The sequence below is a fragment of the Parabacteroides goldsteinii genome, assembly GCF_020091425.1.
GTDB lineage: Bacteria > Bacteroidota > Bacteroidia > Bacteroidales > Tannerellaceae > Parabacteroides > Parabacteroides goldsteinii.
The window spans coordinates 692,056-749,726 of the sequence record NZ_CP081906.1 but is presented as its reverse complement, the minus strand read 5'-3'; the positions used below and the strand labels follow the sequence as shown (position 1 = coordinate 749,726).

General features: G+C 43.6%; 54 protein-coding genes (1 of these 54 running past the window's edge). 30 read left to right on the top strand and 24 right to left on the bottom strand.

The genetic code is table 11. The features are described from left to right. Both K6V26_RS04040 and K6V26_RS04035 read left to right on the top strand, forming a co-directional pair. Window positions 1-1,361: the 3' portion of an SLBB domain-containing protein gene (locus K6V26_RS04040; RefSeq protein ID WP_129697024.1), read on the top strand. The gene continues 1,030 nt to the left of window position 1, outside the view; only the last 1,361 of its 2,391 coding nucleotides appear in the window; its start codon lies off the left edge, out of view; its stop codon occupies window positions 1,359-1,361. Between the two features lie 15 nt (window positions 1,362-1,376). Then, window positions 1,377-2,453, top strand: a complete 1,077-nt coding sequence (locus K6V26_RS04035; RefSeq protein ID WP_224264642.1) for a GNVR domain-containing protein — start codon at window positions 1,377-1,379, stop codon at window positions 2,451-2,453. Between the two features lie 25 nt (window positions 2,454-2,478). Here the strand turns inward: K6V26_RS04035 and K6V26_RS04030 are convergent, their stop codons facing one another. After that, window positions 2,479-5,316: a bifunctional fucokinase/fucose-1-phosphate guanylyltransferase gene (locus K6V26_RS04030; RefSeq protein WP_199722608.1), complete on the bottom strand. Its 2,838-nt coding sequence runs from the start codon at window positions 5,314-5,316 to the stop codon at window positions 2,479-2,481. A 278-nt stretch (window positions 5,317-5,594) separates the two neighbouring features. On the opposite strand from K6V26_RS04030, the gene K6V26_RS04025 reads away from it, so the two are divergent. From K6V26_RS04025 to K6V26_RS04005, 5 genes are all read left to right on the top strand, one after another. After that, window positions 5,595-6,197, top strand: coding sequence for a master DNA invertase Mpi family serine-type recombinase (locus tag K6V26_RS04025; RefSeq protein WP_007657826.1), 603 nt, complete (start codon window positions 5,595-5,597; stop codon window positions 6,195-6,197). 619 nt (window positions 6,198-6,816) lie between these two features. Then, window positions 6,817-7,278, top strand: coding sequence for a nucleoside-diphosphate kinase (gene ndk / locus K6V26_RS04020; protein WP_007657824.1), 462 nt, complete (start codon window positions 6,817-6,819; stop codon window positions 7,276-7,278). A 284-nt stretch (window positions 7,279-7,562) separates the two neighbouring features. Continuing rightward, entirely contained in the window at window positions 7,563-8,072 is a 510-nt protein-coding gene (locus tag K6V26_RS04015; protein WP_044215177.1) for a DUF4494 domain-containing protein, read from the top strand. Then, window positions 8,069-8,737 carry a YggS family pyridoxal phosphate-dependent enzyme gene (locus tag K6V26_RS04010; protein ID WP_007657822.1) on the top strand — a complete coding sequence of 223 codons (669 nt, stop codon included), beginning with the start codon at window positions 8,069-8,071 and terminating at the stop codon, window positions 8,735-8,737. The genes K6V26_RS04015 and K6V26_RS04010 overlap by 4 nt, the downstream gene beginning before the upstream one ends. A 20-nt stretch (window positions 8,738-8,757) precedes the next feature. Beyond that, window positions 8,758-9,735, top strand: a complete 978-nt coding sequence (locus K6V26_RS04005) for a dihydroorotate dehydrogenase-like protein (RefSeq protein WP_007657821.1) — start codon at window positions 8,758-8,760, stop codon at window positions 9,733-9,735. A 57-nt stretch (window positions 9,736-9,792) separates the two neighbouring features. On the opposite strand, the gene K6V26_RS04000 is transcribed toward K6V26_RS04005, so the two are convergent. After that, window positions 9,793-10,119: a cupin domain-containing protein gene (locus K6V26_RS04000; RefSeq protein WP_007657820.1), complete on the bottom strand. Its 327-nt coding sequence runs from the start codon at window positions 10,117-10,119 to the stop codon at window positions 9,793-9,795. 170 nt (window positions 10,120-10,289) lie between these two features. On the opposite strand from K6V26_RS04000, the gene K6V26_RS03995 reads away from it, so the two are divergent. Together K6V26_RS03995 and K6V26_RS03990 are read left to right on the top strand one after the other, a co-directional pair. Further along, window positions 10,290-10,655 (top strand): MarR family winged helix-turn-helix transcriptional regulator, encoded by a 366-nt coding sequence (locus K6V26_RS03995; RefSeq protein WP_224264641.1) that lies wholly within the window; start codon window positions 10,290-10,292, stop codon window positions 10,653-10,655. A gap of 66 nt (window positions 10,656-10,721) precedes the next feature. Beyond that, the gene (locus K6V26_RS03990; protein ID WP_224264640.1) at window positions 10,722-13,178 is read left to right on the top strand and encodes a CoA-disulfide reductase; all 2,457 of its coding nucleotides are present in this window, start codon (window positions 10,722-10,724) and stop codon (window positions 13,176-13,178) included. A 142-nt stretch (window positions 13,179-13,320) separates the two neighbouring features. On the opposite strand, the gene K6V26_RS03985 is transcribed toward K6V26_RS03990, so the two are convergent. From K6V26_RS03985 to K6V26_RS03970, 4 genes are all read right to left on the bottom strand, one after another. Beyond that, complete coding sequence (locus K6V26_RS03985; protein WP_224264639.1) at window positions 13,321-14,613, bottom strand: DUF3472 domain-containing protein; 1,293 nt, start codon at window positions 14,611-14,613, stop codon at window positions 13,321-13,323. A 96-nt stretch (window positions 14,614-14,709) separates the two neighbouring features. After that, window positions 14,710-15,984 (bottom strand): serine--tRNA ligase, encoded by a 1,275-nt coding sequence (serS, locus tag K6V26_RS03980; protein ID WP_010800095.1) that lies wholly within the window; start codon window positions 15,982-15,984, stop codon window positions 14,710-14,712. 79 nt (window positions 15,985-16,063) lie between these two features. Continuing rightward, a complete protein-coding gene (locus K6V26_RS03975; protein ID WP_007657815.1) occupies window positions 16,064-16,594 on the bottom strand; it encodes a C40 family peptidase in 531 nt (176 codons plus the stop codon). Window positions 16,595-16,753: 159 nt separating this feature from the next. Next, window positions 16,754-17,161 carry a DUF1848 family protein gene (locus tag K6V26_RS03970; protein WP_007657814.1) on the bottom strand — a complete coding sequence of 136 codons (408 nt, stop codon included), beginning with the start codon at window positions 17,159-17,161 and terminating at the stop codon, window positions 16,754-16,756. A 220-nt stretch (window positions 17,162-17,381) separates the two neighbouring features. Here K6V26_RS03970 and K6V26_RS03965 point away from each other — a divergent pair, with 220 nt between their 5' ends. Further along, window positions 17,382-17,846: a YdeI/OmpD-associated family protein gene (locus K6V26_RS03965; protein WP_007657813.1), complete on the top strand. Its 465-nt coding sequence runs from the start codon at window positions 17,382-17,384 to the stop codon at window positions 17,844-17,846. 189 nt (window positions 17,847-18,035) lie between these two features. On the opposite strand, the gene K6V26_RS03960 is transcribed toward K6V26_RS03965, so the two are convergent. Together K6V26_RS03960 and K6V26_RS03955 are read right to left on the bottom strand one after the other, a co-directional pair. Continuing rightward, entirely contained in the window at window positions 18,036-20,417 is a 2,382-nt protein-coding gene (locus K6V26_RS03960) for an ABC transporter permease (RefSeq protein ID WP_224264638.1), read from the bottom strand. Between the two features lie 12 nt (window positions 20,418-20,429). Further along, window positions 20,430-21,128, bottom strand: a complete 699-nt coding sequence (locus K6V26_RS03955; protein WP_224264637.1) for an ABC transporter ATP-binding protein — start codon at window positions 21,126-21,128, stop codon at window positions 20,430-20,432. Between the two features lie 214 nt (window positions 21,129-21,342). Between K6V26_RS03955 and K6V26_RS03950 the strand changes: the two genes are divergently transcribed. After that, window positions 21,343-22,695: a sigma-54-dependent transcriptional regulator gene (locus K6V26_RS03950; protein ID WP_224264636.1), complete on the top strand. Its 1,353-nt coding sequence runs from the start codon at window positions 21,343-21,345 to the stop codon at window positions 22,693-22,695. After that, window positions 22,692-23,903, top strand: a complete 1,212-nt coding sequence (locus K6V26_RS03945; protein WP_224264635.1) for a sensor histidine kinase — start codon at window positions 22,692-22,694, stop codon at window positions 23,901-23,903. Before K6V26_RS03950 ends, K6V26_RS03945 begins: the two co-directional genes overlap by 4 nt. 150 nt (window positions 23,904-24,053) lie before the next feature. Here K6V26_RS03945 and rpmA read toward each other — a convergent pair whose 3' ends face one another. The 6 genes from rpmA to K6V26_RS03915 all read right to left on the bottom strand — a co-directional run bounded on the left by rpmA (window position 24,054) and on the right by K6V26_RS03915 (window position 27,241). Beyond that, window positions 24,054-24,320 carry a 50S ribosomal protein L27 gene (gene rpmA / locus K6V26_RS03940; RefSeq protein ID WP_186958798.1) on the bottom strand — a complete coding sequence of 89 codons (267 nt, stop codon included), beginning with the start codon at window positions 24,318-24,320 and terminating at the stop codon, window positions 24,054-24,056. 22 nt (window positions 24,321-24,342) lie between these two features. Beyond that, the gene (gene rplU / locus K6V26_RS03935; RefSeq protein WP_122328672.1) at window positions 24,343-24,660 is read right to left on the bottom strand and encodes a 50S ribosomal protein L21; all 318 of its coding nucleotides are present in this window, start codon (window positions 24,658-24,660) and stop codon (window positions 24,343-24,345) included. A gap of 139 nt (window positions 24,661-24,799) precedes the next feature. Next, window positions 24,800-25,390, bottom strand: coding sequence for a Maf-like protein (locus K6V26_RS03930; protein WP_122328673.1), 591 nt, complete (start codon window positions 25,388-25,390; stop codon window positions 24,800-24,802). An 18-nt stretch (window positions 25,391-25,408) separates the two neighbouring features. Then, window positions 25,409-25,930, bottom strand: coding sequence for a KdsC family phosphatase (locus tag K6V26_RS03925; protein WP_007657803.1), 522 nt, complete (start codon window positions 25,928-25,930; stop codon window positions 25,409-25,411). Next, the gene (locus K6V26_RS03920; RefSeq protein WP_007657801.1) at window positions 25,923-26,690 is read right to left on the bottom strand and encodes a Rossmann-like and DUF2520 domain-containing protein; all 768 of its coding nucleotides are present in this window, start codon (window positions 26,688-26,690) and stop codon (window positions 25,923-25,925) included. Before K6V26_RS03920 ends, K6V26_RS03925 begins: the two co-directional genes overlap by 8 nt. Next, complete coding sequence (locus K6V26_RS03915) at window positions 26,687-27,241, bottom strand: nitroreductase family protein (protein WP_007657793.1); 555 nt, start codon at window positions 27,239-27,241, stop codon at window positions 26,687-26,689. The genes K6V26_RS03920 and K6V26_RS03915 overlap by 4 nt, the downstream gene beginning before the upstream one ends. Before the next feature lie 145 nt (window positions 27,242-27,386). On the opposite strand from K6V26_RS03915, the gene K6V26_RS03910 reads away from it, so the two are divergent. From K6V26_RS03910 to K6V26_RS03885, 6 genes are all read left to right on the top strand, one after another. Continuing rightward, the gene (locus tag K6V26_RS03910) at window positions 27,387-29,801 is read left to right on the top strand and encodes a TonB-dependent receptor (protein WP_007657792.1); all 2,415 of its coding nucleotides are present in this window, start codon (window positions 27,387-27,389) and stop codon (window positions 29,799-29,801) included. 200 nt (window positions 29,802-30,001) lie between these two features. Next, window positions 30,002-30,412, top strand: a complete 411-nt coding sequence (mce, locus tag K6V26_RS03905; protein WP_007657779.1) for a methylmalonyl-CoA epimerase — start codon at window positions 30,002-30,004, stop codon at window positions 30,410-30,412. 37 nt (window positions 30,413-30,449) lie between these two features. Then, complete coding sequence (locus K6V26_RS03900; RefSeq protein WP_007657778.1) at window positions 30,450-32,003, top strand: acyl-CoA carboxylase subunit beta; 1,554 nt, start codon at window positions 30,450-30,452, stop codon at window positions 32,001-32,003. A 22-nt stretch (window positions 32,004-32,025) separates the two neighbouring features. Beyond that, on the top strand, window positions 32,026-32,910 hold the full coding sequence (locus K6V26_RS03895) for a lamin tail domain-containing protein (RefSeq protein ID WP_046147543.1): 885 nt from the start codon (window positions 32,026-32,028) through the stop codon (window positions 32,908-32,910). A gap of 22 nt (window positions 32,911-32,932) precedes the next feature. Then, a complete protein-coding gene (locus K6V26_RS03890; RefSeq protein WP_046146586.1) occupies window positions 32,933-33,364 on the top strand; it encodes a biotin/lipoyl-containing protein in 432 nt (143 codons plus the stop codon). A gap of 4 nt (window positions 33,365-33,368) precedes the next feature. Next, entirely contained in the window at window positions 33,369-34,529 is a 1,161-nt protein-coding gene (locus K6V26_RS03885) for a sodium ion-translocating decarboxylase subunit beta (RefSeq protein WP_046146585.1), read from the top strand. A 90-nt stretch (window positions 34,530-34,619) separates the two neighbouring features. Here the strand turns inward: K6V26_RS03885 and K6V26_RS03880 are convergent, their stop codons facing one another. Beyond that, a complete protein-coding gene (locus tag K6V26_RS03880) occupies window positions 34,620-34,760 on the bottom strand; it encodes a hypothetical protein (protein ID WP_165364434.1) in 141 nt (46 codons plus the stop codon). Window positions 34,761-35,032: 272 nt separating this feature from the next. Here K6V26_RS03880 and K6V26_RS03875 point away from each other — a divergent pair, with 272 nt between their 5' ends. Beyond that, the gene (locus K6V26_RS03875) at window positions 35,033-36,775 is read left to right on the top strand and encodes an ATP-binding protein (RefSeq protein ID WP_224264634.1); all 1,743 of its coding nucleotides are present in this window, start codon (window positions 35,033-35,035) and stop codon (window positions 36,773-36,775) included. A gap of 35 nt (window positions 36,776-36,810) precedes the next feature. Here the strand turns inward: K6V26_RS03875 and tsaB are convergent, their stop codons facing one another. Further along, window positions 36,811-37,506: a tRNA (adenosine(37)-N6)-threonylcarbamoyltransferase complex dimerization subunit type 1 TsaB gene (gene tsaB / locus K6V26_RS03870; RefSeq protein WP_224264633.1), complete on the bottom strand. Its 696-nt coding sequence runs from the start codon at window positions 37,504-37,506 to the stop codon at window positions 36,811-36,813. 211 nt (window positions 37,507-37,717) lie between these two features. On the opposite strand from tsaB, the gene K6V26_RS03865 reads away from it, so the two are divergent. From K6V26_RS03865 to K6V26_RS03830, 8 genes are all read left to right on the top strand, one after another. Further along, the gene (locus tag K6V26_RS03865) at window positions 37,718-38,590 is read left to right on the top strand and encodes a YicC/YloC family endoribonuclease (RefSeq protein WP_010800122.1); all 873 of its coding nucleotides are present in this window, start codon (window positions 37,718-37,720) and stop codon (window positions 38,588-38,590) included. Window position 38,591: 1 nt separating this feature from the next. Beyond that, window positions 38,592-39,161 (top strand): guanylate kinase, encoded by a 570-nt coding sequence (gene gmk / locus K6V26_RS03860; protein ID WP_224264632.1) that lies wholly within the window; start codon window positions 38,592-38,594, stop codon window positions 39,159-39,161. Then, the gene (locus K6V26_RS03855) at window positions 39,158-39,337 is read left to right on the top strand and encodes a hypothetical protein (protein ID WP_007657744.1); all 180 of its coding nucleotides are present in this window, start codon (window positions 39,158-39,160) and stop codon (window positions 39,335-39,337) included. Before gmk ends, K6V26_RS03855 begins: the two co-directional genes overlap by 4 nt. Next, window positions 39,319-39,918, top strand: a complete 600-nt coding sequence (gene nadD / locus K6V26_RS03850; RefSeq protein WP_224264631.1) for a nicotinate (nicotinamide) nucleotide adenylyltransferase — start codon at window positions 39,319-39,321, stop codon at window positions 39,916-39,918. The genes K6V26_RS03855 and nadD overlap by 19 nt, the downstream gene beginning before the upstream one ends. 83 nt (window positions 39,919-40,001) lie before the next feature. Further along, a complete protein-coding gene (gene lysS, locus K6V26_RS03845; RefSeq protein WP_224264630.1) occupies window positions 40,002-41,732 on the top strand; it encodes a lysine--tRNA ligase in 1,731 nt (576 codons plus the stop codon). 11 nt (window positions 41,733-41,743) lie between these two features. Beyond that, window positions 41,744-42,739 (top strand): NAD(P)H-dependent glycerol-3-phosphate dehydrogenase, encoded by a 996-nt coding sequence (locus tag K6V26_RS03840; protein ID WP_007657739.1) that lies wholly within the window; start codon window positions 41,744-41,746, stop codon window positions 42,737-42,739. A 2-nt stretch (window positions 42,740-42,741) separates the two neighbouring features. Beyond that, on the top strand, window positions 42,742-44,085 hold the full coding sequence (locus K6V26_RS03835; RefSeq protein ID WP_048314496.1) for a glucose-6-phosphate isomerase: 1,344 nt from the start codon (window positions 42,742-42,744) through the stop codon (window positions 44,083-44,085). Window positions 44,086-44,214: 129 nt separating this feature from the next. Then, window positions 44,215-44,943 (top strand): HAD-IA family hydrolase, encoded by a 729-nt coding sequence (locus K6V26_RS03830; RefSeq protein ID WP_048314498.1) that lies wholly within the window; start codon window positions 44,215-44,217, stop codon window positions 44,941-44,943. 86 nt (window positions 44,944-45,029) lie between these two features. On the opposite strand, the gene K6V26_RS03825 is transcribed toward K6V26_RS03830, so the two are convergent. The 7 genes from K6V26_RS03825 to K6V26_RS03795 all read right to left on the bottom strand — a co-directional run bounded on the left by K6V26_RS03825 (window position 45,030) and on the right by K6V26_RS03795 (window position 52,554). Continuing rightward, the gene (locus K6V26_RS03825; protein ID WP_010800128.1) at window positions 45,030-45,896 is read right to left on the bottom strand and encodes a sugar phosphate isomerase/epimerase family protein; all 867 of its coding nucleotides are present in this window, start codon (window positions 45,894-45,896) and stop codon (window positions 45,030-45,032) included. 97 nt (window positions 45,897-45,993) lie between these two features. Continuing rightward, window positions 45,994-47,247, bottom strand: coding sequence for an ABC transporter permease (locus K6V26_RS03820; protein ID WP_224264629.1), 1,254 nt, complete (start codon window positions 47,245-47,247; stop codon window positions 45,994-45,996). A gap of 11 nt (window positions 47,248-47,258) precedes the next feature. Next, a complete protein-coding gene (locus K6V26_RS03815) occupies window positions 47,259-48,437 on the bottom strand; it encodes an ABC transporter permease (RefSeq protein WP_224264628.1) in 1,179 nt (392 codons plus the stop codon). Beyond that, on the bottom strand, window positions 48,434-49,447 hold the full coding sequence (locus K6V26_RS03810; RefSeq protein WP_007657723.1) for an HlyD family secretion protein: 1,014 nt from the start codon (window positions 49,445-49,447) through the stop codon (window positions 48,434-48,436). The genes K6V26_RS03815 and K6V26_RS03810 overlap by 4 nt, the downstream gene beginning before the upstream one ends. A 21-nt stretch (window positions 49,448-49,468) precedes the next feature. Then, window positions 49,469-50,860 (bottom strand): TolC family protein, encoded by a 1,392-nt coding sequence (locus K6V26_RS03805; RefSeq protein ID WP_224264627.1) that lies wholly within the window; start codon window positions 50,858-50,860, stop codon window positions 49,469-49,471. Between the two features lie 191 nt (window positions 50,861-51,051). Then, a complete protein-coding gene (locus K6V26_RS03800) occupies window positions 51,052-51,645 on the bottom strand; it encodes a Crp/Fnr family transcriptional regulator (protein ID WP_224264626.1) in 594 nt (197 codons plus the stop codon). A gap of 3 nt (window positions 51,646-51,648) precedes the next feature. Next, entirely contained in the window at window positions 51,649-52,554 is a 906-nt protein-coding gene (locus tag K6V26_RS03795; protein ID WP_224264625.1) for a hypothetical protein, read from the bottom strand. Window positions 52,555-52,866: 312 nt separating this feature from the next. On the opposite strand from K6V26_RS03795, the gene guaA (K6V26_RS03790) reads away from it, so the two are divergent. From guaA (K6V26_RS03790) to K6V26_RS03780, 3 genes are all read left to right on the top strand, one after another. Continuing rightward, entirely contained in the window at window positions 52,867-54,387 is a 1,521-nt protein-coding gene (guaA, locus tag K6V26_RS03790) for a glutamine-hydrolyzing GMP synthase (protein ID WP_224264624.1), read from the top strand. 52 nt (window positions 54,388-54,439) lie between these two features. Beyond that, entirely contained in the window at window positions 54,440-55,747 is a 1,308-nt protein-coding gene (guaA, locus tag K6V26_RS03785) for a glutamine-hydrolyzing GMP synthase (RefSeq protein WP_007657709.1), read from the top strand. A gap of 181 nt (window positions 55,748-55,928) precedes the next feature. Continuing rightward, entirely contained in the window at window positions 55,929-56,222 is a 294-nt protein-coding gene (locus tag K6V26_RS03780) for a nucleotidyltransferase family protein (protein ID WP_224264623.1), read from the top strand. 219 nt (window positions 56,223-56,441) lie between these two features. Here the strand turns inward: K6V26_RS03780 and K6V26_RS03775 are convergent, their stop codons facing one another. Further along, on the bottom strand, window positions 56,442-56,777 hold the full coding sequence (locus K6V26_RS03775; protein WP_224264622.1) for a hypothetical protein: 336 nt from the start codon (window positions 56,775-56,777) through the stop codon (window positions 56,442-56,444). Window positions 56,778-57,671 lie beyond the last annotated feature (894 nt).

Below are 57,671 nucleotides of genomic sequence, written 5' to 3'. Positions count from 1 at the left end.
TAACCGCTGAAGAATTTCCTACATTTGTCCTTCAGGACGGCGACTCCCTGTTAGTAGACTCCGTAATCCCCTTTTATGACAACCGGATCACGATTACCGGTTCCGTATGGCGTCCCGGAGAATATGAATTAAGCCCAAAAGTTCATACTGTCAAACAGTTGATCAAACAGGCGGCCGGGCTAAAAGGAGATGAATTTATAGGCAGGGCGCATCTTACCCGTCTGAATCCCGACTTCACCAGTACGGTTATTGCCATAGATATACAAGGTATAATGAACGGGGAAATCCCGGACATGGAATTACAGAAAGAAGACAAATTATATATACCTTCTTTATTTGAACTCCGGGAACCTTATACCGTCAAAGTCGGCGGAGCAGTCAATAACCCGGATACAGTTATCCCTTTCAGCAAAAATATGACGGTGGAAGATGCCATCATTCTTGCCGGAGGACTACAGGAATCCGCCTCGACAATCAATGTTGAAGTAGCCCGCCGGATCAAGGATCCTACGGCTGATAAAAGTACGAACCAGGTTTCCAAAGTATATACTGTTGCATTGAGCGATGAACTGCAACTGCCATCCAAATCATCCGGGGCCCATGCAGATACACTTTTTACTCTTGAACCGTTCGATGAAGTTTTTGTCCGTTTCTCTCCGGGATATGAAAAACAGGAAGTCGTAAAAGTAAATGGGGAAGTCACTTTTGCCGGTGACTATGCTTTACCTTATAAAAACACACGCCTGAGTGATATTATCGCTCAATCGGGAGGAGTAACTCCGGATGCTTATGTGAGAGGAGCTAGTTTAAAACGCCAGTTGACGGAAGATGAAATCCGCCAGGTGGAAACATTGTTGCAACTAAGTAATAACAACAAGCAGAGTAAGGATTCTATCGCCCTGTCGCTTACCAATATAAAGAACTATTCTGTCGGAATCGATTTACAACAGGCACTTACCCACCCGAAAAGTACCTATGACCTGGTTCTCCGTGACGGGGATATCATTTATATACCTCAGTTACAGAGTACAGTGAAAATCAGCGGGGCCGTTACCTATCCGAACAGTATCACATATACCAAAGGAATGTCCGTCCGCGATTGCCTGTCACAGGCCGGAGGATATAACGATACTTCCCGCAAATATCCGATTGTAATTTATATGAACGGAAAAGTAGCGACCACCCGTAAAGTTGGTATTTTCTTTAAACGTTATCCAAAGATCGAGCCGGGTTGTGAAATAGTCGTTCCAAGTAAAAGCCAACGTGACAGAAGGGCGAACCTGGCTGAAATACTCAGCATCACAAGTTCTACGACTTCTATCGCTGCCATGTTGACTTCATTGATAAATTCTCTCAAATAAACTTTGTAGTAAAGGATGATAAACAAGAGTGAAAAAAAGACTGATAAGACAGAATTGGATATAGATATTATAGCCGTTATACAGTTCTTATGGTCAAAAAGAAAACTATTTCTGAAAAGTAGCGGAATAGCGGTGATTATAGGACTTGTCATTGCATTCAGTATCCCGAAAGAATACACCACAACCGTCAAACTGATGCCCGAAACAAACAATACGGCAAGTAAGATGGGGAATCTCGGAGGACTGGCAGCCATGGCTGGAATAGATATAAACAGCGGAAACAGCCAGGATGCTATTTCACCCGAAGTTTATCCGGATATTGTTCACAGTACTCCGTTTCTTCTGGAACTTTTCCCTCAGGAAGTAACGAATAAGAAGAAAACGTTGAAAATGTCTCTGTTCAATTATCTGAAAGGACATCAGAAAGAGGCATGGTGGAATCTGATCATACAAGCCCCGCTGAAAGGTATCTCCTATCTCATCGAAATGCTGGGAGATGAAGATCACCAGCCAGACAAGATAGATCCTTTTTTTCTTACCAAAGAGCAAAAAGATATCATAAAGAAATTACAGGAACGGATATCGATCTTTGTAGATAAGAAAACGCAGGTAGTAACCGTTTCCGTCCGGATGCAGGATCCGGTTATCTCAGCACGAGTAACGGATAATGTAGTGGAAAAATTAAAAAAATATATCACCAACTACCGGACACAAAAAGCAAAAAAAGATCTGGAATTTACAGAGAAAGTACTAAAAGAGGCTCAGGATGCCTACTATAAAGCCCAACAAACGTATGCCGCATTTGAAGACGGTAATAAAAATATCGTTTCAGCCAGTTACCGGACAGAGTTGGAACGGTTGAAAAATGAGATGACACTGACATTCAATGTCTATAACACATTAGCGCAAAAACAGGAACAGGATAAATTACGGGTACAGGAACAAACACCTGTCTATACCATTATAGAACCTGCTTCCGTTCCCCTGAAAGCTTCAACACCTAAAAAAGTACTGATCCTTATCGGTTGTATTTTTCTTGACCTGATAGCAATAAGCGGATATGTACTGATCAGAGACAGGCAAATATTCTGATCAGTACATATTCTTGTAGTCGAAGTTACGACCGGCTGATCTGTAACCCCTTATCGGAAAGGCTCATCTCAACGAAACGGGCATTCGGATTATGCGGCGAAGCAGTCAGCTGTCTGCGTATTTGTAAGGCCGCATCCGGATCTTTAGCGACGATATACAGATAACCGCCTCCACCTGCTCCGGGTAATTTATATCCCAAGGCATACTCTTTAATCTGGGTGATAAGTGCCTCTACTGCCGGAGGATTTGTTCCGGAATCGAGTGCTTTCTTTTGTTCCCAGGTCTTTGCGATAAGTTTGCCGTAGGTTTCAAAATTACCGCATTGGATGGCTTCAAACATATCCAGGGCATGTGTTTTCATTTCTGAGAGTAGGCGGAGATGAGTAGCACTGTTTAGGAACATCCCCTGCACGATCTCAGCCAGGATATTTTTTGCCGTACGGGTTATACCGGTATAATAAAGTAAATGACAGCCCTGATATTGCGAGTCTGTAAACAAATATTCCGGCAACCAGCGCACGGAAGGATTCTGGTTGAATCCCTCTCCTGTTTGTAAAAGTTTCAGACCGTGCAATACTCCGCCATACTGATCCTGCCAGCCTCCGCCGGTTGTCAGCAATTGTTCCAAGATCAATGTACGGTACCCTATCTTACTTTTATCCCAGGCCAGACCGCAAAAATCAGAGATTGCACCCAGAACCGTTGCTGCCAGGATAGAACTGGTACCAAGTCCGGAACCGGCAGGAATAGCCGCCAGTAAAGTTACCTCCAACCCGCAACCGAAACTCCTCAACTGATCTTCCAGCGAAGGATAATGCTCTGCTGAAAATTCCGGGACAAACCCGGCAAGTGCCAACGCAGCTTTCGGTATAGAGAAAGGAGAACCGATCTTTTTATAATCATGCAATTCATCCCAGGTTGAAACAACCTCCATAGCCCCCAGGTCTATGGAACGTAAAATAATTTTATATTCTTTCGATGGCTTGACATATACTTGCAACGGTGGCTGGCCATTCAGTTCGATAGCTACATTAACCACGTTTCCCCCGGCATACATACAGTAAGGAGGTGTGTCAGTCCATCCGCCAGCCAGGTCGATACGTACCGGACTACGTCCCCAAACAATCTGATCGCGATAGACATTCAGGAAAGGAGATTGCTTTTCACGGGAAACAGACCCGATCAGTCCTTCTCTCAACAATGAAAAAGCATCCTGTTGTTCCTCTTCATAAGGTTTCCCTTCCAGTTGCAATACACGAGCCCGGAACATCCGGTTATGTATCCGTTTCATTAAAGGAACTTCAGAGGAAAGCACCTCAGGTAAAGCCAGATTTCCACCGGCAAATTCACGTGCAGCATCAGCAAGGTCCAACTGATAGAAGACACTTTTCTCGTGATTAGCGGCCAGCATCGGCCAGTTGGCATAACGGAACTTTTCACGTTGGGCAAACAACCGATCCAGATTCGCATAATCAGATAATTCATTCGCCGACATTTTCCGGGAAGTTTCCCATATCTTACGGCCATTTTCCAGTCCGGGTTCGGAAACCATCCAGCGTATTACCAGTCCTAATTCGTCCACATTTTTACAAACGGGGAACAACGGGGCATTCTGTAAATCATCAAAAGGTTCGAATGTTACTCCCCTATCCTTTACCCATTGAATGACAGGACATCCCATGAAAAGCGTTTTCTCATTGTCAGATGCCCCTTTAAACGGATCATTAAAACCATAAGGACGTGCAGCCCAGTCTTGCTCACCGACCGGAACGACATCGATACAAACACCGGAGGGCAGATCCAATTCCCAGTTATTTGCCGGGACACCGGTTATTATATGGCGGTTATCCAGTTTCCAATTCTTTCCTATATAACTGTTTTCAATCCATAGCTCAGAGTTCTCGGCTGTCAGCGTCAAATCGATAGCTGCATTCTGCACGAACATGGCCGGGTGAGGTTTAACCTTCCGGTGCATAATTGCCCGCTGGTCACGTACCAGATTCTGAACGGCTAGTGTGGAAGAGATCAGTTCACGACTCGTGCCATAATGGTAAAACTCTCCTCCTTCCAATGGTAAAATAGCCACACTTAACTGATTCAGTTCAGTATCGGCAATACGGGGATGTTCTCCCAATGCCAGTCCAAATTCAGAATACAAATCGTAAGATTTCATAGTCTTCCCGTCGGCTGTATAAGAATGTTTCATCAGCAACTCCATTGCCCGGTCGCTAAGTAACCAAACCCCTATATCCATCAGGAAAAGATGTGTCTGTGCCAACTTCCCCAAATCATCCAAAGAAGGCTTCTGAAGCATAAAGTCCAGTTTATCGGGCGTCTGCCGGTCCGACACAAACACACCATGGTTGGTCGCCAAGGCAGGATCGACCCACAATCCGTAACAAACAACATCCACCTCCGGAATATCCTGTAACGGCTCACTGTTTCTTATATACACATCACCACTGGCAATCAGGGTATGGAGTGAATCCGGCGCTTTATGCATGATCTCCTCATATAAAGGAAGTTGCAGGGATAGCAGATTTTGTGATAACTTTTGCCCTCTCGCCCATCTGAAAACAGGTATCGGAGTCAAAATCTTTCCCGACGGGGCATATCCAGGTAACCGCCGGCTTTGACCTCCGGCATGCAACAAAATTCTTTTTTCTTTTGCCAGCCATTCCTTTACAGGTATTTGAGGTGCTTCATTTTGCCGGCATGCTTCGATCAACCAGGTTGTACCACCACCGGAACCAAGCCGTGCCCCTACCGGGTCGGAAGTACAAAACCATTCATCCACATTTACTTTCGCTATCTTGTGGAAACTATTCACCAAATTGGGCGGTAACGATAATAATTTCTTCATATTTATATATGTATCAGGAAACGATGAAATCATTCCTGCCTAGTTATTCTATCTTTATCACAAAAGTAGTTTTTCCTTCCATTATGATCACACGTAAGTTAAATTTTAATTTAATTTTACCATTCAATATGCCATTGGTTTAAATTATTATATTCATATTTGTAGTGAAAAGCAACTTACATATCCAGTTGACGATAAAAAACGTTGGTTTTTACTAATCACCCCCTATCATTTAGTTTTCTAACGTATCTTTAGTTATTCATTTAATATTCAATTGTATGATATACGGTTATGTAAGAGTCAGTACGGATAAGCAGAGTACTGAAAATCAGCGATTTGAAATTGAAAAGTTCGCAAAAGCCAAAAGCATGCGTATTGATCGCTGGGTAGAAGAAACAATCAGTGGAACAACAGATGTTGCAGAACGGCAACTAGGACGGTTAATCAAGCAAATCCGTAAAGGAGACATCTTGATTACAACTGAGTTATCCCGTTTAGGTCGTAACCTGATGCAGGTTATGAGCTTCCTCCATCAATGCATGGAGAGAGACATTTTCGTGATAACAGTAAAAGAACGCTATGAGTTGGGAAACAACATCAACAGCAAAATCCTGGCCTTTGCTTTCAGCCTGAGTGCCGAGATAGAACGTAACCTGATTTCTCAACGTACAAAAGAAGCGTTGGCACGAAAGAAAAAAGAAGGGACAAAACTAGGTCGTCCCAAGGGGGGAAAGTCGGAACAGTACAAACTGTCCGGTAAAGAAAATCTCATTCGTAAACTTCTGGAAGAAAAGAAAACCAGATTGTACATCAGTAAAAAGTTAGGAGTAAACAGACAAACTTTAAGAGATTTCATGAGGATGAACCCGGAGTTAGACTGATTATAGAAATATTAAGTTTTTTGTCGCCCGAAGAACATGTGTCCCAATTGTTAAACAATGCAATCCAGGTGAATAAAATCTAAGCTAAATTGTTTATTTATAGTTGTTTGTTCTAAATACATAAGAAAAATGTGTATTGAAACATCTAATATTAATACTGTTTGTGTTCTGAAGGAATATTTTATCCACCATTACACTCTCATTATGAAAACATTAGATACAATTATCGATCAACAAAAAATTAATTTTTAATGATTCACATATCAGAAGCAAATAACAGGCCGTCTTCGGACAAGACAGACATTTTTTTGAGAATAAAAAAGAGATTGTAAAAATTACACCAAGAGAAAAAATTCAAGGAATAAAGTGATATGGATATAAGTATTTAAGTTAAAAGCTAAGAAGTTATTCTATTAGGCGCAGCAAGGAATAGAAAGAACAAGAACTCTGGGATTCTACTTTAGTAAATAATTACTTGTGTATTGAGAAAACTTCATTTTTTCATCTCACTTTTACACATTATTATACTATAAATTAACTAATTGTGAATAAATATACTATCTTTGGGATAAATTGCGCTAGTAGAAATATTCGTTGAACCTTATAAAAAGAAAAAAGTATGGAAAGAACACTTGTTATATTAAAACCATGCACCATCCAGCGAGGTCTGATTGGTGAAATAATTGCCCGTTTTGAAAAAAAGGGATTGATACTGGAAGGCATGAAAATGACCTGGTTGACGGATGAGATTTTAAGCGAACATTACGCTCACCTGAAAGAAAGGTCTTTTTTTCAAAGGGTTAAAGACGCAATGGCTGTATGCCCTGTGATTGTTTGTTGCTGGAAAGGAGTCGATGCGGTAAATGTAGTGCGTACGCTGGCCGGATCAACCAATGGAAGAAATGCCGCCCCGGGAACCATCCGCGGAGATTACAGCATGAGTGTACAGGAAAATATCGTACATGCCTCCGATTCACCGGAAACAGCCGCAATCGAATTGAAAAGATTTTTCAATGAGGATGAATTATTTAGTTATGAGACAAAAAACCTGCTCAGTCTTTATGCAAACGATGAATTCTGAGAGATAAAGTAAACAAAAAGCCGGAAAAGAGAAATCATAGACTCTTTTCCGGCTTTTTTATTTCTACTATATCATCCTATCCTCCCGAACCGGATGAACAACCTCATTACTAATCTAAAAATCTAATACCATGAAAAACACACTACATTATATAAACAAGCCCATTCTATGAAATGTTCCGAAAAAATAAAGAAATTACTTGCAGTTGTATTATTCCCGAATTGGACCTATATTTGTACTGTATTTTAAACACGAGTACAGACAAAAAATTAAAAGAAAACAATATGCACAGTTGGTTTGAATGTAAAGTCTCCTTTGAAAAAGTATTGGAGAACGGAATGCAAAAGAAAGTAACAGAACCTTATCTGGTCGACGCCCTCTCTTTCACAGAAGCGGAAGCCCGTATCATCGAAGAAATACGCCCGTTCATATCCGGCGAATTTACTGTTACTGACATCAAACGTGCCCGTCTTTCAGAATTGTTCTTCAACGAAAACGGCGACCGTTTCTACAAAATTAAAGTATATTTCATCACACTCGATGAAAAAAGCGGCGCTGAAAAGAAAACGGCTGCACAGATGCTTGCACAGGCTTGCACACTGAAAGAAGCCATCGCCGTACTGGAAGAAGGCATGAAAGGCACCATGGCCGATTACACAATCGCTTCGGTTACAGAAACCATGCTGATGGACGTATTCCCTTTCTCCGTCAATGATGACAAAACGCCCAAATCAGGAGAAGAACTGATTGCCGAACAGAAAAAACAGGCTGAGGACAAAGCACAGGAAGCATGAGTATCTCCCAGAACATAGTACAGTTAAAGGCATCGCTACCGGCAAACGTCACATTGGTAGCCGTGTCCAAGTTTCATCCGGCAGAAGCATTGATGGAGGCCTACAATGCTGGCCAGCGTGTCTTTGGCGAAAGCAGGGCACAGGAGCTGACGGCTAAACAAAAAGTACTACCGGGTGATATCGAATGGCATTTTATCGGTCCGCTGCAAAGCAATAAAGTGAAAGATATTGCGCCATTTATCCATACAATCCATAGCATCGACTCACTGAAATTATTACAGGAAGTAAATAAACAAGCCGCAAAAAACAACCGTATAATCCGTGTATTACTGGAGATACATGTTGCTCAGGAAGAGACCAAACACGGACTAAGTCCTGACGAGTGCCGTGAGCTTCTGCAAAACGAACAACTTGCCGAACTAGGCAATATTCAGATATGCGGATTGATGGGAATGGCGACCTATACCGATGACATTGCGCTCATCGAACAGGAATTTCACATCTTACATGAACTTTTCAGCGAATTAAAAGCTATATATTTCATAGGAAATGATAATTTTGCAGTACTATCTATGGGAATGAGTCACGATTATCCGGTTGCCATTCGCCAGGGTAGCACCATGATACGGGTTGGAACCAGTATTTTCGGCGAACGCGAGTACTAACACATTAAATTGAATCTGACATGATTGACATTAAAACCCAATATGCGGGACTAACACTTCGTAATCCGTTAATTGTAGGAAGTTCAGGTCTGACAAACAACCCTGAGCGAAACAAGGAATTCGAAAAGGCAGGTGCCGGAGCGATTGTTCTCAAATCTCTTTTTGAAGAACAAATTGAAATGCAAAGCGATTCGCTTATGCAGGATTCAGACTATCCGGAAGCTGCCGATTATATCCGCGGTTATGTAAAAGCAAACCAGGTAAACAACTATCTGGAACTGATAAAAAAGACAAAAGAACAGTGTACCATTCCTATCATTGCCAGCATCAACTGTTACAAGTCTGATGTGTGGATTGACTTTGCCCGCCAGATAGAGCTGGCAGGAGCCGACGCACTGGAACTGAATGTCTATTTTCTTGAAACAAGTCTGGAATACAATCCCGACGAGATTCGTGACCTTTACGTCAACATCATCCGAAAAGTAAAGGAAACGGTTTCAATACCCGTTATCATGAAAATCGGGAAGAACGTCGGAAACATTCCGGCACTGGTTAATACACTAAAGGTTAACGGGGCAGATGGCGTAGTGATGTTCAACCGCTTTTACCAGCCGGACATCGACATCAACAATATGCAGATAGTATCGGGCAACGTATTCAGCAACCACTCCGACCTGAGCGACACAATCCGCTGGACGGCAATCATTTCAGGTAAGGTTCCCGGAATAAGCATCGCTTCGTCGACCGGTATCCACGATTGGGAAGACGTTATCAAATGCCTGTTGGCAGGAGCTTCTGCCGTACAGATGTGCAGCGCATTATATACTCATGGCGGCGAAATCATATCACAGGTACTTACTTGTATTGAAGAATGGATGCACCAGACACATTATCAGAATCTGGCACAATTCCAGGGTAAACTGAATTATGCCAATATCCCGGATCCGGCCATGTATGAACGTTCACAGTTCATGAAATACTTCTCAAACAGAGACTAAGAAACAAATCTGATAAAACAAAAAAGAGACAGGGTTCCAGCCTTGTCTCTTTTTTATTTATTCCTTAATCATTGTCAGAAGCATTTTAAAACGTTGCACCGCTGTTAAAGCATGCGGTACATTGGCAGGAAGCACCAACGACTCCCCTGCTTTCATCCGGGAATGATTTCCATCGACAACGATTTCCATTTCACCTTCCAGTATTTGTACCAGAGCATCAAAAGGTGCGGTATGTTCACTCAGTCCTTCCCCTTTATCAAAAGAAAACAGAGTAATGTTACCTGCTGCACTTTTCACGATTTGTTTGCTGACAACCCCACCCGCTGAATAATCAACCAAATTGCTTAAATCGACTACAACTCCTTTTTGAAATAATTTTTCCATATCTTTTCTATTTACTGGTTTATAATAATCAATTCTGTTTTTCTTAAAACAACAGATGAAAAACATTTGTTCTCAACTACCCTTCAACAAGCCGGATGAAATATTTTCCACTAAACAATATCAATATTAAAAATATTATCTATCTTTGCATCATTAATAAAGAATACGACATGGAAGCAATCTGCGTAATCAAAGACATATACAAAACATTATATCAGTTTGAAAAGGCTTTTTCAGACGTTCATGAAATTACAATCAACGAAGCAATGCTGCTTTGCTGCCTGAAAGACAACCAGCCCAAATCAGCAGGCACCATCTGTGAATATATCGGATTATCGAACTCACGTGTATCCAAAGTAATCACCTCCGTTGAGAACAAAGGCTTTATCGACCGTACGATGAGTAAGGAAGATAAACGGCAGATGTTCTTTTCTCTTACCCCGAAAGGGAAAGAAAAAGTACAGAAAATGATGAATGCCGAATTACGTTTCGACGACCTGTTCGGAAAACTGCAACAATGTATGGAAAAGGGATAATCCCTTTTTTTACTTATTTATTTTCCATTAGAAAATATGTATAATAACAATAATAAAGAAAGTAAGATGAAATATTTAGTAATCGGAGGAGTAGCCGGCGGAGCAACAGCCGCCGCACGTCTGAGAAGAATGGACGAAAATGCAGACATTATCCTGTTTGAACGGGGCAAATATGTATCATACGCCAATTGCGGGCTACCTTATTATATCGGTGGCGTCATTGCAGAGCGTGAGAAACTGTTCGTACAAACCGCCGAAGGTTTTACCGCCCGTTTCAATATTGATATACGGACCGAGCAGGAAGTAACCGTTATCCATCCCAAAGAAAAAAACGTAGAAGTGAAGAATCTCCGCACCGGACAGTCTTATACCGAAAGCTATGACAAACTGGTACTCTCTCCGGGAGCCGAACCTTTGCGTCCCGGCATCGAAGGTATCGACAGCAAAAAGATATTCACCCTACGCAACGTACCCGATACCGATACGATCAAAAAGTATATAGACCGGGAGCATCCCCGCCATGCAGTAGTTGTAGGCGGCGGATTCATCGGACTCGAAATGGCCGAAAACCTGCACGACCAGGGTCTTGATATCGCCGTTGTCGAGATGGCTAACCAGGTAATGGCTCCGCTCGATTATTCAATGGCCGCTATCGTACATCAGCAACTGATTGAAAAAAAGGTAGACCTGCGTCTGGAAGACGGCGTATTACGTTTTGAAGAGACGGACGGAGGTATCATCGTCCACCTGAAGAGCGGCAAACAGATTCCGACAGACCTGGTTATCCTCAGTATCGGTGTACGTCCTGAAACAAAGCTGGCCAAAGAAGCCGGACTGACCATCGGAACTTTGGGAGGGATTGCCGTAAACGATTATATGCAGACCTCCGACCCGGACATTTATGCCCTGGGAGATGCTGTCGAAGTGCTCAATCCGGTAACAGGCAAACCGGCTTTAATCCCGCTGGCTGGTCCGGCGAACAAACAGGGACGTATCGTAGCCGATAATATCGTATTCGGCAATCGCGAAACTTATAAAGGTACGATAGGCACTTCTATTGCCAAAGTGTTTGATATTACGGTCGCTGCCGCCGGTGCCAATGCCAAGTTACTGAAACGGGAAGGCATCCCCTATCAGTCATCATACACCCACTCGGCTTCTCATGCCGGTTATTATCCGGGAGCCGTTCCGATGTCTATAAAAATAGTATTCTCACCGGACAATGGACAGTTATACGGTGCCCAGATTGTCGGATTCGACGGAGTAGACAAACGAATCGAAATGCTTGCCCAGGTAATACAACGCAAAGGAACAGTCTACGACCTGACCGAACTGGAACAGGCCTACGCCCCTCCTTATTCGTCAGCCAAAGACCCCGTCAACATGGCTGGTTATGTTGCAGAGAATATCCTTACCAAAAAGGTCGAAACCATTAACTGGCGCGACATAGCACAGTTGGGTAGCAATACCCTGTTGGTCGATGTACGCACAGCCGACGAATACAACCTGGGTTCCATACCGGGAGCTATCAATATCCCGGTCGACGAACTACGTAACCGCCTGCCGGAACTGCCGACCGACAGACCAATCGTAGTGACTTGTGCCATCGGATTACGCGGATATCTAGCTTACCGCATTTTGGTTCAGCATGGTTATAAAAATGTAAAGAACCTGTCGGGAGGATTCAAAACATGGAGTGTAGCAACAGCCGGAATAGCTTCCAAACAAACAGAAGGTAATTCCCAAACAGCGAAGACACCAAAAACGTCTACCGCCGCCGCATCTTCTTCTCCCTCGCAACAGACCATCCGGATTGATGCCTGCGGTCTTCAATGCCCCGGCCCTGTCATGCAGCTGAAAAAACATTATGCTGAAATAAATACAGGCGACCGTCTTCTGATAACCGCCACCGACCAGGGATTCGGGAAAGATGTAGCTGCCTGGTGCAATATGACCGGAGCACAGCTGGTCGGAGTTGAGAATAAATCGGGAGTCATCCATGCCACAATCGAAAAAGGTGAACCTAAAAGTTCCTGTAAGATGGTGAACGGTGCGGACAACAAGACGTTGATTGTATTCAGTGACGACCTGGATAAGGCCCTTGCCTCCTTCGTTATTGCCAACGGAGCCGCCTCGACCGGCAAGAAAGTAACCATGTTCTTCACTTTCTGGGGACTGAATGTCATCAAGAAACGGCAGAAACCGTCTGTTTCAAAAGATATATTCGGCAAAATGTTCGGCTGGATGCTTCCCGCCCACAGCGGTAAACTGAAACTGTCGAAAATGAATATGGGTGGTGCCGGAAGTTGGATGATGCGCCTCATCATGAAGAAAAAGCATATCGACAGCCTGGAAAGCCTCATCGCACAAGCCGCCGAGAATGGTGTCGAAATGATAGCCTGCACCATGAGTATGGATGTGATGGGTGTCAAAAAGGAGGAACTGATGGACAATGTCACACTTGGCGGAGTAGCCACTTATCTTGAACGGGCGGAAGATGCAAATGTAAACCTGTTCATCTAAACATTTCGGTTATTTTCCAAAGGATATATATCCCATAAAAAAGCATATATGTTTTGCGTTTAAAACATATATGCTTTGCTTACAAAAGTCCCTTATTTTGATTTCAAAAGTCCTATACTTTTTTCTTGACAAATAAAGGCCTCTATTTCAGGGGCAATGTCGTTACGTCGACATGCGGAGCTGTTCCATTCGGCTGACGTGTAAAAACAGATTTGAACTCTGTATTATCATTGAAGAAACCGCCATTACGGAGGAAGAACATATTATCTTCCACCCCACCGGCATAATCCTGACGGACACCGGCACGGGCAGTGGCATCATAAGTGAACATGCCTTCGGTAAGCTCTTTCCACTCTCCTTTAGCCGTACGGGCCCATTGGTTTCCAAAATGGACACTACATTCCAGATAGCCTTGCCCGGGCATAAAGTTTTCAAGGAAAGAATGTGCTCCGGTATACCATACGTTTGTCTGCGGCCGCAGAAAACCGGCTATCAATCGCCACTCTCCTTCTTCAGGAGCAAAGAACCAGGCATAATAGGCCGTATTCCCTTTACCGTCCGGATGAACACGGGTAATGACACGATAAGTTTGTCCGGCTTTCCAGGGATATTTCAGATAACTCTGTCCACCCGAACCTTCATTGCCGAACTCTCCGATATGTACATCTTTTCCCTGCGCCAGCAGCTTGATGCGGTGGTCTTCCGGTATCGCTTTCGGATCGTCCGTTTCAAACGGGCTCCATACGGAAAACAAGACACGGCGTTCCGTATCGCTATTCGCCTGGATACCACAATAACCTTCACCGAAACCATTCGTCATAAAGTAACTGCCAATCTTATCTTCTCCCTCCGGAACCGTTATTTCATTGTAGAAATATTCGACCGATTCTTCCGGCAATGTATATTTCATATGTACAGAAGGTCCACGCATTCCCCAGTAAGGTTCAAAGTTACGCACAAAATAAAGAGGCTCCTGCGCAGCCGGCCCGTCTATCAGCAGTTCGGAGATATTGGCAAACTGAGCGCCTTCTTTCTCTTCTCCCTGCAAATCCACACGGATATAACCCGGTTCCGTAACGGATACCTTCCCTACCGGAATAACCGTTTCCTCTGCTTCCGTCACTTTTACGGTAAAACTTTTACCTCCGAAAGTCACCTTTACAGTCGATGGTCCGTCTGCCGCTTTCCCTTTCAGGAAAAGATTCAAATCACCGGGCTGACTGGTTTTAAACCACGCCGACAAGACGGCATCCGTCCCCGTCCACGATTTGATACCATCGGTCGAAACCTTCGCACTCTCTTTTCCGGCAGTCACATAAGTGTTTCCGCCTAACGGAACCGATACAGCCTCAGCCGACAGTTCCATCGGTTTACTCTGGCAGCTGCACATCAGGACAGTTATGCCGAACAGGATAATTTGTTTAATCTTATTCATTCTTATTTTAGATTTAAAGCAAAAACGGGACAGAAGTAAACCTCGCTACTTTCTGTCCCGTTTTTCTATTTATTGTCCGTAGATAAACTAAGGTAATTATTTAATCATATCGAAACCTGTATAAGGAATCAACGCTTTCGGAATGCGGATACCTTCAGGTGTCTGATTGTTTTCAAGCAATGCAGCAACGATACGCGGCAAAGCCAAAGCACTTCCGTTCAGCGTATGGCACAGTTGTGTCTTTTTGTTCTCATCACGATAACGGCATTTCAGACGGTTAGCCTGATAATTATCGAAATTGGAAACAGAACTTACTTCCAACCAACGTTTCTGAGCTTCCGAATATACTTCGAAGTCGAAGCAAAGAGCGGCAGTGAAACTCATGTCGCCACCACACAGACGCAGGATACGGTACGGAAGTTCCAACTTCTGGAGCAGACCTTCCACGTGGTCCAGCATTTCCTGATGAGACTGCTTAGAATGCTCCGGTTTGTCGATACGAACCAGTTCCACTTTAGAGAACTCGTGCAGACGGTTCAAACCGCGTACATCTTTACCATAAGAACCGGCTTCGCGACGGAAACATTGTGTATAGGCACAGTTCTTGATAGGCAACTGTTTCTCATCAATAATTACGTCACGGTAGATATTGGTGACCGGCACTTCGGCAGTCGGTATCAGATAAAGGTCGTCCACTTCACAATGGTACATCTGTCCTTCCTTATCCGGAAGCTGACCGGTACCGAAGCCGGAAGCGGCATTTACCACGGTCGGCGGCATGATTTCCATATAACCGGATTTGCGTGCCTCATCCAGGAAGAAGTTTATCAAAGCACGCTGCAACTGAGCGCCCTGTCCTTTATAAACCGGAAAACCGGCACCTGTAATCTTCACACCCAGGTCGAAGTCAATCAAATCATATTTTTTAGCCAATTCCCAATGAGGCAGTGCGTCCTTCGGCAGTTCTGTTTCCATACCACCCATTTTTTCTACCACATTGTCCTCAGCGGCAACGCCTTCGGGCACTTCATCGTAAGGCACATTCGGAATTGTATAAAGCAGGTTCTGCATCTCTTCCGCAGCCTGGTCCATTTCAGCCTGAATGCCCTTGCTCAGTTCCTTGATTTCGGCAACACGCTTTTTAGCAGCTTCGGCTTCTTCTTTTTTGCCTTCTTTCATCAGGCCACCGATTGTTTTCGACAGCGAGTTAACCTCTGCCAGGTTTGTATCTAATTGATTCTGTGTACTACGTCTTTTATCGTTCAGTTCAATCACCTTAGCGATGCTTTCTTTTGCACCCTTAAAGTGTTTCTTCTCCAGACCACGAATCACGCGGTCTGTTTCTTCCGTAATCATTTTAAGCGTCAACATACTTGCTCTATGTTTATTTATTTTGAAATGCAAAGATACATAAAAAAGCAACTTCCGCTCAGATGTTTACAAAAATATCTCATTTCACCCGTCCTCCCGTTATCCAGCTCCGGGTATAATAGGGTTCGCTCAAGCTGCTGACCATTACTCCCCTGGAAGTACTGGTATGGATAAACTTCCCGTTCTTCAGATAAATTCCTACATGGTTAGGCGTCTTTTTCTTGCCTCCTCCTGTTTTAAAAAACACCAAATCGCCTTCCTGCAATTTGCCACGACTGACCTTCTTACAATTATATTTCAGCATATCCGCCGACGAACGTGCCAACTGTTTTCCATAAACCTCGCGAAACACAATCGCCACAAACCCGGAACAATCCACGCCCCGCTTGGTACTTCCTCCCATCCGGTGAGGTGTCCCCAGCCATTTCGCCCCTTCATTATAAAGAAAGATATTATCATCCGGCGTAATACGCACACCATATAAACGTGACAATTCCTTCGGCCCTTTAAAATCAGCCGGAAGTGCCACACGTTTCTTACTGCTGCAGGATGTCAGGACCAGTACAAACAAAAACAGCCAAAGGCTGAATATAGGATTTTTATATATCATGATTTATTTATTCTCTTTCTGTAGTTGGAGCAATACGATGAACCGTTTCTTTTACTTGCTTTACAACATCTACCCCATCTCATACTTATTAGGATTGATTCTTATAATGCAAATATACATATTTTTCAACACCATTCGAAAAGTTTTTAGAAAACACCATCACATTCCAACGATCGATTCAAAGTAAGGATTCAGTTTGTGCTGGTTATAATTAGCTTCCGCTATCATTTTTGAAGAGTTTGCATAACAATACTCACATTTATGCGGACAGGTATATTTGTTCAACCCCATCAACCCTCTCGCCAGATACTCCATATCATCCTTCTCAAAAAGCCGGTAATTAATATGATTCTTTTCCAGATTCGCTTTTACCTTCTTATATTCCAGAATATCAGCAAAACTGAATACCAGCTTCTTCGTATACCCTTTTAACTGATTTCCGATACGCTCAACCTTTTCCAGTAAATCATCTTTAGAAATCCGGTCAGTCAGCACCATCGGGTCAAAGCGCCAGATAACCCGGTCGCTATCTAGACGGTCAACCAATCGTTTAAACGTATCTATCAACTGACTTATTCCTTCTCAAAATACAATTGTTTTTAGTTGCAAATACAACTGTTTTTGTTTCTAAATACAATTGTATTTGTATTCAAATACTTAAGTCTATGAAATAGAGAACATTTTGAATATTTGTTTTCTTAGAGTTGAAAGAAGATTATTTCACCTACTGACATACTGTTGTCGCCACAATAGTCTATATTTGTAACCTTACTATCAATATTGCAAAATGAAAACAGAAAAGCCATTAGTAGACAAAGATTACGTATTAGATAAAATTGAAAGTTGGACATTTGTCGAAATACCGGAAATCCCAATGCCTAAGACTCCTTTTGGAATGCTAAAAGTAAAAGGAAAGATAGATAACTATGAATTTTCCAATGTACACCTGATGCCTATCGGAAACGGACATATAGGTCTGGCTGTAAAATCGGAAATAAGAAAAAAAATAAAAAAGCAAGCTCCAGATATCGTACATATCACACTGTATGAAGATAATACGCCATTAATAATACCCGAAGAATTATTGTTGTGCATGGAAAATGAGGAGGGCCTCTTAGATAAATTTGAAAAATATAAGCATGGTCAAAAAAAAGCATTTATAGATTGGATTAATTCTGCAAAAACAGAACAAACCAAAGCTAACCGCATTGCCAAAACGATAACAATGATACAAAAGAATGAAAAGATTTAACAGTAGAAACCTGATCGATAGAATACGATCCACTCCTGACTCTTATGGAAATATCACCTGATGATAAATCCATAAAAGACTGGAGCGAACGTAAATGGGCGTTATGACAGGACTTTACTTCAAAAACATAGGCAAGTGAACAATAAAGACTATATCCAAAGTCTGTACATACTTTCTCTTGGATACGAATTACTCCGTCTTTATAGACTTCACCGGATTGTTGAGAGCCGCTCTTAACGATTGGAAACTAACCGTCAGCAAAGCAATCAGGGTTATCAGCAAGGCCACTCCTGCAAAAATATCCCAACCGAGTGTAATCCGGTAGGCATAATCCTTCAGATAGTGGTTAGCGGCATATAAAGAGACAGGAATACCTATTACAAAAGAAATAAGTAAAAGTACCATATACGCTTTTCCCAACAAAAATAGTATATCTATTATTTTAGCCCCCAATACTTTGCGGACACCAATTTCCTTTGTTCGCTGTTCGGCAGAAAAGGCACTTAATCCCAGTAACCCCAAACAGGAGATAAAAATTGCCAGCATAGCAAATAAGGCAGACAACTTTTCTACCAGATGTTCATCCTCAAACAAATCATCGAAACGGTCGGTCATAAAGGTCGGCTCAAACGCATGATACGGTGTAAAAGAACGCAATACCGTCTGTACCCGCCCTATCGCTTCATACGTATCGATATCCGGTTTCAGACGAACAAACAATATATACGTTCTTTGAGGATCATAGAAAAACAAAGCAGACGCCGGCTCAAGTGTATAAAAATCATCGAACACGAAATCTTTCATAATACCAACTATCTCCCATTTGTGATCAGGCGACTGGCCGATTTGTCCTCCTACACGGCCTTCCCTTCCCATTCTTTTTGCCAGAGTCTCATTGATAAGGATTCCTGCCCCTCCCTTATTATTTTTCTTAGCCGGATCGATATCCGTTCCGTCAAGCAGTTTTATCCCGGCAGCATCTATCAAACCTTCCGACACAAAATTAAAAGAAATATAGGCATCATCTTCCGGATCTTTTCCATTCCAATACCAGGGATTGGTACGCATACTCGATTTCAGAATCGGACTGGCTGAAAACCCACAATTTTCTACTACACCGGTATTGATCAGCTCATTCCGCACAGCCGAAGACGCATTACACAATTCTTCGGTAGCCGGAAAACTTACCAGATTTTCTTTTTTTATTCCGATATCCCGTTTTTGTACCAGCTGTATCTGAAGATAAATAACAAAAGTACTACAAATCAGGATAAATGCCATCGTAAATTGAAAGATAACCAACCCCTGACGTATCCATGCGGCACTTCCCCCTTTACTCACTTTCTGCATTTTCAGCGTAGTCAACGGATTGAAAGAGGACAGATACAACGCCGGATAACTACCGGCCAGAAAAGTACAAAACAATCCGATCGCCACCAGTCCGGTCACAATCGTCGGATCGAGCAGACTAAAGGATAATTGAACGCCTATAAATTCATTAAACCAGGGAAGACTCAGCCAGATCAATCCGACCGACAGCAAAAGAGCTATCGATGTTATCAGTCCCGATTCTACCAGAAATTGCCGGATCAGGTGTTTTCGTTTGGTTCCGAAGGTTTTCCGCACACCGACTTCCAACGCCCGTTTTTGGGAACGTGCAGTCGATAGATTCATAAAATTGATACAGGCAATCAGGAGTATCAACACTCCGATCAGAAAGAAAAGGGAGACAGTCTTTATGTAGCCGCCACCAGTTTCTATCCCATCTTTAAACTGACCATACAAAAGCATTTTATTAAGAGGATAAAGGAATATCTGAATACTCTCACAAGCCGGCCCGGCTTTACGAAAAGCGAGTCCTTTCAGCTTCTCATTCAACTGCTCCAGATCCACTCCCGGTTCCAACTCGACATAAGTTTGCAGCCAGGAAGCCCCCCATTCGTTTACATTAAATACTTTTTTCATTTCCTCTACGAAGACACGAAAAGGTATCAGCCATTCAAATTGGAACGAAGTATTACCGGGCATATCCTCAAACACACCCGTTACTTGATATATAACTCCTTCATGAATCAGTCCCTTTCCTATCGGATCTTCTTCGTTATATATCTTTCGAGCCATCGACCGGCTGAGGACAATGGAATATTGCGGTTCGAAAACGGAAGAGGCATCACCACTTATGAACTTCATACCGATCAGATTAAAGAGAGTGGAATCGGCATAAGCTCCCTTTTCTTCAAAAGAGTCTGTTGTATTTTCAGGGACAAAAATGACTGGCTGAGCACTATATCTGCTACAACTCTTCACTTCCGGAAATTCGTCCTCCAAAACTTTTGACAGCATAGAATTTGATTCGAAGCTTGTTATACATTCATTCGAGACAGGAAAATAATGAGATGCACTGACATATATATTTCGGGAATTAGGGATTGCCTTGTTGAAATTCACTTTACTTTCCACCCAAAGAAAGATAAGTGCAGCCGAAGTAATTCCGATTGCCAGCCCCAGGATATTCAGAAAACTATATATTTTATTCCGGAAAATAATCCGGAGAGATCTTCTTATATTCATTGTGTAAGTTTTTTAGTTTGCGGTATAAGCTAATTCTTTCAGGAAATTTTCCGAAACAGGTTTCCCATCCAGCATATGAATAATCCGGTGGCTGTAACGGGCATCGTGTTCACTGTGTGTTACCATAACGATCGTGGTTCCGGCATCATTGAGCATAGTCAGCAGATCCATTATTTCCAAGCCGTTGCGACTATCCAGGTTTCCGGTTGGTTCATCTGCAAGAATCAGTTTCGGATCATTGACAACCGCCCGGGCAATCGCCACACGCTGCTGTTGTCCGCCCGAAAGCTGCGACGGGAAATAGTTACGGCGATGATTGAGAAGAACGCTTTTCAAGGCTTTCTCTACTTTCATTTTACGGAGGGAGGCTTTCATTCCGCAATTTTCCAACGGCAATTCGATATTCTCAAATACAGTTAACTCCTCTATCAGATTGAAATTCTGGAAAACAAAACCGATATTCTCCCTTCGCAAATCGCAACGTTTGTCTTCACTTAATCCGGTAACCTCAACCCCATTAAAAAGATAGGAACCCGAATCAGGATCGTCAAGCAATCCCAGTATATTCAGCAAAGTAGATTTACCACATCCCGACGGTCCCATAATGGCAACAAACTCATGTTCCTTTACATGAAGCGACATATTATCCAAAGCAATTGTCTCCACCTCTTCCGTCCTATAGACTTTCCTCAAATCATTTATTTTAATCATAGTCTTATGAATAATTTAGCATGTTACATATAAATCCGGAACAATTGATATGCCAAAACAGCAATCCCCAATATATTAACCCATTAACAAAACGACCGCCCTTGAATAGTGTCCATAAACGGACACCTTATGTCTGCCTACAGACAAAAAACAGGAACAGCTTGGGCATTCACTCCATTCTTGATATATTTGCAACCTACTAACAAGAGTAATTATGAACTTACACCAGGCAAATATACTGATTGTTGATGATGATAAAGACGTTCTGACCGCCGTACGTTTTTTGCTGAAGATGGAAGTGAAAACAATACTGACAGAAACAAACCCGGACAACATTCATAAGCTGGTCACAGAGAATGACATAGACATTATTTTGTTGGATATGAACTTCAGAAGCTCCATCAACACCGGCAACGAAGGTCTGTTCTGGCTGAAAGAAATAAAGAAACGGAAACCTTCCCTGTCAGTCATTATGATTACAGCCTATGCAGATATAGACCTGGCCATCAAAAGCCTGAAAGAAGGGGCAGCCGACTTTATCGTCAAACCCTGGCATAACGAGCATCTGCTGAATATCCTGTCGGAGACGCTTCGGAAACAGGCAACTCCAGACAGTAAAGAGAAAACAAATAAAAGAAATACTGATATAGAGATTATCGGAGACTCGGAAAGCATGCAGCTTTTGTTCCATAAATTACAAAAGATAGCACCTACCGATGCAAACATATTGATCCTGGGAGAAAACGGAACAGGAAAGGATCTCGTTGCCCGCTACATCTATCAGTCATCCCTTCGCCGGAATCAGCCATTTGTAAAAGTAGACGTAGGTTCCCTGACGGAAACCCTTTTCGAGAGCGAACTTTTCGGACATAAAAAGGGAGCATTTACAGATGCACGTGAAGATCGTACCGGTCTAATCGAGGCGGCAGACAAAGGAACACTTTTCCTGGATGAAATCGGAAATATAACTTTGCAACAGCAGGCCAAACTGCTGACCGTGCTGCAAAACCGTGAAGTAACTCGCCTCGGAGCCAATACACCGATGCCGGTAGATATCCGTCTGCTGTCAGCAACCAACCTGCCATTACGGGAGTTAGCCAACGAAGCAAAGTTTCGTAAAGACTTGATTTACCGAATCAATACAGTAGAGATAACCGTACCGCCTCTACGTGAACGAGGCGAAGATATTATCCTGCTGGCAGAACATTTCCTGAAAATGTATGAGAAAAAGTATTTCAAACAAAAGTTCCGTTTAGCCGACTCAGCCAAAAAGAAACTGATGCTGTATCATTACCCCGGCAACGTACGCGAGCTGCAATACACCATAGAAAGAGGCGTTATCATGGCCGACAGCGATGTACTGAAAGCGGAAGACATCACCTTCTCTCCCTTAGAGCAACAGAAAGAAAATGCCCAACCGATACCGACACATAATCTGGATGATCTGGAAAAGACAGCCATCGAACAGGTCATTCAAAAACATAACGGAAACATATCGCAAGCGGCAAAGGAACTGGGATTAACCCGGGGAGCCTTATACCGCCGGCTAGAAAAACACGGACTATGACGATCGCCCTATCCATCCTAATCGTTATACTTCTGCTATATATAATATATGTACGCAGGAAAACAAAACAGGATATCGACGAATTTGCCGAGTCCATCATTAACAGAGATTTTTCAAGGGAATCCCCCCGGTTCCAATCTATCACGGATGCCTTCCTGAATCTGGCGGCCGAGAAAGAAGCGCAGCAGCATTACCTGAAAGAGATGCTGGAACTGGTCGATACAGGTATCCTCGCCTATGATGTAGAAACCCATGAATCACTATGGATGAATGATTCTTTTACGACCCTGCTCAACATTCCTCATATCAAGAATATCAACTGGCTGAAAAAGCAAAACGAAAACCTTTTCAATGAACTGCTCGATATCCCGGTAAACAAAAGTACCCTGATAACGATCCATGCCCGGAAGCAAACCATCAAAACAATGACAAACGCTTCCGTCTTTCAAACCGGAGGGAAAACCTACAAACTGATTGCCTTCCATAATGTAAGCGCAACGATGGAAGAAGTCGAATCGGGTGCCTGGAAAGGATTACTCAATGTAATGACTCATGAGATTATGAATTCTATCGTCCCTGTCTCATCCCTCTCGGATACGCTCAGAAGAAAAATACATACATTGAAAGAAAATGTATCCGAACCGTCTACTACGGATCTGGAAGATATGGAACTGGCGATGGACACAATTCACCGGAGAAGCGAAGGCCTACTGCGCTTTGCCGAAACCTATCGTAATCTAAGCCAAAAGATAGTACCTGATATGAAATCATATAATCTCTATGATTTGCTGAGTTCTGTTCATTCCCTGATGAATCCTTCCCTTCAACAAAAAGGGATCGCTTTCACGCTAAAAACAAACGCTCCGGAAGTCACCGCCTTTATGGACAGGGATTTGATAGAACAGGTTATCATCAATTTTATAACCAATGCCACCTATGCCACAAGTGAAAAAGAGAATCCGCAAATACATCTTTTCTCCGGGTATGACTCAGAAGGACATCCTTACCTCACCGTTGCCGACAATGGCAGGGGCATCCCCGACTCAATCCGCGACAAGATTTTCATTCCATTTTTCAGTACCAAGAAAAACGGCAACGGCATCGGCCTGAGCATTTCCCGGGAAATCGTCAAACTGCATAACGGAAAGCTGCACGTGCAAAGCCAGGAGAAAGAAGGAAGTGCCTTCACTATTTTATTCAGTCCCTAAGCCAGCATTTGTTTCATTAAGAAGAAACAAGTGTTTCTACCGCATGAAACAGTTGTTTCCCCTGCATGAAACAGGAAGCGAAACCACATAAAAAAAGCGAAACCTCCTTTCGGAATTCCGCTTTTCTTATTTTCTTCGAGTAAAGCTATCTTATGCTTCTGCTACAACTTCCTGGATAGAAACGAATGATCTGTTTTCTTTACCTCTACGGAAAGTAACAACACCATCTTTCAAAGCGTACAACGTATGATCTTTACCGATACCAACGTTTTCACCCGGATGATGAACAGTACCTCTCTGGCGAACCAAAATGTTACCAGCTTTAGCAACTTCACCACCAAAAAGCTTAACACCTAATCTTTTACTTTGTGATTCACGGCCGTTCTTTGAACTACCCACACCTTTCTTATGTGCCATTTCTTCTTTTCTCCTTTAAACGTTAAGCAACAATTTCTTTAATACTCACTTCAGTGAACTGCTGACGGTGACCGTTCAGTTTACGATAACCTTTTCTTCTCTTCTTGTGGAAGATCAGCACTTTATCACCTTTTACCAGCGGAGACAGTACTTCACATACTACCTTTGCGCCTTCTACTGTAGGAACACCTACTTTTACATCACCATTGTTGTCAACCAACAACACTTTGTCAAACTCAACAACAGCACCGCTTTCTGCGTTCTGAATGTGCTGAACGAACAATTTCTTACCTTCTTCAGCTTTGAACTGTTGTCCGTTAATTTCTACGATTACGTACATCTGTCTTTTTATATTTAAACAGGTTATGTCCCGGGGGTGGATACATATTCCATATCACTTGTTTACCCTCTGCGGAATTTCAGACTGCAAAAGTACTGTTTCCGAATATATTATGCAAGAATTGTCGTAATTTTTTTATCTAAAACTTTTTCAATTCCTGATACAACCGTTGCACCGGCAACCCCATTACATTATAGAATGAGCCGTTGATAGCCTCTACCCCGACATAACCGATCCATTCCTGTATCCCGTAACTACCGGCTTTATCGTACGGACGGTATTTATCTACATAATAGATAATGTCATCCTTTTCAAGTTTGGAAAAGGCGACTGCCGAAGAGACGGAAAAAGAAACCGTTTTCTGTTTAGTCGTCAGGCAAACGCCGGTGATGACTTCATGTACATGGCCCGACAGGTGGCAAAGCATCTCGATTGCTTCCTCACGGTCGGCCGGTTTACCCAGGATACGACCCGGTTGTCCATAAGTGACGACAATCGTGTCAGCCGTAATGAGCAATTCGTTATCAGTCATTTTTTCCAGATACGCTTCTGCCTTTTTACGGGCGATATAAGCAGGTATCTCGTCTGCCGTCAAGTCATCAGGATATGATTCGTCAATGCCGGGAATTACTTCGACCTCGAATTTGAGGTCAAGTCCGGCCAATAATTCTTTTCGCCGGGGTGAGTTAGATCCCAGCACGATTCGGTAATGTTGTAGGTTAGTCAGCATAATTATTTTTCATTGTTATTACCATCCGAACGCTTCTGCGCTCATCCAATGTCCTTGTGCTTTCATTGTTTGTTCTATCACATCACGGGCAACACCCTCGCCCCCTTTGCATAAGGAGATATATTTCGCTATTTGCTTGATTTCCGGGGCTGCATCCGCCGGAGCAACCGGCAAGCCTACCCGCTTCATCACATCATAGTCGGGGATATCGTCTCCTGCATACATGACTTCTTCAGGCGTCAATCCCGTCTTTTGCAGGAAATCATTGAAATCGTGTATCTTTACAGCACTCCGCATATATATATGTTCAATACCCAAGCGGGAAAAACGGATTTGCACAGCCTCCGTATAGCCACCGGTAATAATCCCGACCTGGTAACCTTTCTTTACAGCCAGTTGCAGGGCATAACCGTCTTTGATGTTGACTGTGCGCATCGGATCGCCGTTGGGATGAAGTGATACCACATCGCACGACAGCACACCGTCTACATCAAACACAAACGCTTTTATCTTTGTCAGGTCATAATTGATACTACTCATTTTGGGCCTCCTTATGTATACTTTGGCTAAGAAGCCGGTAGATCGCTTGCATATCCGGATCGTCCAGCATAGCCAGGTGTTTATTGATCACATTTTCATCATACCGGATTGCGGGCCCGGTCTGAGCCGCAGCAGGCGGCATGGAATGTATTTTCGATACTGTCTCATCGATAAGCGGCAAAAGGACATCTGCCGGAATGGATTCGTTTTCCAGTAACTTATAAGATAATGTATAAATATGATTGGTAAAATTACAGGCAAAGACAGCCGCCAGATGCAAACTCCGGCGTTTTTCCGAAGACATGAAACGAACATTCTCAGAAAGGGCGCTGGCTATATTCTTCAGATAATCCGCATTCTTATCCGTGTTTGCTTCCAGAAAAATGGGAATCACATCAAAATTCACATTCCTTCCCTTACTGAATGTCTGCAAAGGATAAAGGACTCCGAAACGTTGGGCATATCCTTCAAATACACTCATCGACATACTTCCTGCCGTATGGACCCACATACCGTTATTCGGTTTGACCTTCGATATTACATCCGACAAGACAGTATCCTTCAGTGAAAAGACATACAGATCGCCATCTTCCTGTAAAGCGGATAAATCATTCGTCCACGGACACCCCAGTCGTGTTGCCAACTGACGGGCACTCGCCTCTGTATGGCTGTACACCTGACCAATCTGCATACCAACCCGTTGCATAGCGAGCGACAAACGTGTCGCCAGATTTCCGGCTCCGATAAAAACTATTTTCATGCTTCCTTGTTTTCTTCCGGCATTTTATAAGTGCCCAGGTGAATCTTTTCCCATTGCAAATGAGCTTCATCAAATGGTTTGCGCTCCTGGTCCTTATAACCGAAACCGATAATCGAGAGCACCTCCAGCTGATAAGGAATATCCAGCAGGCTACGGACATACACATTGGCGTCTGCATCATCTTCCGTCTGCCGGTTACGTATCTGGCACCAACAGCTGCCCAGACCCAGATCTTCCGCCTGGAGTTGCATATAGATAGAAGCGATCGAGGCGTCTTCCACCCAGACATCGCTATCCATTACATTCGCCATTACCACAACAGCCAGTGCACAACCTTCAAGAAACGAAGCTCCGGCCGGCTTACAACCAGCCAGTTTTTTCAACATTTCCTTATCTTCCACCACAACGAACTGCCAGGGATTTTTACGCTTGGAAGCGGGTGCCATCAAAGCTGCCTTTAAAATCATTTCGACTTGTTCAGGTGAAAGCAACTGGTCGGTAAACTTACGCGTGCTTCTTCTATTCTTTATCAGTGTTGCAAAACTCTCCATTTTTATCTTATTTTGTAGCTGTTAATTAATCATCTTCATTCTGTAAGGAAGATATTTCTGAACAGGACAAAGATAAATATTTTTTACACGCTGAATATACGCTTCCTTCATTTTTCGCGTTAGTAAAGCTATAACATTATTAATTATGAAGATTCGTGCGATAGCTGCACTGCTATTTATATTAGTTTCAATCAGCGCTTTTGGACAAAAGCATGTTAAAATCACGGGATATGTTCGGGATGCCGACGGTAGTCCGCTTGAACTTGTGCTTGTTCAGATAAAGAATACGCTGAACGGGGCAATGACCAATGAAAAGGGTTACTATTCGATCACCACGTCGCCGGGCGATTCCGTAGCGGTTATTTTCTCTTGTCTGGGATATAATAAGGCAGAACGTATTCTACCCAGCTTGCAACAGGACATGCGGCTGAATGTACAGATGAACTACACGAGTATCGACCTGGGGGAAGTTGTTGCTGTAGGTACCCGTTACCAAACCAGTACCCTTCAAACCATGAATGCAGACCGTGTCAAGCTCCTCCCCGACCCTGCCGGCGGAAGCATCGAAAGTCTCGTGGTCACTTTTGCCGGAGTTTCATCCAGCAACGAATTAAGTTCCCAGTATTCGGTTCGCGGCGGTAGTTACGATGAGAACATAGTATATGTAAACGGCCTGGAAGTATTCCGCCCGTTACTGATCCGTTCCGGCCAGCAGGAAGGTCTGAGCTTTATCAATCCCGACCTCACCGAAGCTGTCAACTTCGCAGCCGGAGGATTTGAAGCACGGTACGGAGATAAAATGAGCTCTGTTCTTGACATCACCTATAAAAAACCCAAGTTATTTGAAGGATCGGCCTCCGCCAGCTTACTGGGAGCAAACGCCTATGTGGGCAGTTCCATCGGCAAGTTCACACAAATAACCGGTGTTCGTTATAAGACAGGACGTTCGCTACTAAAAACAATGGATACGGACGCCGAATACCAACCGGATTTCGTCGATCTGCAATCATACATGACTTATCAGTTAGCTCCGAAATGGGAAGTAAACTTTCTGGGGAACCTGGCGTCCAACACGTTCAAATTCACCCCGCATAAACGGGAGACAAACTTCGGTACGGTAGAAAACGCCCAACGATTTGAAGTGTATTTCCCCAACAGCCGCGAGCGGGATAAGTTCCAGACAATCTTCGGCGCACTGACCTTGAAACACAATCCGAACGAGAAAACAGAACTGGGCCTTCAGGCATCCGCTTTCTCCAGCAAGGAAATAGAAACCTACGACATCACCGGCGAATACTGGCTGGGTGATGCTACAACAGAAAACGACAATAACCAGAATGCCCTTGAAATAGCCCGCTACCATGAGCATGCCCGCAACCGTTTAAGTTCAACCATCATGAATGTAGGACATTACGGCAGCAGCAAGATCAAAAACAACACGCTGAAATGGGGAGCCACCGTACAGATGGAAAAGATAAACGACCGCATCAGCGAATGGGAAAAACGCGACTCGGCAGGTTACTCACTTCCTCAAACAGGGAACGGGGTAAACGTGATCTCCAATCTTTATTCGGACAATGATTTGTCGACTACCCGGATATCGGGATATTTGCAGGACGTTTTCAAGTTCCGTACCAAGCAAGGTATGTTCACACTCATCGGCGGTATCCGCGGAAGCTACTGGAGCTATAACAAAGAATTCATTTTCAGCCCACGCGTTTCTTTAGGTTTTATCCCTAATTTCGATCAGAATCTGACCTTCCGTGCAGCGACAGGTATCTACTACCAGTCACCGTTCTATAAAGAACTACGAACCACCGTGCAGGATGCCGCAGGCAATGATATTATCGAACTGAACAAAGATATCAAATCGCAACGTTCCATCCATTTCATTCTCGGTGGCGATTATACGTTCCGGGCAGCCGACCGCAACTTTAAAGTCAGTGCCGACCTCTATTACAAGAAACTGGACGACCTGATTCCTTACACCGTCGACAACGTAAAGATCCGGTACTACGGAGAGAACTGCGCCAAAGGCCATGCAATGGGTATCGATGTTAAATTCTTCGGTGAATTTGTACCCGGAACCGACTCATGGATCAGCTTCTCGCTTATGAAAGCAGAGCAAACAATCCGTGACATGGTAACCGTTCCCATGCCCAACAGCCAGGGATATAACGTATCGTTATTCTTTCAGGATTATTTTCCCGGATACAAACGTGTAAAACTGAATCTGAAAGGCGTCCTCTCCGGCGGACTTCCTTTTATTGCACCACGCACGAAATACGAAGATGTGAAGAGTACTTTCCGCACGCCGGCCTACAAACGTGTCGACCTCGGTTTCTCTTACCAGCTGGCCGGAGGAACCGATGCGATCATGGACCGCGGAGTCTTTCGTCACCTGAAAAATATCTGGATCGGAGTGGACGTATTTAACCTGTTCGATATAAAAAATGTCAGTTCCTATTACTGGATCACCAACATCGACAACCAGCAATATGCTGTACCGAATTACCTGACAGGCCGACAACTCAATGCACGACTGATAGTCGATTTCTAAGAATATGCCAATAAGATAATTTGCCAATATGCCGATAAAAAACAGGATTTGCCAATGAGAAGTCAAGGCTTTCATTGGCAATTTGGCATATTGGCAAATTGCCAAATTATTATTAATGAAATATTTCTTGATTCTTCAAAAAGAATGTACCTTTGCCATCAAAACAAAAAGCATTTATCAATTATTAAATTCTTATTGACATGGAAATTACACATATTGAACATCTGGGAATTGCAGTAAAAAGCATCGAAGCTTGTCTGCCGTATTATGAAGAAATTTTAGGCATGAAATGCTACAACATCGAAGAAGTTGCTGACCAAAAAGTAAAGACTGCGTTCTTTAAAGTAGGCCAAACAAAAATCGAATTACTTGAACCGACCAGCGAAGACAGCACTATCGCCAAATTCATCGAAAAGAAAGGCGAAGGTATTCACCATATCGCATTTGCTGTACCTGATGTACAGGCTGCATTGGACGAAGCTGAATCAAAAGGTGTCAAACTGATCGACAAAGCTCCCCGCGGTGGTGCAGAAGGTCTGAACATTGCATTCCTTCACCCGAAATCAACTTGCAGCGTATTGACAGAACTTTGCATGCCGGGTAAAAAATAATTAATCAGTTCATTTCTAACAACAAATCAGAAATACAATGAGTAACCAACTTGAAAAAGTAAAAGAGCTTATCGCTCTTCGCGAACAAGCCCGTTTAGGTGGTGGAGAAAAAAGAATCGAATCTCAGCACAAGAAAGGCAAGTACACAGCACGCGAACGTATCGCCATGTTGCTTGACGAAGGTAGTTTCGAGGAGTTTGATATGTTCGTTCAGCACCGTTGTACTAACTTCGGTATTGAAAAAACAAAATTCCTGGGTGATGGTATCGTAACCGGATATGGTACGATCGACGGCCGTCTGGTCTACATCTTCGCACAGGACTTCACCGTATTCGGAGGAGCTTTGTCAGAATCACTGGCCATGAAGATTTGTAAGGTAATGGATCAGGCCATGAAGATGGGTGCCCCTGTCATCGGCTTGAACGACTCAGGTGGAGCACGTATCCAGGAAGGCGTTAACGCCCTGGCAGGATATGCTGAAATCTTCCAGCGTAATATCCTTGCATCCGGTGTTGTACCTCAGATTTCAGGTATCTTCGGTCCGTGTGCAGGTGGCGCAGTTTATTCTCCGGCGCTGACTGATTTTAACATCATGACACGTGGTACCAGCTACATGTTCCTGACAGGTCCGAAAGTAGTAAAAACCGTTACCGGTGAAGACGTAACTCAGGAACAACTGGGTGGCGCAAGCGTACACACAACCAAATCGGGTGTTGCCCATTTCGCTGTCGACACAGAAGAAGAAGGTCTGCAACTGATCCGCAAATTGCTCAGCTTCCTTCCGCAGAATAACCTGGAAGAAACTCCGCTGATCGAATGCAAAGACCCGATCGACCGTCTGGACGATGTATTGAACGACATCATTCCTGACAACGCAAACCAGTCATATGACATGTATGAAGTAATCGGCACAATCGTTGACAACAACGAATTCCTGGAAGTACATGCTGATTATGCTAAAAATATTATTGTTGGTTTCGCACGTTTCAACGGCCAGTCTGTTGGTATCGTAGCTAACCAGCCGAAAGTAATGGCAGGCTGTCTGGACAGCAACGCTTCCCGTAAGGCAGGCCGCTTCGTCCGCTTCTGCGACGCTTTCAACATTCCTTTGGTAACATTGGTAGACGTACCGGGATTCCTTCCGGGAACAGGCCAGGAATACAATGGTGTAATCCTTCACGGAGCCAAATTGCTTTACGCTTACGGCGAAGCAACTGTGCCTAAAATCACTGTTACATTGCGTAAATCTTACGGTGGTGCTTACTGCGTGATGAGTTCTAAACACCTGCGTGGCGATATGAACTACGCATGGCCGACAGCTGAAATCGCAGTTATGGGTCCGAGCGGTGCTGTAGAAGTTATCTTCGCAAAAGAAGTTGCCGCATCCGAAGATCCTGCAAAAGCAACAGCCGAAAAAGAAGCAGAATACAAGAAGGCATTCGCTAACCCGTACAACGCAGCTCAATACGGTTATATCGACGATGTGATCGAACCGCGTAATACCCGTTTCCGTATCATTCGTGCTTTACAACAATTGCAGACTAAAAAGTTAAGCAATCCTGCTAAGAAACATGACAATCTGCCTCTATAATTCTTAAAACAGGAAAATGAATATGACTAACAAAAGATTTGGAGTATTGCTGCTGTTCATCCTGCTCGTATCATTCGGGGCACAGGCACAGCGTGCAACCTCCATGCGAATAAATGAAGTGCTGGTCATCAACGAAGATAATTTCGTTGACGACTATGGCAAACGTCACGGCTGGATAGAATTATTCAATACTTCTGCCGGAACGGTTAATATTGCAGGTTGTTTCTTGACAGACGACAAGAACAATCCTAAAAAATATCCGATCCCCAAGGGTGACGTACTAACTCAGATCCCCCCCCATCAACACACTCTGTTCTGGGCGGATGGTGAACCTAACCGTGGTACTTTTCATGTCAATTTCACGTTAGACCCGTCAAAAGAAAATTATATAGCACTTTATGACGCCGATGGTAAATCCTTGATCGACGAAATAACAATTCCGGCTGCACAAAAACCGGATGTTAGCTATGGTAGAATTATTGACGGAAAAGAAGAATGGGCACAACTCACAAAAGTGACTCCCAGCACAAACAACCTGACGTTAGATTCTAACGAAAAGATCGAAAACTTTAAGACAAATGACTCTCTGGGTATCGGTATGACTATTACAGCTATGGCTGTTGTTTTTCTAGGCTTGCTCCTTCTTTTCCTGATCTTCAAACAAGTCGGAAAAGCAGCTATCGCAGCCAGCAAACGTAATGCTCAGAAAGCAGGGGCACCTGTTAATGTAAATACACCGGACGAAGTTTCGGGCGAAGTTTTTGCAGCAATCGCTACAGCTTTGTATGAAATGAGTGATGACAATCACGATATCGAACATACAGTGCTTACAATCCGCAAAGTTCGTCGTGCATATTCTCCATGGAGTTCTAAGATCTATAGTTTACGTGAAACTCCCAGAAAGTGATTATCTCTAAAAACAAACAAGAATGAAAAGTTTTAAATATACCATCAACGGTAACGTATATAAAGTACACATCAATTCAGTGGTCGACGATATCGCTGAAGTAGAAGTAAACGGTACTCCTTATAATGTAAAAATGGAGAAACCGGCGAAGAAACAAATGGTTACACTCAAACGTCCGGCACAAGCTCCTACTACAGCCAGCGGCGAACCGGTTGTTACTCGTCCGGCAGCATCTACAACCCAGGGCGCCGTTAAGACTCCGCTTCCAGGTGTTATCCTGCAAATCAAATGCAATGTAGGCGACACTGTGAAGAGAGGACAAACTTTACTTATCCTCGAGGCTATGAAGATGGAAAACAACATCAACGCTGACCGCGACGGTAAGATTATTGAAATTAAAGTACATAAGGGAGACTCCGTACTGGAAGGTGCTGATCTCGTCGTAATCGGATAAGAGTATGCAAGAGAGTTTTTTATCATTCCTGGGTGACAACCTACAGTTGTTCCTCACCTATACAGGAGTATATAATGCAACTCCGGGCCATATCATTATGATATTGGTTGGTTTGCTCTTTATATTCCTTGCGATTAAATATGAATTTGAACCCATGTTGCTGATCCCTATCGGATTCGGTATCCTGATCGGTAACATTCCTTTTAAAGATGCAGGGCTTCAGGTAGGTATCTACGAACAAGGGTCTGTACTTAACATCCTCTATCAAGGGGTAACCTCCGGATGGTATCCGCCGTTGATCTTCCTCGGCATCGGGGCGATGACCGACTTCTCCGCTTTGATATCCAATCCAAAGCTGATGTTGATCGGTGCTGCCGCCCAGTTCGGTATCTTCGGTGCTTATATTATCGCTCTTCAGATGGGATTCGAACCGAACCAGGCCGGTGCTATCGGTATTATCGGTGGTGCTGACGGTCCTACGGCTATCTTCCTGTCTTCCAAGCTGGCCCCTAACCTGATGGGTGCTATTGCGGTGTCGGCCTACTCATATATGGCGTTGGTACCTATTATCCAGCCGCCGTTCATGAGACTGCTTACAACAAAGAAAGAACGTCTGATCCGTATGAAACCGCCGAGAGCCGTTTCTTCTACAGAAAAGATCATCTTCCCGATCGTAGGTCTGTTGCTGACTTGCTTCCTTGTACCTTCAGGTCTGCCCTTGCTGGGTATGTTGTTCTTCGGAAACCTGTTGAAAGAAAGTGGTGTAACCCGTCGTCTGGCTGAAACAGCCCGCGGTCCACTGATCGATACAATCACCATCCTGTTAGGTATCACAGTAGGTGCTTCTACACAGGCAACTCAGTTCCTGACACTGAACTCTATCAAGATCTTCGGTTTGGGTGCGTTGTCATTCGTGATCGCAACCTGTGCCGGTGTATTGTTCGTTAAGTTCTTCAACCTGTTCCTGAAACAAGGCAACAAGATCAATCCGCTTATCGGTAATGCCGGTGTATCTGCCGTTCCCGACTCAGCACGTATCTCTCAAGTGGTAGGTCTGGAATATGACCCGACCAACTATCTGTTGATGCACGCCATGGGTCCGAACGTAGCAGGTGTAATCGGTTCTGCTGTAGCAGCCGGTATCCTGTTAGGATTCTTAGGATAATAAAACAAGTGACAGTTGATAGATGGCAAGTGACAGATAAATAGAATCTTTTCTAAATCTGTCAACTGTCACTTATCAACTGTCAACTTTTTATACATTTTGTTCGACCTCCATCGGATTTGTTTCCGGATTAGTTACTTCTTCCAATGTCGTCCCCACAAACAACCATACCATCAAAAGGACAATCGCAATAATAACCCCGATGATCAACCATAGATTTTTCTTTTTCATACCTTCGTAATTCTGATTTTGTTTTATATGAGCATAAAACAACAGAAACAAGTCTTTGGTTTAAAAAGATCTATGAGTAAAATACGAAACCTACTGCCATACTATCATAGTTGACAAATATTCATCCGATTACAAATGATTTAGCACCATACTCTCATACGCAATTCATATAATAATAGACTGTAAAACACAAAGCTGGAATACTTTCTCAAACATTGTTTTATTTGCCGGAATAAACTAACTTTGTCTCTATATCTTAAAAAGCATCCAACATGAGCCAAGTAAAAGGAATACCATACGGAATATCTGATTTCAAACGGTTGAGAAACGAAAACTTTTATTACGTAGACAAGACGATGTATCTGCCGCTGATCGAAAAGATGCCCAGCTACTTGTTTCTTATCCGTCCCAGACGATTCGGAAAAAGTCTGTTCCTTAGCTTGATGCGTACATATTATGATATATTGCAAAAGGATAATTTCGAAAAGTATTTCGGCGATTTATGGATTGGCAGCCACCCGACCGACCAGCGCAACCGCTTTCAGGTGCTTTACTTCGATTTCTCAAAAGCCGGTTGTTCGCAACCGGGAACCGATATGATGACCAGCTTCAACGACTATTGCGGTCTGATCATCAATCAGTTCGCACATGAATATGCATCCTATTACGATGCCGATTATAAAGCTACGATCGAAAATATAGCAAGTGCCAAAGCAAAACTGTCGTACATCGAGATAAAAGCAAAAGAAAAAGGGTATCCGCTTTATCTTATCGTAGACGAATATGACAACTTCACAAACGTCATACTGAGTGAACACGGACAGAAAATGTTTCACGACCTAACACATGCCAGCGGTTTCTACAGGGAATACTTTAAACAGTTCAAAGGGATGTTCGACCGGATTTTCCTGATGGGGGTCAGTCCTATCACTTTGGATGATTTATCGAGCGGTTATAACATCAACTGGAATATCTCGACTGACGAAACTTTTAACGCAATGATGGGATTCGATGAAACAGATGTTCGTGAAATGTTTCATTATTACCGGCAAAACGATATGCTGACAGGAGACATAGATACAATGATCGCAGAAATGAAACCGTGGTATAATAATTATTGTTTCGCACGAATGGCATTGGATAGTGACCGGGTGTTCAATTGTGACATGATTTTGTATTATTTACACAATCAGGTAAATTTCCACCGTGCCCCGGAAGAGATGGTAGACAAAAATATTTGCATAAATTACAGCAAACTAAAAAAGCTAACCGGTATCAACCATAAAAGTTTACACGAAGATAGCTGTATGAATACTATCAAAGATATTGTCGCAAAAGGAGAAGTGCTAGTCGACCTGCACACCTCTTTCCCGGCTGAAAAAGTAATGGATATCGATAATTTCCGAAGTCTACTTTATTACTACGGACTGCTTACTATGTGCGGTACACACGGAAAACTATTAAAAATGTGTATCCCCAATAATTGCGTACGTGAACAATACTTTGGTTTCCTGCGCGATTATTATCAACAGTTTCATACAATAAACCTTTCTCATCTGAAAGATTTAATAGACGACTTCGCTTACGACGGCCAATGGAAACCGTTTTTCGAATCCATCGCCCTCGCCTATCGTGAAAACTCTTCCGTACGTGATGCTATGGAAGGAGAAAGAAATCTGCAAGGTTTTCTGAAGGCATATCTGGCACTCGCTTCTTATTATCTGGTAGAACCGGAACTGGAAATGAATTACGGTTACTGCGATTTCTTTTTATTACCTGACAAAAAGCGGTATCCCGATATCGGACACAGCTACATATTGGAGTTAAAGTACGCTGGACGTACCACCACTGACACGGAACTCGAAACACAAGCAGAAGAAGGACGCCGCCAACTATTACAATACAGTAAAGACAAAATCGCTTTACAGTTGGCCAAAGACACAACACTCCACTTGATACTGCTTCAATTCCGGGGTTGGGATTTGGTTAAGTGCGAAGAAATAGTTCCCTGCTAACAATCATCCACCGGTTGATAGCTTTCAAAACGCTATCATCCCAACACCTTATTCTTAGCGATTGTTGCCTGAAATTCTTTCAGGTAGAACGGCTCGAAGTAGGCGACATCCTCAAACCGACTTTCGGCAAATGCTTTTTCAGACAAGGTTACCATATTAACAGCCAACGGATGGATGTTATCAATAAAGAGCGCATTCGGAGAAGTAATCACCTCCCGACATTTGGCTGCACCGTTCCCAAAGAAACAAACTTTCCCTTTTTCCAGCCAGGAAGCATAAGTTTCTGCATTTACAATATCAGCAGACGTTTCGCGAACCGTCTTCAAATTAACATCATAGATAGTGGCATATACCTCCATCCGACGGGCATCAAGCATGGCGCAATACAAACAGTCGGACGCATTATTTTGCTGCTCCAATGCGGCAACAGCCAACACTTCCAGCGTAGGGATACTGATCAGAGGTATGCCGTAACCGAAACACAAACCTTTGGCGACCGATACGCCGATACGCAATCCGGTATAAGATCCCGGACCGCTGCTGACAGCTACCGCATCCAGCTTCAATCCTTTTTCTTTGGTCACCGCAATAGCCTCTTCCACATAAACACCCAACAAAGCGGCATGCGACGGACCTTCAAATGAACTCTTTTCAAAAAGCACCTCACCATCAGCCGATAAAGCGACGGAACACACCGAGGTTGATGTTTCAATATTTAAAATACAAGACATAATAGTTGACAGTTGACGGTTGACAAGTGACAGATATTTTTCAATAGAACTCCGCTGTTCATCAACCGGATTAATTGGTCACAAAAGTACAAAAACGTCTTTATACGAATGAGAAAATAACGAACTTTTTCTCTATCAGGACGAAGAATTATCAACTGTCAACTGTCAACTGTCAACTGAATAAGCTATCTTTGCACAAATTTTTAGAACAATGATACAATCAATGACTGGATTCGGTAAGGTTACAGCCGAACTTCCTTCAAAAAAGGTAACCGTAGAAATAAAAGCACTCAACAGCAAACAACTGGATTTATCAACCCGCATCCCTTCTATCTACAAAGACAAGGAAATGCAAATCCGTAGCCAGCTGCTTCAGTCGCTTGAACGGGGTAAGGTCGATTTCAGCATTTATATCGAATATATAGGAAAAGATACTCCTACCCAGATCAACCTTACCGCTTTTGAAAGTTATTACAGCCAGGTTAAGGATATAGCAGAAAAACTGAATATTGCACTTCCGGCTGACTGGTTCCAGACATTACTAAAAATGCCGGACGTTATCAAATCTGAAATTGTAGAAGTAGACGAAAGCGAATGGGAAGTTGTTTTCAATGCGGTAAAGGGAGCTATCAAACATCTTTGTGACTTCCGCATCCAGGAAGGCGCCATGCTGCAAAAGTTATTTGAAGACAAAATCGGTAATATCGCCCGCCTGCTGACCGAAGTGGAAGAATATGAAGGCGAACGCATCGAAAAGATCAAAGCCCGTATCATGGATAACCTCGAAAAGGTAGCCAACCAGGACTACGACAAGAACCGCTTCGAGCAGGAAATGATCTATTACATCGAAAAACTGGATGTGAACGAAGAAAAGAACCGTCTCGACAACCATCTGAAATATTTCATCAGTACTATGAAAGACGGACACGGACAAGGCAAAAAGCTCGGTTTCATCGCTCAGGAAATGGGCCGCGAAATCAACACGCTCGGTTCGAAAAGCAACCATGCGGAAATGCAGAAAATTGTCGTTCAGATGAAAGACGAACTGGAACAAATCAAGGAACAGGTACTAAACGTATTATAATATGGCTGGTAAATTAATTATATTCTCCGCCCCGTCAGGCTCAGGTAAATCAACCATCATCAACCATCTGTTAAAACAGAACCTGAACCTGCATTTCTCTATCTCGGCAACAAGCCGTGCACCGCGCGGAACAGAACAGAACGGTGTGGAATATTATTTCCTGACTCCCGACGAATTCCGGGCCCGTATCGCTGCCGGTGATTTTTTGGAATATGAGGAAGTATATACCGATAAATACTACGGCACATTGAAAAGTGAAGTGGAACGCCAACTGAACGAAGACAACAACGTCATATTCGATGTGGACGTTGTCGGCGGATGCAACATCAAAAAGTTTTATGGTGACCGTGCTCTTTCAGTATTTATCCAGCCGCCCAGCATCGCCCATCTGCGTGAACGTCTGGAAGGACGTGGAACGGATGCTCCCGAAGTAATCGACAGCCGTATCGCAAAAGCGGAATTCGAACTGGGATTTATTCCTCATTTCGATGTCTGCATCGTAAACGACGACCTTGCGACAGCACAGGCCGAAGCAGTGGAAGTTATAAAAGATTTTCTGTCTAAAGAATGAATAACAACAGACAATTATCACGTAAATGGGGATATATTTTCGCACTGACCGGAATCGCGGCATTGGGAACCTGCATTGCAGGCCTCATTTATAAAGAATATCTCATTGCATTTGCAACCGGACTCGTATTCGGCGTACAGGCATTCAACTTTATAATGTGGAAGAAACAACGGTAAAGGAAAACAACAAGCTGAAAACCGGAATCTTTTCCGGTTCTTTCAACCCGGTTCACATCGGTCATTTGGCCCTGGCCAACTGGCTGTGTGAGTTTGCGGGGTTAGACGAACTCTGGTTTGTTATCACGCCTCATAACCCGCTGAAGAAACGCGACGACCTGATGGATGACCGGCTCCGGCTCGAACTGGTCGAAGCTGCCATTGCCGGATATGCCAAATTCCGTGCCAGCGATATCGAGTTTACGCTCCCCCAACCGACTTACACGATCGACACTTTACGTACTCTCGACCGTACATATCCCGACCGCGAATTTCATTTTATAATGGGGGCCGACAACTGGTCGTCAATCAATCGCTGGAAAGAATCGGAAACGTTAATTACCAACTATCCTATCCTGATTTATCCCCGTAAAGGATACGAAATCAACATTCCCGACAACCTTCCCGACATCCGTAAAGTCGATGCTCCGCTGATGGAAATATCCTCCACTTTTATACGCGAATCACTGGCTGCCGGCAAGGATGTACGCTTCTTCTTGCCGGAAGCAATACGTAACCATAAGTGCTTTTCTAATATATAATTAAGTAAACTACTACTCACTTTTATCCTATAAGTGAGAAAAATTTTGTACTTTTGCGCCGTATTATACAAAATAATAGCGTAATGAATCTATTAGAACTGAGTGAACAGGAAATCATAAGACGCAATAGCATGGAGCAATTGCGCCAAATGGGGATAGAACCGTATCCCGCTGCTGAGTACGTAACAAACGCATATTCCAATGAAATAAAGGCATCTTTTAAAGACGATGCAGAACCCCGTCCTGTAACTATTGCAGGCCGTATCATGAGCCGCCGTATTATGGGTAAGGCTTCATTCATGGAGTTGCAGGATTCGGAAGGCAGAATACAGGTATATATTTCCCGTGATGATATCTGCCCGGGTGAAGACAAAGATTTATATAACGTCGTTTTCAAGAAGCTGCTCGATATCGGAGACATTGTAGGAATCAAAGGTTTTGTATTCCGCACGCAAATGGGTGAAATCTCCGTCCATGCACAGGAATTGACGGTATTATCCAAATCACTCAGACCGCTGCCTATCGTTAAATACAAAGACGGTGTAGCTTATGACGGATTTAACGATCCCGAACTACGTTACCGTCAGCGTTATATCGACCTGATCGTAAACGATGGCGTAAAGGATATTTTCATGAAACGTGCAAAAGTGATCAAAACAATGCGCGCCGTACTCGACGAAGCCGGATATACGGAAGTAGAAACTCCGATCCTTCAGTCTATCGCCGGTGGTGCAAGTGCACGTCCGTTTATCACGCATCATAACTCATTAGATATTGACCTTTATCTGCGTATCGCAACCGAACTGTATCTGAAAAGACTGATCGTCGGCGGTTTCGAAGGGGTCTACGAAATCGGGAAAAACTTCCGTAACGAAGGTATGGACCGGACGCACAACCCGGAATTTACCTGCATGGAATTGTATGTCCAATATAAGGATTACAACTGGATGATGAGCTTCACGGAGCAGCTGCTGGAAAAAATATGTATGGCTGTCAACGGTACATGCGAAACCGTAGTCGACGGCAAGACTATCAGCTTCAAGGCTCCTTTCCGTCGCTTACCTATCCTGGAAGCCATTAAGGAAAAGACCGGCTACGACCTGGAAGGCAAGAACGAAGATGAAATCCGTTCAATTTGTAAAGAATTGAAGATGGAGATCGACGAAACAATGGGTAAAGGCAAGTTGATCGATGAAATCTTCGGAGAGTTCTGTGAAGGTACATTCATCCAGCCGACATTCATTATCGACTATCCGGTTGAAATGAGTCCGCTGACCAAAATGCACCGTAGCAAACCGGGACTGACCGAACGTTTCGAATTGATGGTGAACGGAAAAGAGTTGGCAAACGCTTACAGCGAGCTGAACGACCCGATCGACCAGGAAGAACGTTTCAAGGATCAATTGAAGTTGAGCGAAAAAGGGGACGACGAAGCGATGTTCATCGACCAGGACTTCTTGCGCGCATTGCAATTCGGTATGCCTCCTACATCCGGTATCGGTATCGGTATCGACCGTTTGGTGATGTTGATGACCGGTCAGACAACTATTCAGGAAGTATTGTTCTTCCCGCAAATGCGTCCGGAAAAAACAGTAAAGAAAGATGCTGTCGACAAATACGTAGCATTAGGTATCGATGAAGCCTGGGTGCCGGCATTACAGAAAGCCGGTTATCTGACTGTCGACACGCTGAAAGAGGTGAACCCTAACAAGCTGCGCCAGGAACTTTGTGAGATGAACAAGAAGTATAAGCTGGAACTGCAAAATCCTGCGGCCGAAGAAGTGGAAGCATGGATTGCCAACGCAGCCAAATAAAAGGGAATGCTATGAAATTACCCGGTAAAATTGCAATAATGGGAGGTGGTAGCTGGGCTACCGCCTTAGCCAAGATTGTACTTTCTACACAGGATAGTATTAACTGGTATATGCGCCGGCAGGACCAGGTTGACGACTTTTTAAAGACAGGACATAACCCCAGTTATCTGTCTGCCGTAAAGTTCGATACGGACAAAATAAAATTCTACACGGATATAAACGATGCGATTAGCGATTCCGATACGCTAATCTTTGCGACTCCATCTCCGTTCCTGAAACAACATTTAATGAAGGTGACGACCCCGCTGAATGATAAATTCATCATCTCGGCCATCAAGGGGATTGTACCGGACGAGAACATGCTGATTGCCGACTATTTCACGGAATATTATAATGTACCTATGGAAAACATCGCAGTAATCGGCGGTCCGTGTCATGCGGAAGAGATTGCGCTCGAACGTCTTTCTTATATTACATTAGCCTGTTCCAATATCGACAATGCACGTGCCGTCGCCCATGTATTCCAGAATCAATATCTGAACAACTATTGTTGTAAAGATGTTAGAGGAATAGAATATGCTTCTGTTTTAAAGAATGTATATGCGATTGTTGCCGGTATCTGTCACGGGATGAAATATGGAGACAACTTCCTGGCAGTATTTATCTGTAACGCAATCGAAGAAATGCGTAATTTCCTCAATTCCGTACACAGCCTGGAACGCGACGTAACCGACTCGGTTTATCTGGGAGACTTGCTGGTGACAGCTTATTCCCGTTTCAGCCGTAACCGTACGTTCGGGACGATGATTGGAAAAGGATATTCCGTCAAGATTGCCCAGCTGGAAATGGAAATGATTGCCGAAGGATATTACGGAACCAAATGTATCCACGAGATAAATGAAAAGTATAAGGTAAACATGCCGATTCTGGACGCCTTATACGATATATTATATGAAAGAAAATCGCCGACTACCGTTATACGGCAGTTGACAGAAACATTTAAGTAGGTATGAAAAACATCAGTATTAACATTGACAAAGCACTGGGCGCTGTTACAAAAGAACAGGTTTACGCACAGGAAGCCAAGGCAAACGAATGTATTGCCACTTTACATAACGGAAACGGAGCTGGTAACGATTTTCTGGGTTGGTTACATCTCCCCTCTTCTATCACGGATGCTGAATTAACAGACATCGAGAACACGGCCAACGTGCTTCGTTCTAAATGTGAAGTTGTCGTTGCCATCGGTATCGGCGGAAGCTATCTCGGCACAAAAGCCGTTGTCGAAGCATTGAACAACAGTTTTGACTGGTTGCAGTCTGACCGTAAGAACCCGGTTGTTCTCTATGCCGGACAGAATATCGGTGAAGATTATCTGTATGAGCTGTGTGAAATACTGAAAGGTAAACAATTCGGTCTGATTAACATATCCAAATCGGGAACAACAACAGAGCCTGCCCTGGCATTCCGTATGCTGAAGAAGCAACTGGAAGACGCAGTCGGCAAAGAAGAAGCAAAACATCGTATTGTTGCCATTACTGATGCCAAAAGAGGTGCCCTTCGCACATTGGCAGACCAGGAAGGTTACAAGACATTTATCATTCCTGATAATGTAGGCGGACGTTTCTCCGTACTGACTCCGGTCGGTTTACTGCCTATCGCAGTGGCAGGTATCAGTATCCGCGACCTGGTTGCTGGTGCCGTATCTATGGAGAAGGCTACAGGCATTGAAGTTCCTTTCAATGAAAACCTGTCGGCTATCTATGCTGCAACCCGCAACGAATTATATAAAAGCGGCAAGAAGATTGAAATCCTTGCCAACTTCCATCCGAAACTTCATTACATTGGTGAATGGTGGAAACAGCTGTACGGCGAAAGCGAAGGTAAAGACGGAAAAGGTATTTTCCCGGCTTCTGTCGACCTGACAACCGACCTTCACTCAATGGGCCAATGGATTCAGGAAGGCGAACGCATCATCTTCGAAACAGTCATCTCTGTTGAAACTCCTTCACACAAAGTTGAAGTCCCGACAGACGAAGCCAACTTGGACGGCCTGAACTTCCTTGCCGGAAAACGTGTAGACGAAGTAAATAAGATGGCAGAACTGGGTACTCAGCTGGCACACGTAGACGGTGGTGTTCCAAACATCAAAATCACGATGCCGGAAGTAAATGCTTATTACATCGGCCAGTTGTTCTACTTCTTCGAGAAAGCCTGTGGAATCAGTGGTTATATGCTGGGCGTTAATCCGTTCGACCAACCGGGTGTAGAAGCATACAAAAAGAACATGTTCGCGCTGCTGAACAAGCCCGGATATGAAAAAGAAAGCGAAGCAATCCGCGCACGATTGTAATAACCTGTTACATGACATAAATAAAAAGGTGAAAGTGGATGTTCTTGCTTTCACCTTTTTATTTTTAAGAAGATATCTATACTAAAGGAGATTCATATCTTTGCAAAGATTATTAAGGATATAAATAAAATGATACAAGAAGCTATCAACCGTTATCTGCTTAGGACTAAGCAGAACTCTCTTTCTCCCAAAGCTGTACTTTTCGATATGGATGGTGTCTTATACGACTCCATGCGTTTTCATGCCCGTGCCTGGAACGAAACAGCGATACATCATCAGCTCCAGGCTAAAGAGGAAGACTTTTACATGTTTGAAGGCCGTACCGGTGACAGTACGATCAACGAATTGTACCAACGTACCTTTCAGCGTGATGCGACCGATGAGGAAAAACGGGAACTATATGAGGAGAAAGCAATGCTTTTCAATAAATATAATGATGGTAAAGCAATGACAGGCGCCGCAGAAGTACTGGCTGCCGTTAAAGCGACCGGACTACAAACATTAGTCGTAACCGGTTCCGGCCAGCACAGCTTGATTAACAAACTGGAACATACCTATCCCGGCTGTTTTACCCGCGAAAAGATGGTTACGGCTTTTGACGTAAAATATGGCAAACCTCATCCCGAACCTTATCTGATGGGATTGCAAAAGGCCGGAGTCCATGCCAACGAAGCATTTGTCGTAGAAAACGCCCCGATGGGTGTCGAAGCCGGTGTTGCAGCAGGCATCTTCACGATTGCAGTCAATACCGGTCCCCTCCCCGACAAAGTGTTATTGGATGCAGGCGCCGATTTACTATATCCGGATATGGCAAGCCTGGCAAAAGACTGGGATAATATAATGAGGTGTATAGGATAGATTCTATTTCCATATAAAAAAACAAAGCGATACCTACAGAAAACCGTAAGTATCGCTTTTGCCATGAATAATTATCTTATAATCGTTTACTTTACATAATTCGCCTTGTTCAGGAAGTCGAAACTTTCTTTACAGCTGGCTACAGGATCATTGTTTGTATATTGTTCTACTTCAACGTACCAGTCTCTTACATTGTTTGCATACATCTGGTCAAAGATCGGTTTGAAGTCAATCTTACCGCTGGCACCGATTTCCATGTCATCCTTAATATGGATCGTCTTGAACTGGCTCGGACGGGATTTCAGATAAGCCACGGGATCACCACCACCTTGTGTCACCCAATAAACATCCATCTGGAAGAATACATGATTAGGACTTACATTGTCCAGCAAGAAGTCGTAGATCAACTTATCTTCTATCTTACGGAATTCAAATGCATGGTTATGATAACCGAAAGCAATACTGGCAGCAGCCGTTTTGTAACCTACCGTATTGAAATAATCGCAATACATCTTCAGGTCATCCAAGGTTGTTTCATCATTCACCGGCATCCAGGGCTGAACCATATATTTAACCCCCAATTCGTTGTGAGCAGCAATTGCCTGGTCCCACCAGTTCATTACTTCTGCTTCCTTTTCTTTGGTAAAAGCCTGTCCCAAATGGGCACTCGTACACTTCATACCCAAGTCGTTACACATTTTCTTAAATTCAGCAGGAGCTAAACCATAAATTTTACCATTGTCATAACCGGCTGTTTCTAAATTGGTATACCCCATTTTAGATGCTGTTTCCAACACTTTTTGAATGCCTTCGTCTTTTACAAGGTCTCTCAAAGAATATAACTGTAAACCGATATGTTTCTTTTCGGCACAAGAAGATAACAACTGAGGTGCAACTAAACCTCCTGCAAGCAACATGGAAGCTTGCTTTAAAAAGTCACGTCTGTTCTGCATAGTACTAAAAATTAAGTTTGATTGAGAATTTGTACAAAAGTAAAACTATATTCGATGGATTCTAATATTATTTCGTTAAAATCAATAAAAAGATGAATTACTTTTGCCGCAACATTCGCTGCATCTTCATGTATCGATATTGTTTTATGATCAATTTCCGGCTACGCATAATCTGATACCTGTAAATAATGCAAGCTGTAATAAAATAGATACCGGCCTGTATCCAAAGCGTACGGTATTCGTGAGCCACTTCATTTAAGGAGGCTCCTGCCGTATTGATTCGGATAAATCCCTGTATTCCCGGCGTGGAGGGGAACAGATAACCGATTGCTTTCCAGAACGGAGGTATCGCCTCCTTAGGCCAAGACACGCCGGAGATAAACAACAGAATGACCGAAGTAAAGACAAAGACCAACATCGGTGACTCACGGCTTGTCATAAAACCGGACAAGGTCATCGACAAAAAGATGGACGCGAACAGATAAGGCAGAACAAACAACATAACAGTCCACGACTCTCCCACCTGCGGCAAAGAGAACAACTTCGGAACCACAGCCAATGCCCAAATACAAACAACTACATATAATAATATATAGGTAAGCGACTTGCCGAACACGATACGCAACGTCCCGTTAAAATGACGGCTTATCGGAACCAGGCTGTGGAAACGGTTCTTTTCACGTGCCGTTCCTCCCAACATACCGATACCCAGAATAAGCGTCTGCTGGATAACCAGAATAAGGATAGCCGGCACAAGGAAGCTGGCAAACCCGTTCTGCGAATTGAACAGGGCTACCGATTCATACGGAATAGGATTGATCGTTATCTTTTCCTGTTCTATCGTCGACGACGGATTATTCTGCGCCCGCAGTTCTTTTCCTATCTCGAGCGAAACTTCAGTCGTTGCCAACAGGAAGGCTTTATAAAACAACAAAGCACTCATATCACAATAAAGCGAAACTGTCGCCTGCTTTCCTTTATGTATATTTTTGCTGAACTCACTGGGGAAATACAGGATTCCGTATGCTTCTTTCGCATCCATCATCCGTTTTGCCTCTTCCATATCCGAACAGACGGCAACAACCTTTACATCTGCCGTTGCATCGACCTTACGGATATATTCGCGGCTCAGATAAGAATCCGACTGGTCCACCACCACCATCTTGGCATTGTGAACCACCTCATTATTATAGATAAACGCATACAAAAGCGGATAGATGAACGGGACCAGGAAGAAAAAGATCATGACTCCCGAATCCTTGAAGACGTTCTTCAATTCATCCTTCCAGATAAAAAAGGTATCCAGTATACCTTCTTTGATTATATATCGTAAACGATGTTCTCTTTTCATCACTTTCAGTTTTACGGAATATACTTAAAGTACAGCAACGCATTCTTCAGGTTCTTTCCTATCAAGAACGGTAAGATAAGGAAGCCAGCCAACCAGACATATTCACTCCATGAATAGAACAAATCCCTACCGTTCAACGCCTGATCCACATAAATCAGAAAATAGTGACGAAGCGGAAACAGGTCGCTCAATGCCTGCAAAGTCGGATCCATCCCTAACACGGGAAAAGAAAATCCGACAATAGAGAAAGCAATCATACCGAACAAACTGGCAAAACTCAATCCCAGACGCAAAGTCGGCAACACGCCGATCATAAACACACCGACAGCCTGCGAAGCCAGCACCAACAGGATCATTGCCGATATCATCGGCATCCAACCACTATTCAGCGGGAAAGCATTGAAACCGTACAAAGCGGCACAGCACATCAACGCCACAAGAGTAAAAATAACAGTTTGCGGGAGTAACTTCCCCAACAGACTAGTCGTTAAGGAGTTTCCTCCCGTCTGCAACCACTGGCGGGCAGTCGAATATTTTATTTCTGTACCGATACTGAACACCGTCACCAGGAAGATCATCAACTGAAGCACGCCCGGCAAAATCGTATTATTCAGATAGACGGAATAGTTCAGCCAGGGATTACCAATCGCATGAGTATCCACTACTACCGGCTGAAGCTGTCCCATAATCTGGTCAGTCGTATATCCTTTCGCCAGTCCGGTCTGCAAGCCGACCGAAGCGCCAGCCAGGACAGAGATGGTTTTCATATCCCTAAAAAGCAGGGAGGCTGCGATTAGATAAGTGCCGTTCGTATAGAAAGACAATGTAGGTTGTTTTCCCGTTGTTGCCTCCACTGCAAAGTTCTTCGGTATATAGAAAATACCGTATATGTTTCCTTTTTGCATCTCCCGGCGTGCATCATCGAACGTAGCGGTCTTATAAACAACCTCCGTCTGTTCAAAAGCATCCAACTGCCGGATCAGGTTACGGGAAGTGGCTGAGCCATCCATATCGACCACGGCAATCGGCAGATTGGTTGGCAAGCCATCTTGCATCAGTGACAGGAAGAAGACGACACAGAGAGCCGGAGCGATCAGCATACAGAAGAAATAGATCGGCTTCGATGTCAGCCGGTGTATCTCCCGCTTCGCCACATTCCAGATACTATGTAAACTCTGCTTCAATGTCATAATATTTCGTTTCCTTTTTTCTTCATTACGACAGACATTCCGGGACGTAAGTCTGCTATTTTTTCCTGCGGACGGGCACGGACTTCAAAGGTCTTCGAATCGAATTGTCCGGTTGTCTTTGTAGCTTTCCAAGCGGCATACGAGCCCATGTCCTTCATATAATATACTTTCAGCTTTACCGGCTTATTGTCGAGTGCCGGAATAAAAGCATTCAGTTCGGAACCGATCTTGATATCCTTCAACAGGTCTTCACGAACACTGAATGATACCCACATATCGTTCAAATCCGTGATATTCATAATCGGTGCACCGGTACCGACCAATTCTCCCACCTGTGGGAAACGTTCGGATACCTCTCCGTCGATAGGTGAAACCAAAGCCGACTCTTTCAAATAAGATTCCACTTCGGCAACAGCGCCGCCAGCCTGTTGAACCAGGGCAGCCGCAGCAGCCTTATCTTCCGAACGGGCACCGTCCCGAGCCATATCATACTGTGACTTAGCCGCTTTTTCGGTAGCGACCATCGCTTTATAGTTTGCCTCAGCCTCATCTCTTTTCTGAGCAGACATGACTCCCTTGTCATATAAGTTCTGAACACGGGTATATGATTTTTTGGCAATCTCCAAACCTGCTTGCGCCTTCTGCCACATCTCGTAAGCACCGGCTATTTCCTGTGCACGGGCTCCTTTAAGAGCTTTGGCATTCTGTGCTTCGGCAGCTTTTTGAACGGCTTCCGCCTGTTGCAGTTTTGCCAGGACTTCCGGAGTATTCAGATACACCAATGTATCACCGGCTTTCACCTTATCTCCTTCATCAAAACGATACATTTCGATTCGTCCGGGTACTTTTCCGGAAATACGAACCTGATTGGCTTCAGCCTGCCCCATAATAATATCGTCGGGAGGAGTAAGCAAAAAGAAACCGGTCAATGCGACTAATCCAATCACGACCAATACCGTGATAAATGCCAACATCATGTTGCTGATCGAAAACTTTTTATTCTCGTTCATCTTTGTATATTTTTATTGTTATTACTTCTGTTTATCTACCGACAGTTTACCCATTGCCTTCGACAGGTAAACTTCCGTTAATTTCACTTCTATCTGAGCATCAATCAGACTGGAACGTGCCGATACCCAAGCCGTTTGAGCTTCCATCAGGTTTAAGGCCGGAATAACACCTTCTTCAAAACCCAGATTGGCATGACGAAGGTTCTCCTCCGCATTCTCCATATTCCGTGAAGAAGCGGTCAGTTTCTTATTGGCTTCATTCACTTTATAAACGGACTGGTTGACCTGCAACTCGACCTTTTCACGGGCTTCCATCAGTTGCAACATCTGGATACGTGTCTCAGCACGGGCGGAGTTCCTTTTATAAGTACCCTCCCACCAACCGGACAAAGGTACTTTCATCATCACACCGACATTAAACATTCCGGCAAATTCATTCTTAAAACCGTTGAAAGCATTCGGGTTCGTTACCAGATAGTTTGCCGACAAAGCCACATTGGGCAACATATCCGCCAGGACTATCCGTTCTTTCTTCTGATAAATCTTAGCTGCCAGTTCCAGGCTTTTCAGCTCATCGCGGTTGGCAAACGCTTCATTCACATTTGCGGTAGCATCACTGGTATGGACGGGGAAGTTCTCTATATTTTCATCTGCCAGCGCCAAAGGTTCATCTAATGGCAAACCGCAAATCTGGGAGAGCAGCATACGCGATAAAGCCAGACCGTTATCCACTTTCGTCTGCGCCATTTCCGCCTCATTCAGTTTTACCTTTACCGACAGTCCGTCTGCCTGGGTGGCAACTCCTTCGGCGATCATGGCTGTCACGTCACTGTCCATCTTCCTGAGTAACCCGACATAAGCGTCTGCCAGCTTTTTCTTATTGACTAGCGAAATCACCTGCCAATAAGTTTCATCGGTTTTATAAATGACTTCCTGCAACTGGAGGTCGTTCATCGACTCGGCCAACTCACGGGCATATTTGGTAATCTGATTATAGGAAACAATTTTCCCTCCCATAAAGACCGGTTGAACCAGCGAAACGCCTCCCACCCAGATATTCTGCACATCCAGATGTTGCACATCGTCAATTCCTCCCATTAATTGTCCGAAAACAGGAAGTTGGGCAAGCGGTCCCAGGGCGGAACCGAGTTTGGCACTCAAAGCGTCCATATCCAGCAGATTGATATCTTTCTGATTCCACATATATCCTCCCATAGCGGAAAGCTGCGGAAAATATTTAGTAAAAGCCGCTTTGCGTTCTTCATTGGCCGCCTTTACCTTTTCGCCGGACATCTGTAATTCCTTATTATTCTGAATAGCTAAGTTTCGACATTCTTCCAATGTCAAAGTCTGTTGGGAACTTGCATAACCAGAACAGACCAACAATCCTACTAATACAATAATCCGTTTCATCTTTTTATTGTTTTTTCATCCGGAGACTTTATTTTACCACTAAAACAACTTATCACCTTTATCTAAATAAAAAACAACCGGTTATCTCCTATTGTTTATATTCGACAAACCTATATTCTTCGTACACAAACAAAAGTACGATTTATCGGTGCAAAAGTACTGGTTTAGTTTAAATATAAAATTGAATTAATTCAATTAAAGATGCGCTTTTTCAGCTTGCAGTACCAGGCATTGCTGATTCCCATATATTGGGCAATATATTTGTCGGGAACACGCTGCATGATCCACATGTAGTGATTATAGAGGTATTTGATAAATTCTTCTGCCGTGCACGACTGGCGGATGGCAAACATAGAATAAAGTTTTGATATGATGGTCAGCATCGCATTCTGGTAATATGATGCAAATAACGGATAACGCAGGGAAAGGTCCTCGATATGGGTACGTGATAGCCTTAGCAATTCACCGGCTTCGAGCGCCTTAATCTCGAACTCGGAAGGCGCCTGGGTAAAATAACCGATAGCGGACAAGAAAGGATATTGATGGTCGGATGAAAAACCGGTTACGCATTCATCGCCTTTTTCGCTTACATATAAATTAATGAACAGTCCTTTATTGATGAAGTAGGCATCCTGACAAATCTCACCGGTACGAAGCAGGTAATCCCCTTTATCGACAGCAACCACTGTAGTGATATTCTTCAGTTCACTCACAAAGACTTCGTCGCGGGCCAGAGATTCCGGGAGATCCGCTAAAAGCTTCGCTAAGTGGCCGTCTGTTTCCATTCGTTAATCTTCCAACGTGAAGTTTCTCTTTCCGATCAGGTTTCCGTCAATAAAAATATCTACACGGTAAGTTCCCGGAGAAAGAAATTCTTCGATATCCCAATACATGGTAACGGGATATTCTTCCCCGTCATATTCGATCAGCTTCTTCATCGAGTAGTTGATATCCTTTCCTTCGAAGGGGAAAACATCGGCACGGCTCTTTACCAGCACATCATCGTCCGGCTTCATAATACGTACATATACAGTCTTCTCACCAACGGGAGCGGTAATATTCTTTGCGATGCGGAAATCGACTACGAAACGTTCCATACGTTTGATCTTCTTTGCCAGCTTTCCACGCGAATTGACCGGAGTAACCGTGATACCGGTAGCATCCAGGCGGCTTGCCATAGTAACACGTTCGGATAATTTTTCTTTTTCTTTCTTCAGGGTAGCAGCTTGTGATGTGGCACGCTGGTATTTCTGAACGGCTTCTTTCTTTTCTACCTGCAACTGTTCGTTCGCTCTGTTCAAAGAGTCGATCTGAACGACATAATTACGCATGATCTTACGAAGCGTTTCCAGTTCTTTCTTCAGACGGGCAATTTCTTTGGTATTTGTCGCCTTCACCGTACGGAGTTCTTCCATCAGGCGCTGAACCTTTGCCTGCTCTGTAGATAACAAATTCATCAGGGAATCATTGCCTACATTGAACTGGTATCCCTCATATTGCATAGAGAGTTCATTAAACTCATCTTCAAGCGTTTGCTTATCCAGGTCATAAGCCTCAACCAAATCATTCATCTGCTGTTTCTGCTGATAAATATAGTAACCTGCACCAGCGATAATCAGTATCAACACGACTACCGCCATGATTAATAATGAGAGTTTATTTATTTCCTTCGTTTCTTTCTTTTCTGTATCCATACGGTTCCTTCTAAAAATGAACGTACAAAGGTAATGTTTAATCAGATGTATTAAAACATATCCTGTCTGTTTATACATTTTTTAAGAACTTAACCATCCTTTCAACATATACCGACATCTTTTTAGTTTCATTCGGATGAAAATACAGTTTCTTTCGGGAGAAAACACAGTTTCTTTCGGATGAAACTTTTGTGAAATCATAAAAAATATATTGAAATCTCCTCATCAATACCTTTATATATAGGATGAGCTTTACAGATTTTCTAAATAAAATTACTACCTTTGCGCCACTCAATTAAATAATAACACTGCATGCACGAGAAACTTATTATTCTTGATTTCGGCTCGCAAACAACTCAATTGATTGGCCGCAGGGTCAGAGAGTTAAACATGTATTGCGAGATCCTTCCCTACAACAAATTTCCGCATGATGCAACCGATGTGAAAGGGGTTATCCTTTCAGGAAGTCCTTACTCCGTTTACGACGAAAATGCTTTCAAGGCAGACCTGAGCGAGATTCGTGGAAAGTATCCGGTTTTAGGTATTTGTTACGGGGCTCAGTTTCTGGCTTATACATCCGGAGGCAATGTAGAACCGGCCAACTCACGTGAATACGGACGTGCCAATCTATCCTACATTAATAATGAAGATCCTCTATTAAAAGGCATCGACACCGGTTCTCAGATCTGGATGTCTCATGGAGATACAATCACTGTATTGCCGGATAACTTCAAAGTGATCGCCAGCACCGACGATGTGAAAGCGGCAGCTTATCATGTAGAAGGCGAACAGACCTGGGGCGTACAATTCCATCCGGAAGTATTCCACTCTACAGACGGTACAAAGTTATTAGACAATTTCCTGAATATCTGCGGATGCGCCAAAGACTGGACACCGGCTTCTTTCATCGAATCGACGGTTGCCGAACTGAAAGAGCAACTGGGTGACGACAAAGTGATTCTGGCTTTATCCGGTGGCGTGGACTCTTCCGTCACGGCTGTTTTATTGAACAAGGCGATCGGCAAAAACCTAACCTGTATCTTCGTAGACCACGGTTTGCTGCGTAAGAATGAGTTCGAAAACGTAATGAAAGATTACGAACACCTGGGATTGAACGTAATCGGAGTAAACGCAAAAGATAAATTCTATAAAGAACTGGCGGGAGTTACCGAGCCGGAACAAAAACGTAAGATCATCGGCAAAGGTTTCATCGACGTATTCGACGAAGAAGCTCATAAGCTGAAAGATATCAAATGGCTGGGACAAGGTACGATCTATCCGGACGTTATCGAGTCTTTATCCATCACCGGAACAGTCATCAAGAGTCATCATAATGTAGGCGGACTTCCTGATACGATGAAACTGCAACTGGTTGAGCCGCTTCGCCTTCTCTTCAAGGATGAGGTTCGCCGTGTCGGTATCGAACTGGGCATGCAGCCGCATCTGATCAAACGTCATCCATTCCCCGGTCCTGGTCTGGGTATCCGTATCTTAGGCGATATCACGCCGGAGAAAGTACGTATCCTTCAGGATGCCGATGATATTTATATGTCGCTGATGCGCGAATGGGGTTTATACGACAAGATCTGGCAAGCCGGAGTCATCCTGCTTCCTATCCAGTCGGTCGGTGTTATGGGTGACGAACGTACCTATGAAAATACCGTTGCCTTGCGTGCCGTAACTTCTACCGATGCCATGACAGCCGACTGGGCACAACTGCCTTACGAGTTTCTGGCAAAAGTATCCAACGAGATCATCAATAAGGTAAAAGGTGTGAACCGCGTTGTGTACGACATCAGTTCCAAGCCACCAGCAACCATAGAGTGGGAATAAAAAATCACAAGAAGGATAATCTAATTAACTTAATAATTTTAGGAGGAATACGATGAAACAAGATATGATCGTTATTTTAGACCTGGGAAGTCATGAAAATACGGTATTGGCAAGAGCAATCCGTGCATTGGGTGTTTACAGTGAAATTTATCCTCACGACATCACAGTAGAGGAACTGAAAGCACTGCCGAACGTAAAAGGTATTATCATCAACGGTGGTCCGAACAATGTGATCGACGGTGTTGCCATAGATGTAAATCCGGGTATTTACTCGCTGGGTATCCCCGTAATGGCTGCCGGCCACGACAAAGCATTATGTGAAGTAAAACTGGGTGAATTCACCGACGATATAGAAGCTATCAAAGAAGCTGTGAAGTCTTTCGTTTTCGATAGCTGCAAAGCGGAAGCGAACTGGAATATGACAAACTTTGTCAACGACCAGATCGAACTTGTCAGACGTCAGGTAGGCGATAGAAAAGTCCTGTTGGCCCTGTCAGGCGGAGTTGACAGTTCTGTTGTGGCTGCCTTGCTTCTGAAAGCGATCGGCGATAAACTGGTTTGCGTACATGTAAACCATGGTCTGATGCGTAAAGGTGAATCGGAAGATGTAGTGGAAGTATTCAAAAATCAGTTGAATGCGAACCTGATATATAAAGATGTTACCGACCGTTTCCTGGATAAACTGGCAGGAGTTGCCGATCCGGAAGAAAAACGCAAGATTATCGGTGGCGAATTTATCCGTGTATTCGAAGAGGAAGCTCGTAAACTGGATGGTATCGATTTCTTAGCACAAGGAACGATCTATCCGGATATCGTAGAAAGCGGTACAAAGACAGCCAAGATGGTAAAATCTCATCATAATGTAGGCGGTCTGCCCGAAGACCTGAAGTTCGAACTGGTTGAACCGCTGCGTCAGTTATTCAAAGACGAGGTTCGTGCCTGCGGTCTGGAACTGGGCTTGCCTTATGAAATGGTTTACCGTCAGCCGTTCCCTGGTCCCGGACTGGGTGTACGTTGTCTGGGTGCTATCACCCGTGACAGACTGGAAGCCGTTCGTGAAGCTGATGCCATCTTACGTGAAGAGTTCCAGCTTGCCGGACTGGACAAGAAGGTATGGCAGTATTTCACTGTTGTTCCTGATTTCAAATCGGTTGGCGTACGGGATAATGCCCGTTCTTTCGACTGGCCTGTTATCATCCGCGCCGTAAACACTGTAGACGCCATGACAGCCACCATCGAACCGGTAGACTGGCCTATCCTGATGAAAATCACAGACCGTATCCTGAAAGAAGTAAAGAACGTAAACCGCGTTTGCTACGACATGTCTCCGAAACCCAATGCGACTATTGAGTGGGAATAACAAATACTCCTGCCGTAATAAAAAGAATAGGGTATAACCTATTGCCACAATAATATAAACTCCTGTCAAAGTATGATGAATATAACTTTGATAGGAGTTTTTGTATAGTTATTTTTTAACCATAAATCCAATATAATGTTTTATATTTGTAGACGAAACATCTTTAGAGAACGATCGAATTATGAAAAGTCTTCAAGAAATCATTGAAATCCTCCGTATCTACAAGCAGGAAGCATCTACTAAATATGGGATAAGAAAGCTTGGTATTTTCGGTTCCGTTGCACGCGGAGAACAAACTCCGAATAGTGATTTGGACATATTCGTCGACATCCAAGTCCCTAACCCATATATATTAGGAGATATCCATGATGATTTAGAAGAAAGAACCGGATATAAAATTGATTTACTAAGACTTCGTGATAATTTAAACTCATTGCTCTATAAAAACATTCAAAAAGATGGTATCCTGGTCTAAAGAATAGCAACCTTCCTCCTCTACAGGAAACTATTAAACGAATATTATCCGATATAGACAATCATTCATAGCCCTGGAATGACAAATATATTTTCTTTGTTTTATAGGGGGCAGCAAAAAGTTTGTCACCGATGATTATCATACTCCAAAACAGAAATACCCTTACAACCTGGGTAAAAAAGTAGTAACTTTCAACCTTTTGTTTGTCACCATTAACATTTATTTCTTTTTGATGATCCGTATATAACGGATAGACTTTGTACGTTCCTCCTTTAACTCGAAATACTCTTTGAGAACCGTTGTATTCACCCGTTTATTAACAGGTAATCCCACTTTACGATAAGCGGCCGTTAGAATTACGGACATATCAGATCCCACATAGACTTCTCCTACCCGGAACTGCTTCTCCACGATCTCCTTCAGTTGCTGCTTTTTACGGAAGACAGTGGTGCCGGCTTCCTCTACTGCCCGTTTGATTTCGCTGTCTTTGAAGTCGACGCTCCGGATATAATCGGCACCTTTGCGGAGAGAAGTTACGAAAAGAGTGTAATTCATTGGAAATGAGCGTAGGTTAATTGCTCATGATAGTAATAGGTTACGATTTAGTTAGTTATCTACTGCATCATCTTTCTGCGCGTTGCGTAACCTTCAAAGAACTCTTCATATGCAAAAGTAACAATAAAACGGGAGATTTTGAAATGAATCTCCCTAATTTTTTTTCTATCTCATACAAGTTTTTCCGTAAAAGCTGTTTTATCCGTCGGCACACCATCGCCCAAAAGAATTTTGGATGAACGTATGCCGACTGCCGCATAAGCGGAGAAAAGGGCTTTGCCTCACGCCTAAACAACAGTTTAGACTGATGATGCAAGGCCCATTTCTTTTGTGCTTATGCCAGAGAGGTGCTTTTACGGGTTCGCAGACGATTTCTTTTTCGCTGTTCCTTTGAGCCGTAAGCGGAAAGCCGTGTCTGACCGCCCGATCCATAAATGGAACAAGCCGTTATGCACGGCAGGCAAACCGGGAAGAATGATTTTATATGTCCGACCGGACACGCTCGGCCAGACATATAAAATCATACTTCCTTGCCGGTGGTTTGCCCGGTTTCACGCTTCCGGCTATGTCCCTTTTTTTCCTTTTGGGGATTTCTTTTTTTCACAGATTTCTCTTTTGAAGTTTTCCTGTCTAATCTGCCTCCACTTCCGTTTACCTCCATTTTCGCGTCTTTCAGTGACGCCGCATCAGGCAGTCATTTCCGTTCTGGGCGCAAAGGTAATTCCGGGATTGGACGGGAATGCAAGGTCAAGCCTCCTGTTTTCGGCAAAAATCTCCAGCCCTGCGGGTAGTATTTTTCCCGAAAAACCTTGCATCCCCTAATCCCTACCTTTTCAAGCACCCGAAACGAAAACGACCGATGCGACAGAAAGACGCATAAAAAAAATGTCGGAT

Excerpts from the sequence above, each read along its gene's own strand:
- K6V26_RS04035 (WP_224264642.1), top strand. The coding sequence starts at position 1,377 with ATGATAAACAAGAGTGAAAAAAAGACTGATAAGACAGAATTGGATATA.
- K6V26_RS04030 (WP_199722608.1), bottom strand. The coding sequence starts at position 5,316 with ATGAAGAAATTATTATCGTTACCGCCCAATTTGGTGAATAGTTTCCAC.
- K6V26_RS04025 (WP_007657826.1), top strand. The coding sequence starts at position 5,595 with ATGATATACGGTTATGTAAGAGTCAGTACGGATAAGCAGAGTACTGAA.
- ndk (WP_007657824.1), top strand. The coding sequence starts at position 6,817 with ATGGAAAGAACACTTGTTATATTAAAACCATGCACCATCCAGCGAGGT.
- K6V26_RS04015 (WP_044215177.1), top strand. The coding sequence starts at position 7,563 with ATGCACAGTTGGTTTGAATGTAAAGTCTCCTTTGAAAAAGTATTGGAG.
- K6V26_RS04010 (WP_007657822.1), top strand. The coding sequence starts at position 8,069 with ATGAGTATCTCCCAGAACATAGTACAGTTAAAGGCATCGCTACCGGCA.
- K6V26_RS04005 (WP_007657821.1), top strand. The coding sequence starts at position 8,758 with ATGATTGACATTAAAACCCAATATGCGGGACTAACACTTCGTAATCCG.
- K6V26_RS04000 (WP_007657820.1), bottom strand. The coding sequence starts at position 10,119 with ATGGAAAAATTATTTCAAAAAGGAGTTGTAGTCGATTTAAGCAATTTG.
- K6V26_RS03995 (WP_224264641.1), top strand. The coding sequence starts at position 10,290 with ATGGAAGCAATCTGCGTAATCAAAGACATATACAAAACATTATATCAG.
- K6V26_RS03990 (WP_224264640.1), top strand. The coding sequence starts at position 10,722 with ATGAAATATTTAGTAATCGGAGGAGTAGCCGGCGGAGCAACAGCCGCC.
- K6V26_RS03985 (WP_224264639.1), bottom strand. The coding sequence starts at position 14,613 with ATGAATAAGATTAAACAAATTATCCTGTTCGGCATAACTGTCCTGATG.
- serS (WP_010800095.1), bottom strand. The coding sequence starts at position 15,984 with ATGTTGACGCTTAAAATGATTACGGAAGAAACAGACCGCGTGATTCGT.
- K6V26_RS03975 (WP_007657815.1), bottom strand. The coding sequence starts at position 16,594 with ATGATATATAAAAATCCTATATTCAGCCTTTGGCTGTTTTTGTTTGTA.
- K6V26_RS03965 (WP_007657813.1), top strand. The coding sequence starts at position 17,382 with ATGAAAACAGAAAAGCCATTAGTAGACAAAGATTACGTATTAGATAAA.
- K6V26_RS03960 (WP_224264638.1), bottom strand. The coding sequence starts at position 20,417 with ATGAATATAAGAAGATCTCTCCGGATTATTTTCCGGAATAAAATATAT.
- K6V26_RS03955 (WP_224264637.1), bottom strand. The coding sequence starts at position 21,128 with ATGATTAAAATAAATGATTTGAGGAAAGTCTATAGGACGGAAGAGGTG.
- K6V26_RS03950 (WP_224264636.1), top strand. The coding sequence starts at position 21,343 with ATGAACTTACACCAGGCAAATATACTGATTGTTGATGATGATAAAGAC.
- K6V26_RS03945 (WP_224264635.1), top strand. The coding sequence starts at position 22,692 with ATGACGATCGCCCTATCCATCCTAATCGTTATACTTCTGCTATATATA.
- rpmA (WP_186958798.1), bottom strand. The coding sequence starts at position 24,320 with ATGGCACATAAGAAAGGTGTGGGTAGTTCAAAGAACGGCCGTGAATCA.
- rplU (WP_122328672.1), bottom strand. The coding sequence starts at position 24,660 with ATGTACGTAATCGTAGAAATTAACGGACAACAGTTCAAAGCTGAAGAA.
- K6V26_RS03930 (WP_122328673.1), bottom strand. The coding sequence starts at position 25,390 with ATGCTGACTAACCTACAACATTACCGAATCGTGCTGGGATCTAACTCA.
- K6V26_RS03925 (WP_007657803.1), bottom strand. The coding sequence starts at position 25,930 with ATGAGTAGTATCAATTATGACCTGACAAAGATAAAAGCGTTTGTGTTT.
- K6V26_RS03920 (WP_007657801.1), bottom strand. The coding sequence starts at position 26,690 with ATGAAAATAGTTTTTATCGGAGCCGGAAATCTGGCGACACGTTTGTCG.
- K6V26_RS03915 (WP_007657793.1), bottom strand. The coding sequence starts at position 27,241 with ATGGAGAGTTTTGCAACACTGATAAAGAATAGAAGAAGCACGCGTAAG.
- K6V26_RS03910 (WP_007657792.1), top strand. The coding sequence starts at position 27,387 with ATGAAGATTCGTGCGATAGCTGCACTGCTATTTATATTAGTTTCAATC.
- mce (WP_007657779.1), top strand. The coding sequence starts at position 30,002 with ATGGAAATTACACATATTGAACATCTGGGAATTGCAGTAAAAAGCATC.
- K6V26_RS03900 (WP_007657778.1), top strand. The coding sequence starts at position 30,450 with ATGAGTAACCAACTTGAAAAAGTAAAAGAGCTTATCGCTCTTCGCGAA.
- K6V26_RS03895 (WP_046147543.1), top strand. The coding sequence starts at position 32,026 with ATGACTAACAAAAGATTTGGAGTATTGCTGCTGTTCATCCTGCTCGTA.
- K6V26_RS03890 (WP_046146586.1), top strand. The coding sequence starts at position 32,933 with ATGAAAAGTTTTAAATATACCATCAACGGTAACGTATATAAAGTACAC.
- K6V26_RS03885 (WP_046146585.1), top strand. The coding sequence starts at position 33,369 with ATGCAAGAGAGTTTTTTATCATTCCTGGGTGACAACCTACAGTTGTTC.
- K6V26_RS03880 (WP_165364434.1), bottom strand. The coding sequence starts at position 34,760 with ATGAAAAAGAAAAATCTATGGTTGATCATCGGGGTTATTATTGCGATT.
- K6V26_RS03875 (WP_224264634.1), top strand. The coding sequence starts at position 35,033 with ATGAGCCAAGTAAAAGGAATACCATACGGAATATCTGATTTCAAACGG.
- tsaB (WP_224264633.1), bottom strand. The coding sequence starts at position 37,506 with ATGTCTTGTATTTTAAATATTGAAACATCAACCTCGGTGTGTTCCGTC.
- K6V26_RS03865 (WP_010800122.1), top strand. The coding sequence starts at position 37,718 with ATGATACAATCAATGACTGGATTCGGTAAGGTTACAGCCGAACTTCCT.
- gmk (WP_224264632.1), top strand. The coding sequence starts at position 38,592 with ATGGCTGGTAAATTAATTATATTCTCCGCCCCGTCAGGCTCAGGTAAA.
- K6V26_RS03855 (WP_007657744.1), top strand. The coding sequence starts at position 39,158 with ATGAATAACAACAGACAATTATCACGTAAATGGGGATATATTTTCGCA.
- lysS (WP_224264630.1), top strand. The coding sequence starts at position 40,002 with ATGAATCTATTAGAACTGAGTGAACAGGAAATCATAAGACGCAATAGC.
- K6V26_RS03840 (WP_007657739.1), top strand. The coding sequence starts at position 41,744 with ATGAAATTACCCGGTAAAATTGCAATAATGGGAGGTGGTAGCTGGGCT.
- K6V26_RS03835 (WP_048314496.1), top strand. The coding sequence starts at position 42,742 with ATGAAAAACATCAGTATTAACATTGACAAAGCACTGGGCGCTGTTACA.
- K6V26_RS03830 (WP_048314498.1), top strand. The coding sequence starts at position 44,215 with ATGATACAAGAAGCTATCAACCGTTATCTGCTTAGGACTAAGCAGAAC.
- K6V26_RS03825 (WP_010800128.1), bottom strand. The coding sequence starts at position 45,896 with ATGCAGAACAGACGTGACTTTTTAAAGCAAGCTTCCATGTTGCTTGCA.
- K6V26_RS03820 (WP_224264629.1), bottom strand. The coding sequence starts at position 47,247 with ATGAAAAGAGAACATCGTTTACGATATATAATCAAAGAAGGTATACTG.
- K6V26_RS03815 (WP_224264628.1), bottom strand. The coding sequence starts at position 48,437 with ATGACATTGAAGCAGAGTTTACATAGTATCTGGAATGTGGCGAAGCGG.
- K6V26_RS03810 (WP_007657723.1), bottom strand. The coding sequence starts at position 49,447 with ATGAACGAGAATAAAAAGTTTTCGATCAGCAACATGATGTTGGCATTT.
- K6V26_RS03805 (WP_224264627.1), bottom strand. The coding sequence starts at position 50,860 with ATGAAACGGATTATTGTATTAGTAGGATTGTTGGTCTGTTCTGGTTAT.
- K6V26_RS03800 (WP_224264626.1), bottom strand. The coding sequence starts at position 51,645 with ATGGAAACAGACGGCCACTTAGCGAAGCTTTTAGCGGATCTCCCGGAA.
- K6V26_RS03795 (WP_224264625.1), bottom strand. The coding sequence starts at position 52,554 with ATGGATACAGAAAAGAAAGAAACGAAGGAAATAAATAAACTCTCATTA.
- guaA (WP_224264624.1), top strand. The coding sequence starts at position 52,867 with ATGCACGAGAAACTTATTATTCTTGATTTCGGCTCGCAAACAACTCAA.
- guaA (WP_007657709.1), top strand. The coding sequence starts at position 54,440 with ATGAAACAAGATATGATCGTTATTTTAGACCTGGGAAGTCATGAAAAT.
- K6V26_RS03780 (WP_224264623.1), top strand. The coding sequence starts at position 55,929 with ATGAAAAGTCTTCAAGAAATCATTGAAATCCTCCGTATCTACAAGCAG.
- K6V26_RS03775 (WP_224264622.1), bottom strand. The coding sequence starts at position 56,777 with ATGAATTACACTCTTTTCGTAACTTCTCTCCGCAAAGGTGCCGATTAT.